Below are 57,671 nucleotides of genomic sequence, written 5' to 3' on the forward strand. Positions count from 1 at the left end.
ATTCGTAATTTCCTTAGACATTCAAATCCACCTTTCAAGCATGTCAAAGTATTTATATTTTTTATAGTCACCTACATAGAATATCAGATGAAAAGAGAATTTCAAATCGTAACACATTGAAGCTCGCTATTTCATAAAGATAAATATAGACAACTTGTGAACATCCTGAAGCGCTTTCATTATTATGGAATTTCTTGATAATATATAGGAAAGAATAATGACTTGAGGTGAGTATATGAACGTATATATGACAACAGGAACGTATGATTTTTTAAAGATGAAAAAGAACAAACATCCAAATGAAAAAATCTTTTTAATGCAAAATCCTCAAAACACTTTGCTATTGCATGAAACATCCGGCAAAACGGTCTTTGCATCACCGCGCCGCTATGAGGTCGTGGAAGGAAAAGGGGAATTACAGGACCGAGGTTTTGTTGTCATGAATAATATTCCTGTTACCGAAGAAGGGCGGCCGAACTTAGAGTATCAGTTTAAAAACCGAGCAGGCTTAATTGAGAAAGAACCAGGCTTTATGGCTATGCGAGTTTTACGTCCTATTAAATCAGATACGTATGTCATTTTAACGGTATGGGAAAAGGAAAGCGATTTCGATAAGTGGACACGTTCTCAGTCCTTTAAAGAAGCACATAATACCGAAAAACCAAAACCAACTTCTACTGGGCACCTCTTTTCTGGCGCACCTTACATTACAAAGTATTCTATGGTTTCGAAAGACAAGGAATAAAGTAAAACTTCCATCTAAATAAAGGTATTTACAGGTTGGACACAACTAACCTGTAAATACCTTATTTTTTAAATAGAGCAAAAAATAATATTGTATTCTACACTTGAACTTGTTCATCAAGTTCGATGAAATAGTGATCCTTACGATAGGACACTGCCTCCATGGTTGCTATCAGATTTTCCTCATGTAAGATGTCGATTCGGTAGAACCCTGTACGATAGTTTCGTTTTACTTCTGTTGCACGGGCAACTATCTGATCTCCAGGTTTAGCTGATTCAATAAATTGAATAGTTGTCGAGAGTCCTAAGGATGTCTTTCCATATGCATTACAGGCTACCGAAAAAGCGTGGTCTGCTAAAGCATAAATAACTGCTCCATGAACAGTCCCATATGCATTTACCATATGACTTTGCACTTCTAACATTGCTTCTGCAAAACCAGCCTCAAATTTTGTTAACTCAATTCCTAATGACTGCGCATACGGATCATTTTTTACTTGCTTCAAAATTTGTTCATGATGTTTTTCATAAATTTGTTCCTCATCAATTTTCTTCTTCACTCTAGAAACCTCCCTTTATTTCACTGAACCTATTTCACTTATATTTACAAATTATACAAAAATATGTCAAACGTTTAGCTCATAAGACACTTTCTTTCATAGTTAAAGAGGATAGACGCCCTCATTCGACATCGTATCCTCTTCTAATTATCGGTTTACCTTTCTTGAGCAATCAATCGAATACGATAGCAATTCATCGCCGTTTCCCCTAACTGGTCAATGAGTTGACGATTCGCATATGCTCCTACTACCGCTCCGATTCCTGGAATGAGCTGAAACATCTTCACTAAATCAATATGATCCCGATATTCCTGCTGCAGCACTTGCCAATCAATATCGGTTACTTCGCCCCATCGCTCAATAACTTGGAGGGTTTCAGCTCTTTTTTCATCGCTGCAAAAAGCAAGCTGAAATACATATAAAATAAATAATCGCTCTTCATATTGTTTCGCATCAAAACCATATAAACGAGCGATTTCAAATAATAATTTCATTTTAATACTGAGCAGCAAAGGAAAATCAGCTAACCCTAGGAACAAACCGCCAGCTCCCGTTCCAGCCCCCTCTACGACCGCCGTTTTCCGATACGTCGAAATCGTCTCCTTCACCCATTCTTCCTTTTGTTGAAGAGGTAACAGGTCTACCTGTTTCTCTTTTGAAATATAAGAAGAGCCTGATAGCACCCCTTCAACAAGTCCTTTGATACTTTCCGTTATAACTCGATGTACTTTTTCAGGGATATATTGATTAATTTTTCCTTGTGTTTTTTTCGAAATGCGTTCAAATGTACTCGGCTTATGAAACATTTTCTTTTTCCAAGCGATTACTTCTTGCCATACTTCTTGTTCATAGCGTTCCATTGTTACTCCCTCCATTCATTCCTGCTTGAACTTACAGAGTTAAAAAAAGCCCTCGCCCGGCAGCGAAGGCATAAAGAACCTTATTTCCTAAATCTATATCTCTTATGAATAAATTATGTTTTTCCCTTATTAACATCCTAACATATCAGCCTATGTAACTCTTCTCCAAAAGGCTTGATACTTTACTCTTTGAAGCTAATTCGCAAGCAAACTCAACGAGATTATGCTCCTTCTCTTTGTGAGTCAACTATTCTTTCATTCTTACGTTTACGACTAGCCAGTTGTTTGTACACAGGAATGGTTATGACGACTATGATGCCACAAATGATATAAAGCATCGAATAGCCAAGATAGGATGAAATAATCCCTAACACGAATGCACCTGCAGCCATCCCAGAATCAAACAATGTGAAGAAAGTCGATGTAGCATGACTGCTTCGATGTTTCTCAGCAGATTGGATCGCCAGCGTTTGAAAACAAGGTACGATTGATCCATAGCCCATCCCTATCAGCGCTCCAGCTATAAGCAACATTGTTACTGAATGCATACTACTTAATACGAATAAGCCGATTGCAAAGAAAATGAAGGAAGGGTAGATCACATAGTTCGGTCCTCGTCGATCATAGAGTCGACCGGTAAACGGACGAACAAGAATCATTGCTGAAGCAAAGATAACAAAGAATAAACTTACATATTCAAATACACCCTCGCCTTCTGCATAAACAGAAATAAAAGACATAATACTTGAATAAGCAATGCCCATAAATACGGTAATAACGGCAATCGGAATGGCTTTCTTCTCAAAAAAATCCGAAACATTAAAGCCAAGTTTAATATTTTTACGTTCTTCCGGTGTTAAATCTGCTTCCTTCACCTTCGCAAGTAAGGCAAAACCCATCGCCGCCGCAGCACAAAACGTACAGCAGTATAAAATCGAAGTAAAATCCGCATGATTCATTAAATAAATACCGACAAATGGACCGATTGCGGTTGAGGCTGTTGTGCTCAGCGAATAATAGCCTGTTCCTTCTCCACGACGACTAGTTGGAATGGCATCCATCACCGTCGTTGTCATTGCGGTATTAGCAAAGCCGAAGCCGACACCATGGATAAAACGAACTACAAATAATAATGCGAGATTATCAACGAAGAAATATAAAAGCATCGCAAGAAAGAATAGCAATAAGCTGCTATACATCATCTTTTTACGACCCACTTTTTCAACCAATTTACCGGCAACTAAGCGTGCGAGCAGGGCCCCGATAATAAAAATACTTGAAGCAAGACCACCTTGACTTTGAGAAGCACTAAATTGTTGAATCGTATAAAGTGTCACCGTAGTCATCAGCGTATAAAACGCTAGGCCAACAAAGAAGTTGGAACCAATAAATAATACAAAATCTTTCGTCCATAATTTTGAAGATTGCAATCCATTCAGCTCTTTTCCATACATAATTACTCAGATAACTATACACGAAAATTAAAGGAAATGGCGACTTTTCAGGATAAATTTTATCGTTTTAGGCGAGAAGACTCCCACTTCAAATTTTTTTTAGAAATTTAAGTGGCGAGTAGTTCAAGATCTCCACACTCATCCTCATAACCTGTACATCTTCAAAATTTACACAAAACCTACACACACGAAGTATCCTCATAATTATTATGGACTATTGATTAAATGCCCAATTTCACTAGGACACCCTCCCAATTATCCCTACCTTGAATACATTGTAGAAGTGATTGCGAGGTGATTCTTATCAACGGTTTATACATGGATACCCCCTCCCTTAGAAGCCAACTTAATCACTGGGAAAGAACAGCCTTAGAACTGTTTGAAATAAAAATGACCGATAAACAGAAACCGTTCCCTTGTATACCAGCTACAATAGGTTTTTCTTTAAACCAACTACGTTATGGTTTTATAGGAGATCCGAGGGAAGACACAACATTATATGAGCTCACTAAACTACTAAATGATTTCACCCAAGTTTCAAGACAATTGGGCAGTTATACTTCCCTCATTGTATTTTATGAGACACCACAGGATATGAAGGAAACGTACCAAGTTGAACAATATGAACAGATATTTTGGCAACAACTAAGCGGGTTAAGCGAAATTGACCTTATAGATTGGCCAAAGGCTATACCAACCGATCCACATAATCCTATTTGGGAGTTTTGTTATCACGGAGAACCCTATTTTGTGTATTGTGCAACCCCTGCTCATGAGAATCGAAAAAGCAGGCAGTTTGATTTCATGATGCTCGCTATTACACCTAGGTGGGTATTGCAGGAATTTAATAAATCTCATTCCTATGCTGAACGGATAAAAAAGAAGATACGAAATAGATTAAAAAATTATGACTCCATCACCATTCATCCTCATCTAAACAGCTATGGTCAAGAAGATAACTATGAGTGGAAACAATACTTTTTAAGAGATGATGATACATCGTTGTCAAAGTGCCCTTATCACAGTTTTCTAAAATTCTTAAAGCTACGTGACTAAGCCATAAAAAATCGAGTAAGAAGTTTTTTAATCTTCTCTTTGAACCCTAATATCAATAACAAACAGTCCCCCTGTACTTTCGGACAGGGGGACTGTTTGTTATTGCTCATTCATTTATAGTTTTTCGTATATTAAATCACTCGAACTGTAACGATACCTTCAATTTGGCCAATTTTTTCTTGTAGGCTAGGAATGATATCACCATTAACTTCATTGTCAATGTCAATCATTGTATACGCGTACTCTCCACGGCTTCTGTTAACCATGTCAGCAATGTTCAAATTATCACTTGATAGAGCTAATGTGATTTGCCCAACCATGTTTGGAACGTTTTTGTGGAAAGCTGCCACACGTCGTTTTCCAGTGTAAGGAAGAGAAGCATTTGGGAAATTCACTGAGTTTTTAATGTTTCCTGTTTCTAAAAATTCCTTCACTTGGCGAGCTGCCATAATCGCACAGTTTTCTTCTGATTCTGCTGTAGAAGCACCAAGATGTGGAATTGGAATTGTATTTTTCATTTTCAATACAGTCTCATTTGGGAAGTCTGTAATATACTTGCCAACTTTTTCGCTTTCAAGTGCCACTTCCATATCCGCTTCATTCACAAGCTCACCGCGTGAGAAGTTCAAAATATGAACACCTGGCTTCATGATACTGAATGTTGCTTCGTTAAACATTCCTCTTGTGTCATCAGTTAAAGGAACATGTACAGTGATATAATCAGAATTAGCAAACAGTTGTTCAATCGTCATAGCACGTTGCACATTGCGAGATAAGTTCCAAGCAGTATCAACAGAGATGAATGGATCAAACCCGATTACATCCATACCTAAATTAAGAGCATCATTTGCTACAAGCGCACCGATTGCACCTAGACCAATTACCCCTAAAGTTTTCCCTTTAATTTCTTTACCTACGAATTGTTTCTTTCCTGCTTCTACAAGCTTTGGAACTTGCTCGCCTTCACCTGCTAATGTTTTTGTCCAAGTTACACCATCAAAAAGGTTACGAGATGAAGCCATTAATAAAGTTAATACGATTTCTTTTACAGCGTTAGCATTTGCACCTGGAGTATTAAACACAACGATTCCTTGCTCTGTGCATTTTTCAACCGGAATATTATTAACACCAGCTCCAGCTCGTGCGATAGCCTTTAAATTATCCCCGAATTCCATTGTGTGCATGTTAAAACTACGAACAACAACAGCATCAGGATTTTCATTATTATCATCAAGCTTATAGTTGTCTGTATTGAATACGTTTAACCCAGCTTCTGCAATATTATTTAACGTTTTGATTGTGTTCACTTTATCTAAAATTACTGTGCTCATTCTGTCGTCTCCTCTTTCATGTTTGATAGTTTTCAAATTCCTACTCTAATATTAACAAAATTTTAAGCAAGTGACTTACTATCGATTAAATTTTTTGAAAATTTTTTGTTTACTACAATAAGAAATTTACAATCAATATTGACTATCCCTCCTAGTAAACAGAAAGAGGTAAGGAACTCTGCTACACTTTCCTTACCTCTGCCCAGGCGAACGGCTACGACACTATGTGCTCCCTCGCGGTTATCCGCGTTTCGCCAGTCACACATAGCCTTTTCATTTGCCTTTATTCTATCGAATTCTTTATTAATTTTCAACCTTAAAAATGTTTCCATATGAATTTTTTTCAGATTAGCCCATAAATAAATTGTTCTCAATATTTAACTTCAATTATTTTCCTAGAAAATTATTCTAACAAAAACCTTCTTCAGAATTAGCTACACAGCACAGAGACATTAATTCATTGTTTGCTGCAATGATTGATTGATTTTCCCCCTTTTATTTTTCTTCATCCGACCTGTTAGTTTTTTTCAAGTAATAAGTCAAAATGACAAACACAGCCATTATCAAGCCATCAACAAGGTAACTTCGTGCCAATCACATCCGTCGTAAAACGATAGGATAATAATTAGAGTTTAGTAGAGGTTGGTGAAAGTGAAAATTTATTATAAAAGATTTTATAAGGAATGACCGAATCCAAATCAACTAGTTCTTTCTCATTAGCACGCCAGGTTAATTAGATGAATAGCATTTTAACTAAAAAGAGAATATAAACATAACTGTTCCCATGTATTTTGAGGCACAAATTTATTAGTACGAAATAAAAAAGGAGCAATTAGTATGAGCGAAACCTCTAAATCTGTCTCTACTAAATCCCCCTCCCTCATAAGACAAGCTTTAACCGTTAATAGGAAACCGTTTCCATGGGTAAAGGCCTTTTGTGCAGGATTAGCGGCATCCCTTCCCGTTATTATTGGGTTATTATTTGGAAATTTAGAATATGGGTTGTTAGCTGGAATGGGGGGCTTTACTTATCTATACGTATTTAATATCCCCTATGCACAAAGAGCTAAAAAGCTATTTTTTGTTGTACTTGGCATAACTTTGGCCTCTGCACTAGGGACCCTGGCTGCTCCTTATCCATCTGCAATAGCCATTTTAATGGGGATTATTGGAGCAACAGCTATTTTTATTTTTGGAGCTTTAAGAATTATCGGCCCCTCTGCCATCTTTTTCGTTTTAGTTTTTGCTATGACAACCGGTATGCCCGTTAATCCAGAGCTTGCTCCGTTACGTGCTGGTCTTGTTTTTCTCGGTGGAACCCTATCATGGGTGATCGCCATGATAGGGTGGTTCTTTGACCCCCAGGGGCCGGAAACAAGTGTAGTAAAAAGAGTATATGCAGAACTGGCAGCACTTCTCGATTCAGTTGGTACAGATACATTTAATGAGGCAAGACATCGGGTTATGTCCGTTTTAAAGGAGGCAGAAGAAACACTTGTAGCAGGGTATATTCCTTGGAAAAATACTGACCTATTTAATCGATTGTATATATTAAATGGTCATGCAAATACGATGTTTTTGTACATACTTGAAAATTTTTCAGAAAATAATTCCAAAATACCATCAGAATTAGGGGAAACCGTTCGCGAAATTGCCAATTCGCTAGATCAGAAGAAAAATAAGAGGAAAGGTGTTTTCAAGAAAATTCTTCAGCCTGAAGAATTAGATGAAAAGGTCGCCCGATTATTCACAAAAATATTTGATGCGGATGCTACCTTGAATGAGCCGACATCCAAGATTAATCAAGCCATTCGCATGTACAAACCGTCACTCAAGACCATTTTTTTAGGTGCCTTTGATAAAAACTCTATTGTTTTTATTACCGCTGTACGGTTCGGCGTTGTTACCATTATCGCCGCTCTTATAGCTTATCATTTTGGATTTACACGATCCTATTGGATACCGTTATCCTGTGTAGCCGTTATGTCAGGTTCTACGATTGTCGCTACCTATCATCGTGCAATTCAAAGAGGAATCGGAACAATTCTAGGTATTCTAATTGCAAGTTTGATTCTTGCAACTCATCCTGCTGGATTCGTTATCGCTTTATTGATTCTGCTGTTAACATTTATTACAGAGCTATTTATTGTAAAAAATTATGGCCTTGCCGCATTATTCTTTACACCAAATGCTTTGCTGATGGCTGAAAGTACGAGTCAAAGCAGCTTTAGCTTTTCCTATTTTGCCTCAGCCAGATTAATTGATATTCTAATCGGAAGCGTGATTGGGCTTATTGGAGTATTATTGATAGGCAGACGTTCTGCTTCTAGTCGCCTCCCCCATTTAATAACGAAAACAATCCGGAGCCAGGCGCAATTTTTATTCATCCTTTTCTCAGACCAAGGAAATGGTTTTAATGCTAGAAAAAGTAGGGAACAAATGAAAATGCGAACAAACTTAATTACCTTAAAAACGTTATACAGTACAGCTGCAGGAGAAATTCCAGTCAATAAAAAAGCATTGGAATATTATTGGCCAGTCATATTCTCCATCGAGCAATTAGGATATTTACTAGAAAATGGTTCAAGAATGGACAAGCGTCCTATTCTTGCGGATGAAACACTTGCTCAATTTCTTTATGTTTTTGAAACGATGGCTAATGCTACTGATCGAAAACAGGCACCATTTATAAAAAGGGTTCCTGAGATAGAAGGGTTTCCAAGCATACAACATGAGATCATAACCTTGCAAAAATCGCTTCAAATAAATGAAAAAGTTCCCGTATAAAAAGAGCAGAACCAAGTGTGAGCTGCTCTTTTTACAACATTTATTATTCCTTCTATTAACATTCATAGTAATGAGCGCAAAGCCAGCATCATAAAAGATTTGTTAGGGTATTACTCCCGAAAACTCTCTTCTTAATACTTCTTTTTCATTCTGATTCTGACATATAAAAGAGGCAGCAATAAGGATTCTTTCCCCTTGCTCTTCAAATTAATCAATTTTCACTTCACAAAGAATAGTATCCATGATTAATATGAAGAATACCTTTCACTCTAGTTATAGCAACGTTTTTTATTTACTACTACCAACAGCAAAAATAGCGACTTGGTCATTCAAGTATTGTTCGAGCACGATTATTACAGCTTTCTTATATATAGCAAATCAGCAACTGGCAATGCCAATGCACGCTCACATAAATCCGCTTTTAATTGCTCATTTGCCTCACTCTCAGCTTCAGTTAATGTCCCTTCGCGGCCTTTTTTCAAATACTCGTAAAATACTTGAGGAAGAAAATCTTCCTTCAATGTGATTTCAACAGCCGAGCCATTACTTGCAGTAATCACATAGGCATATGATTGTGGTCGATATGGATCATACTGCCCCTGTGGATAAGAAGTATCTACCTGATAGGCTTGACGTGTCACCACACGAGTGACAAACTCAAATACGTCACGAAAGCCAGGACCTGCATGTCCGGACAGAATGGATATATCCTTTCTCTCAGGCACTTCCTCACCAAATAATTCAGCAAAAGCTGCTTGTAACGTACGGAACCCAACCCCAAGCGCCATTAGAGCTAAACTGCCATGATATTTTCTGATGTCTGAAAAGCTAATCTCCAGAATCTCCTTACGATCACGAATACGAATAACTGACATGATATCCCCCCTAGTTGATGACTGTTAGCATATCATAATTAATAATGATTATCAATATCGTTCGATTTTTACTTTTTTTAAATTCCATTACCCAAAACCGCTTCTCCTAGTAAACGATAGGAATTAATTTTGTCTTCAAAACGATGTGTTGTCGTAGTAATCATTATTTCATCTGTTTCATATTCTTTTTGCAGAGCTTGAAACCTTTCTTGTATTTGTTCTGGAGTGCCGATTAACATTTTTTGTTCCATTTGCTTTTTAACTTGTTTTTCTTCGGAAGATAATATCTCTTTCTTTGCTTCTCCAACAGATGGAATGTATGCTCCTTTTCCTTTAACGCTCCGAATTTTCCAAATAGATGAACTTAAAGCTAGCTCCCTTGCTCTCTCTTCTGTTTCCGCACAAATAGCTGTCACTGTGAGCAATGTTTTCGGAGAGGCCAACATACGTGACTTTTTAAAATTCTCTCTGTAGCTTTTCATACTCTCCTTACCATCCGCTTCACTCATAAATTCTCCAAACGCATACGCCACCCCATTTTCAGCTGCAAGCATGGCACTTTTTTTACTCGTTCCAAGCATCCATATTTCAGGCGGGACATCTGGAACTGGTGCTGGTTTTATATTGGAAAATGCATGTGAGTCAGGAAAATCATCATGAAGAAATTGAATTAATTCAGCAACTAGCTCTGGCATTTTCCACACATTTTCAAGAAAGTTATTCGCTAGCGCCATTGATGCTTGTGCTGCTCCTCCAGGTGCTCGTCCAATTCCAAGGTCAATTCGATTTGGAAAAAGTGTAGCCAATGTATTGAACGTTTCTGCCACTTTATACGGCCTATAGTAAGGTAATAAAAGCGCTCCGCTTCCAAGCTTTATTTTTTCAGTATGAGCACCAATCACTCCTAACAAAATTTCTGGTGCAGAACTCGCGAGTCCGCTTAAATCATGATGCTCTGTCAACCAATAACGAGTGTAGCCAAACTTCTCACCTGCTTGTGCTAATTGAATCGATTGCTGCAAAGCTTCTTTCGCAGAAAGTCCTTCAGAAATTGGGGATTGATCAAGAATACTGAGCTTCAAACTACATCCCTTCCTTCATCATTATGTAATAACTATGCTATAGTATTCGGATCCATCTGTCGCTTGATTCGCTTGAACATGCATGAAAAATGCTTTTCGAGAAAAACTAGAGAGGAATTATAGAAAGGAGCGAAGAAATATGAGTCGAGGTCAGCATTATAATCATAAGAAAAAAGGGCACCCTGGAAACCTCCCTAAAAATAGCGTAGTCGAAGGAAAAAATCATATCGAACCTGGTAAACCGATTGAAAATATTATTCCGGAAGAAGCATTTAAAAATCGAGTGAATGAAGAGTAGCCCGTTCTGTTTTCACAGAAAACATCAGAAATCGCAAAAAGCTTGAGGAAATTTCACTCAAGCTTTTTAAACATTTTTCAAATAAAAAATTCACGAATTTATGCTTCTAATTTCAGTAACAGCTGCTACTACCATCGGAATCCAGCTCATCCTTATTCTTATGTCCCTTTAAAAAAAGTCTCTATATTCTTCTACATGCATTTGTTGTAAAGCATGCTTTTGAACTTCTCCAATTGAAGTACGAGGAAATTCATCAATAATTTCAATAATATCTGGAACTTTAAATTTAGCTAATCGTAAACGGCAGTAGTGCATAAGCTCTTCTTTTAATACCTCATGATTCTGCCGCAAAACAACATAGGCTTTCATCCCTTCATCACGAATCTTATCAGGAATACCAACTACTGCAGCTTCATATACACTTGGATGTTCTTCAATAACACTTTCTACCTCGCTTGCAGAAACATTTTGTCCAGAGCGTTTAATCATGTCTTTTTCCTCCTTCATATAGTTTCACCTTCACTAAATAAAGTGCTTATATTTTTAAACTAAGCCTCTTTAATAAACTGAAAATTCCAAAAATATGTCCTTTAAACTATTTTAATTCACATATAAATAACAGTCAATTTTTGGATTCCATGTATGTATCTATACTATTTCAAGAAGAAGATTAGAATAACTCGTTCTGTATATTAAAAGGACAAATAGCTTAAAAGGACTGTCGAGTTTCTCGACAGTCCAACATTCATATAACATTCTCTTCAATCACTCACCAAACTGCCATACACTATGACTCAAATTTCCATAACGATAGCTTCGATGAAGTAATGTAGCTTTTTGTTGATTATGAGCTGCCCCCATCGCATAAAAAAGAGGAATAAAGTGTTCTTTGCCATATAACGGCACAGCCAGCTTTGCTGATGGAGCTAACGAATGGTACTGAAAAAGAGACTCAACATCCCAATTATTCAAATGCTCTTCCAGCCACTTGTCGAAATCGAGAGCCCATTGATCAGTTTGATTTTCTCCCGCCATATTCACCATTCCTAAATTATGTACGGTACCTCCACTCCCAATAATTAAAATATCTTTTTCTCTCAATGCAGACAGAGAGTGACCAATTTTATATTGCTCCTCTGGTGAAAGATGTGGATTAACAGACATAGAAATAACCGGTATATCAGCATCTGGATAAAGCATTCTAAGAACAACCCAAGCCCCATGATCTAATCCACGGCTTGTTTCTACTTCATAAGGTATACCCTGGTCCGCAAACAGTTCTTTAATTTCCTCTGAAAGCTGCTCGTTTCCTTTTGCAGGATATTGAATACGATATAATGCTTCAGGAAAGCCACCGAAATCATAGATTGTTTCATATTCGTTCACTTGGCTTACCCTTTGCACCGAAGCCTCCCAATGAGCTGAAAATAAAACAACGGCTTTCGGTCTCGGTAATGTACGACCTAGTTGATGTAAAAATTGTGTATACTCATTATTCTCAATCGCTAACAACGGTGCCCCGTGAGCGATAAAAAAAGATGGGAACATATTTATTCCTCCTTATTTCCTAATTCATGATGTAACCATTGCATAAAGTCTTGATAATTTTGCTGAGATACAGTATGACCTTCTGGATAAGCATGAAAAGCTACATTTGCACCTAACTGTTTAAAATACTCATCATTCGCTTTTCCCCATTCAAATGGTAATACTTGATCAAATTCACCATGCGAAATAAAAATAGATAACTGCTTAACAGACTGAATTGAATACTCATTCTTTACGAACTCAGGAATGTATCCACTAAGTGCCACAATCCCTTTAATGTGATCTCCAAGTGTCAAACCTAATGTCATGGAAAGAATGGCTCCTTGACTAAAGCCTAATAAGTACAATTGACTTCGATCTATCGGGTACTTGTCACATGCATAATCAATAAAATTGGTAATGCGCTTAACTGCGTCATCAAAAACAGATCGATGCGGTCTGCCAAATCCCTCAATTGTAAAAAATGCATAACCTGGCGGCTGTGTTAGATGACCTCGAATACTAAAGATATAACATGAGCTTTCCAAGCCACCCGTAAGTGACAGTAAATCTTGTTCATTACTTCCCATTCCATGCATTAAAAATAAGGCAGGATATGTTTTACCTGGCTCAACCTGTTTTGGTTTACGAAGTTCATACATCATTGGTGTTTGCATGACTTTATCATTCCTTTATTATATTTTTTCTATTATAGTATTGCCTCATTATAACACTATTTATTTTCAACTTAGTATATAAAAGTTAGTAAAATAACAGAAAAAGTAACTGAATACACTTTCGAAAACATAACCAATTAAAAAATCCATCCAATCGACTAGTAATTGGGATGGATTCAATAGGGGTAAATTGTACAAAATTATTAAATTTATAGAGTAGCTTGAAGTAAATGAGACTGATTCGGAATATGACTAGCCACTTCTTTTCCAATTTCAATCGAAGCTGTCGCAGCAGGTGATGGTGCATTACATACGTGAATCGTACGTTTCCCCACAATAATATGAAAATCATCTACCATATTCCCGTCATCTCTTAAAGCTTGGGCACGAACGCCTGCGGGTGCTGGAATTAAATCCTCTTCTTGAATTTCGGGAATCAATTCTTGCAAGCTCTTTGTAAATTGCTTTTTGCTAAAGGAGCGGACATATTCATCTAGTCCTTCTTTCATGAACTTACCAGCTAACTTCCAAAAGCCTCCGTAGCGAAGTACCTCAGCTAAATCTCTTGCATCAAAATCTGTTTTTTTATAGCCTTCACGTTTAAAACTAAGCACTGCATTGGGTCCAGCGTCTACTTCCCCACTAATCATCCTTGTAAAATGCACACCCAGAAACGGAAATTTAGGGTTGGGTACAGGATAAATTAAATTTTTGACAAGATATCGTTTTTCTGGCTTTAATTTATAATATTCTCCACGAAACGGTACAATTTTCATATCTGTTTTGTAGCCAGCTGCCGCTGCCACGCGATCACTATGGAGACCAGCGCAGTTAATCACCATCCGCGCTTTAAATGTGCCGCGACTCGTTTCAATCGTTACATTATCCGATTCCTCATGGATTTTTTCTACTTTTGTATTAAGTTGAATCTCTCCCCCTTGTTCACGAATAATATCAGCAAATTTTTCGCTGACCTGTCGATAATTCACAATACCTGCCTGGGGAACGCGAATCGCACTCAGTCCATTTACATGTGGTTCAATTTCTTTTAATTCATCCATAGAAATTTTTTGGATGTTTAATTTATTTTCCAGACCACGTTTATATAACTTATCAAGAAGGGGTAATTCCTCCTCTTTTGTCGCAACAATCACTTTTCCACAAATATCATGTTGAATTCCATGAGTCTGGCAAAACTTCGTCATGGATTGACTTCCCTGTCTCGCAAATCTTGCTTTAAAACTTCCTGGTTGATAATAGATGCCAGAGTGAATGACACCACTATTATGACCTGTTTGATGTTCTGCTACAGCTGATTCCTTCTCAATAACCATCACCTTCGAATTTGGAAACCTCTCATAAATAGCCATTCCTGTTGATAAACCAACAATACCGCCACCTACAATTGCAAAATCATACATAGTCAATACCCCCATTTATTCTGACTTTGTACTATTCAACCTCTCCATATATTCAATTAAATTATTTTTTGTTCGTAAAATATGATACTCAACTGCAGCCCGTAGCTCTTTTGGGTCTCCGCGTCGTACAGCTTCGTAAATCAATCGATGTTCACGTTGCGTTTCCTTGTGATAATCGATTAACAGATTGGGTGCAATCGGTGAAATACCAAGCGTTTCAACCATTTTATGAACCCGTAACCATGGACATCCCTTCCTAAGGGTCTCATGAAACAATGCATTCAATTGAATGTACTGATCATTTGTTTCATCGCATAATTCAATTCCTTCCATTTGCAATAGAATCTCTTCCAACTCATTTTTATCCTGTTCAGTTAAAAATGGCAATGACTTCTCAATGGCTAATCCCTCTAGCATAGCACGAGTATCATAGATTTCTTCAATATGATCCCGCGTAATAGGCGTGACCACTGCTCCTTTATGCGGGACCATTTCAACAAGTCCTTCCATTTGTAACCGTGTTAACGCTTCTCGAATCGGCATCCGGCTGACATTTAGCCGCTCTGCCCATTCTTCCTGAATAAGCCGTTCTCCTTCTTTCAGTGTTCCTACTAAAATAGCTTGCCTCAGCTTTTTGGTTACTTCATTAACAACTGTGGACTTATCTTTCTTTTTACTTTCTAGCAAAGAAATCCACCTCACATTAAATTGGATACAATTTACATATTACCATGTTTATTACATTGAGTAAACCTTGAAAAATACAAAAATTGGATACAAATCAATTTAAATTGGATACAATCCGTTAGAAAATACGACATTGACACTCCCCTCTTACCTATCTATTGGTAAGTTCATTAACAAGTTAAACAGCAATGTGTTAATATATTCATACAAAACTTCCTATCTTCCTTATAAAGGAGAGTGTAAAAAACAATGCATCATCATAATCCATCTATATCTGTTTGTACAGCGATATTAACGGTCAGCGATACAAGAACAAAAGAAAATGATACAAGTGGAAAAGAAATTTATAACCTTTTAACAGAGCAACACCATATCTTACATGACTATCAAATTGTAAAAGATGAATTGTCATTGATTACTTCTACCATTCAAGACTGGTGTAAAAATCCACTGATTCAGATGATTATTATTACTGGGGGAACAGGCTTTACGCCTCGCGATGTTACATATGAAGCTGTTTCCAGTCTTCTTGATAAAGAAATGCAAGGGTTTGGAGAACTGTTTCGCTCTTTAAGTTACATAGAAATCGGTCCTAAATCGATGTTCAGCAGAGCTGTGGCTGGAAGTCTAGACGGGAAAGCCATTTATGCTCTTCCTGGCTCTACAAATGCGGTTAAGCTTGCCATGAACAAGTTAATTTTACCGACATGTCAACATTTCGTGGAGGAATTAAACCGACAATGAAAATAGCAGGTGTCATTTTAGCTGGCGGTAAGTCCTCACGTTACGGTAAACCGAAAATGTTTGAAACCTATAAAGGCAAATGCTTTTATGAACATAGTATTGATGCGCTCAAAGCCCATTCTCTTTCTCCCATTGTTATTGTCACTAATGACGATCTATTTCCTTCTTTCAAACGAGATGATGTGGAGTTTATTATTGAACATGATACAAACGCTTATCAAGGCCCGTTATTCGCTATGTATCAGGCCCTATCTAGCATAGCTGATGCTGACTGGTTTTTTGTCCTATCATGTGATATTCCTTTTGTAAATGCTGCTTTTGTTGAATATATGATTCATTTAACTAAGGATAGCAAGTATGACGCCATTGTCCCTGCTCAAGCTGATCGAATCCATCCGCTTTTGGCTTTATACCATCGCCGAAGCCTCGTTACGATGAAACAATTAGTAGATCAAAATGAAAGAAAAATCCGCTTATTTCTAGACCAAATTCGTGTACACACCATCCCCTTCTCTCATGAAGATCCAGTGTTTATTAATATTAATCGTCGCGAAGATTGGCTTACATATAAGCAAGTTTCTCAACGTAGCAAGGAGGAAAAGGACAGATGAAAAAATTATCTTTCTTATTTTTCTCAATTTTGTTGTTATCGCTCGTTATGTCTGGCTGTTCGAACAACGAGCCAAGTAAACAAACACAAGAAGCCGCTAATGAAGAAGTCACATTAACAATTTCAGCAGCCGCAAGTTTACAAGACGCTTTAACTGACATAACAGCGACTTTTGAGAAAGAACACCCCGATGTAAACATTAACTATAATTTTGGAGCTTCAGGGGCCCTACAACAACAAATCTCTCAAGGAGCACCTGTGGATCTTTTTTTCTCAGCAGCTGAGGATAAATTTGATAAGCTAGTAGAAGGAGATCTAATAGAAAAAGGAATCGACCTTCTCGGAAATGAACTTGTTTTAATCATTCCAAAATATTCCAGTAGAGGCATCGAGTCATTCGAAGATCTTACTAAAGCTAAGAAAATTTCCATCGGTACGCCTGAAACTGTACCTGCAGGAAAGTACGCTAAAGAAACGTTGGAGCATTTAAAGATATGGACAGAGGTTGAACGGAACACCGTATATGCTAAAGATGTTCGCCAAGTACTTACATATATTGAAACGAGTAATATTGATGCCGGAATTGTTTATAAAACAGATGCATTGATTTCGCCAAAGGTTGAGATTATCGCAACAGCTAATGAAAATACTCACGCACCTATTATTTATCCAGTCGGTGTAATTAAGAACAGTTCCCATCCAAAAGAAGCCCAACTTTTCTACGAATATCTTCAAAGTGAACAATCTATAAATGTTTTTAAAAAATATGGATTTAAAGGTTTAGAGTAATTAAATGGCATCAGAATTTTGGTCACCAATCAGCCTCTCCCTTGAGGTAGCGTCTGTATCCAGTATAATAGTTGTGGTTTTAGGATTAATATGTGGGAAAGTCATGGCAAATGCTACGTTCAAAGGGAAATCTGTTGTTGAAACAGTTTTCCTTTTGCCTTTAGTATTACCTCCTACTGTTGTGGGCTTTTTGTTGATTGTGCTATTTGGAAGGAACAGTCCAGTCGGACAATTGATTGAGTGGATTTTTAAACAACCGGTTATGTTTACATGGTGGGCTGCTGTTATTGCCGCTGTTGTTGTATCCTTTCCGCTTATGTATCAATCTGCTAAGGCAGGATTTGAAGCAATTGATCAAGATATTGAGAATGCAGCTCGTGTCGATGGAGCAAATGAATATAAAATATTTCTTTTTATTTCTATTCCCCTTGCACTTAAATCGATTATTTCCGGTGCAATCTTAAGTTTTGCACGCGCACTAGGTGAATTTGGAGCCACTCTAATGTTCGCTGGAAACATCCCTGGACAAACGCAAACAACTTCTACAGCCATCTATATCGCTATTGATTCAGGAAATATGGAAATGGCTTGGTTATGGGTCACAAGCATGGTTGTGATTTCATTTTTTATGTTAATCTGCGTGCGCTTAGTGAAACCTTAATCAGAAAATATAGGAGATGTCGCCTCTGATGGCTGAATTAAAATTAGTCAATGTTTATAAAATGTACGACCAGACCGTAACAGCTGTAGAAAATTTTAATCTGCATGTGAAAGATAAAGAATTTATTGTTCTGGTCGGCCCTTCAGGTTGCGGAAAATCAACAACTCTTCGCATGATAGCCGGCCTAGAGAAAATATCACAAGGCGATTTTTATATAGACGAAAGAAAAGTGAATGATGTGCCACCTAAAGATCGAGATATTGCAATGGTTTTCCAAAACTATGCATTGTATCCACATATGTCTGTGTATGACAATATCGCATTTAGCCTAAAGCTTCATAAACTTCCAAAAAACGAAATCGACCGGCGTGTACACGAAGTAGCTAATACACTTGGGATTGAGGCCTATTTGAAACGTAAACCAAAAGCTTTATCTGGAGGTCAGCGTCAGCGCGTAGCTTTAGGGCGTGCAATTGCTCGTGACGCAAAAGTGTTCTTAATGGATGAACCTTTATCAAACCTTGACGCACAGCTCCGTGTCCAAATGCGTACAGAACTGATTAAACTTCATCAACGTATACAAACAACGATGATTTATGTCACACATGACCAAACAGAAGCAATGACAATGGCTACCCGCCTTGTTGTGATGAAAGATGGTCGAATTCAGCAGGTTGGAGTTCCAAAAGACGTCTATGAAAAGCCTGAAAATGTGTTTGTAGGCGGTTTTATTGGTTCACCAGCCATGAATTTCTTAAATGGAAAGCTAGAAGAAAACAAATTTGTAATCGGCAGTATACAGATAACGGTCCCAGAACACAAAATGAACATGCTGCGTGACCAAGGGTATGTTGGAAAAGAGATTATTCTTGGTATTAGACCGGAAGATATTCATCATGAATCTACGTTTACCAACGCTGCAAAAGGGACTGCAATCCGTACCAAAGTGGAAGTCTCCGAATTCACAGGTGCTGAAACGATTATCTATTTCCAGATTGAAGGGCAAAATTTTGCAGCTCGCGTCCATTCACATATAAGCATTTCCTCTGGACAAATGTGTGATCTCGTATTCGATATGGATAAAGCCCATTTCTTTGATTGTCATACAGAATTAAGAATTCGTTTCAATCATGAGTTCACTATATAATGCATAACCCCTTCTCTCCTTAATCCTGTATATGACTACAGCTGCTCTGTTATTTCACCTTCCATAATTAGATACTTTTCATGATATTTATTTCTAATCATATCCTTATAATTACAGCTTTTAACGCGCCTGCTGTATAATATAATGACATAATCAGTTAAGTAGATGAAATTGAAGCATTTTGGCATATAATTTTATTAATATAAGAACCCGAAATATCGCGGCAGGAAGAGGTTATCAGTAAAATGGAAGCGGAAACGGAACAAATGAGGTATAAAAAAGTATTTTTAAAATATATGGTAGAGCAACAATCTTTGTTTTTAAATGAATGGTATGAGACCAAAGTAATGGATGAAAATGATCCCTACAAAGAAAAGATAAAAGAAAACGGAATTATGTTGTATTCATTCATCCTGAATGCCATTAAAGGCTCTTTGTCCGACGACGAGCTGAAGCAATTGGCTTATGAGGTTGCAAATGAACGTATTGAAGCGAATATTAATATTGGTGATTTTATATACAATATTAACTTAGGAAGAAATATCATTGTCAGGAATGTTTTTGGAGCAAATATCCCCTTAAATGATATACAACTGATAATCAATGACATCATCAATCTATTCGATACATTTAGCTTCCATGCCGTGACGAGATATACACATCTAAAAAATAAAGTGATAGAAGAAAAGAACACTTTCATAAGTGAAAATCACAGAGATAAATTGGCAGTACTAGGACAAATATCATCCAGTTTTGTTCACGAATTCAGAAATCCCCTAACCGCAGTTATGGGCTTTAATAAACTCTTGAGAAAGGAAAATCCCCATCTGAAATATCTAGATATCATGGATTATGAACTAAATCAGCTGAATTTCAGGATAACGCAATTCCTTCACACTTCCAAAGCTGATTTTAACGAGGGAAAAAGGGAAAAATTCCCCATCCGGGACCTATTTGATGAAATTCAACAACTAACTTATGCAAGTATAGTCGATGAAAGCATAAATGTAGATATAGAAATCCCCCTTGACTTTTCTATAATAGCGAGCAGAGATGCGCTAAAACAAGTATTACTAAACCTTTTTATAAATTCCATTGATGCATTAAAGCATAAAGATCAGCCTAGGACTTTGAAAGTACTTTCTTTCACTGAGTCAGATGAACAGATAATCAGCATATCAAACAACGGACCTGCCATTGCAAGTGAATACATCGAATCAATTTTCGAGCCTTTTTTCACAACGAAAGAATTAGGAACAGGTATCGGCTTGTACGTTTGTAAGAAGATTGTAGAATGTTATGGTGGTTATATGAGTTGTGTATCTAACGATAATTTAACAACATTCAATATACATTTCCCAAATAGTTGAGGGTTTATCGACTAACTGTCCAAAGGAGTGAAAATCATGTCTTATCTGAAAAGTGTAGATTGGTTAAAAAATCTAATGGATCAAAAGGTCATTCATTTTGTAATCGTGGATGTCCGATTTAGCTTAGGTGATCCAAATGCAGGCAGAAAATCTTATCTGAACGGGCATATCCCAGGCGCAGTTTATTTGGATTTGGATCAAGATTTATCTAGCACAGTAGGCAAACATGGAGGGAGACACCCATTACCCAATATAGATGAACTATGTATTAAATTAGGAGAGACAGGGATTGATCAATCCACTTATGTGATTATTTATGATGATCAAGATGGGATGTTTGCCGCTCGTTTATGGTGGCAATTGCGTTATCTAGGCCATACAAATACATACATCTTAAATGGAGGTTACTCTAAATGGGTGCAAGCTGGATTGGATCAAACAACAGACATTCCGCAATATGAGAAAAGAGCATTTCATCCCGCTTTGCTTTCAGATGAGATCATGTATATGGAAGATGTGAAAAACAGACTTCACCATGAAAATGTTCTTTTAATCGACTCACGAGAAAGAACGAGATATCTCGGGGAAGAAGAACCGATAGATAAAAAAGCGGGGCATATTCCTGGTGCCATCAACTATTTCTGGAAAAAGGTCATTACTGAATCCGGAGAATGGAAGACAAAGAATGATTTGCAGAAGCACTTTTCGTCTGTACCCAAAGAAAAAGAAATTATCGTGTATTGCGGTTCTGGCGTTTCTGCCTGTCCTAATATTTTGGCATTACATGAAGCTGGCTATCAAAATGTAAAACTGTATGCTGGTAGCTGGAGTGACTGGATTAGCTATCCTGAAAATGCAATCGCTTTGGGAGAAGAATAAACCTTATAATGAAGGACGGTAGAGTTAAAGAAGAACCTACCGTTTTTATGTGCGAAAATAGCTTTATTCAATAGGAAGTCGGTACGTCTTTACAATAATCCCATTATCGGCGGATTGAAAATTGAACTCTAGTTAACCGTTCAAAACCAATCTGTTCATACAAGCGGAGGTTCCCTCTTCATAAAGTCAACGGGATGTAAATCAATACGCTGTACGTCTCTTGATTTGGCTCGACGAATGATGCTGAAATATTAAATAGGATCTATATAAAAGCAACAGACAGTTCATGAACTGTCTGTTGCTTTTATATCATAGAACTACTTGTTAGCTAGTCAGCTAGGAGGCAACCGATAGAGTCAATAAACAACCACTCAAGCCTCAACTAGTTTCGTATATGTATTTTTCAATTTCGCTAATAACGTTTTCTCATACTCAATCGATGTTTTCCGTTCAATAACCTCTGCCACCGTCATCGTTACGCCAGCAACTTCAACAGTCGTTGTTGCATTTGATACAACAATCGCTGATTTAATCTTATTTCGTCTTTTTATTAAATCTTAAACAGACTGATAATCCGCTTTTGCCCGTTTTTCAACTTCCTCGACACTGTTGAATCCAGTCATCACTTTCTTCCCAACCATGTAGCCGCCAAACGTCGAATCATGAATAGTACGTTGAATTCTTTTATCTAACAGTTTTAATTCTGATAAAGCACGAGTAATAGTAATTTCCAAAATAAACTCCTCCTCGTTATGTACATCACATCGGCAATGTAAAGCCATTGATACTAGTCTATCATAATTAAAGAATAAGATGAGAATTTTAGAAACACACAACTTTAGAGCTATATCAATCAAAATCCCATAAGGGTACTTCTTCTTATACCTATACTGTAAAAAACGAAAGGTTCGTATCTGAAGTACCGTTACCGTGTATACGAAAAAGGCAAATGGTATACAGCAAAAAATTATTCTAGTAAGAAAAGCTACTCTACTTTCCCATACTATACAGGAACGTATAAAGTAGCCGTTGATGTCCGTCAAAAAGGAACGAATAAAGTAAAAACCAAAATTATAACACTAACTATTAAAGAAGCTCCAGCTTATAGAATGAATTTAAATTATGATTACTCAAAGAATTCAGCATCATTCTTCATAGACAATAACGGAAGTAAGACATTAACAGTGAACAAAATTCAGCTTTACAATGGGAATAAAGTGATTTACTCTTATAGTCCTAAAAATTGGACTGTAAAGGGACAGGGTTCTAAAACGTTTACATTTAAACCTAAAAACAGATTAGCAACATTTAATAGTTCAACATATTCCAAAATCACCTACACATATGACGGAATCAAGCATACAGGGAAATTATATTAGATGACATTTAAATGTTTTATACAGCACATAACTACGAGACAGTCCATTCATGAGGACTGTCTTCTACTTTTTCCATCATAAAATGACTTGTCAATTCAGAGACAATAATCAAAAAAAAAGGGAATCGAGCAGTTCATAATCACTCTCGATTCCCCTAAACAAGATCCTTCCCTATTCCTTAACCACCACTGACTGGTGGAATGAATGCAACCGTATCTTGATCCTTTAGCGTTTCATCCTCTGTCACGAAGCTTTCATTAACAGCCACCATCACTTGCTGAAGCGAAGAAAGCTGATATTCCGTTTGAAGATACTCTTTTAATTGTGAAACGGTAATATCTTGTTTCTCTACTTGCAGCTGGTCCATTCCAACTTCTTCACGTATTCCTGCAAAAAATAAAACCGTGATCACATCGATTCCCCCTTGCTTGGTTTTCCTTCAGGATATTCAACCGTCTCTAGTTGATCTCCTATCCACTTCGTTCCATCTTCCCAAAACTCTTTTTTCCAAATAGGGACAATTTGTTTAATCCGTTCAATGGCATATTCATTTGCTTCATATGCCGTTTTTCGATGCGGGGAGGAGACCACAATAACTACAGCAACTTCTGTTATATCTAATTTACCTACACGATGAGTAATAGCTGTTAAGGCATCTGGCCATTTTTGCTGAATTTCATCTCCAATTTGACTAAGCATTTTAACAGCCATTGGTTCATACGCTTGATATTCAAGAGATAATGTCTTTTTCCCTTTTGTAAATTCTCTAACCGTCCCAATAAAAGTCGTAATCGCACCTGCCTCTCTTCGGGAAACCTTGCTGATTAATGCTTCTATCGAAATGGGACTATGCGTAATTTCAAATAACTCCATCCTTATTCACCACTTCCATTAAGAAATCTATATATAAGTGATCTTCATTTAATTGAAACACTTTATAGTTCTGAACTAGTTTTTGATCTACCTGCACATGGCTAATGATGCACTGTACATTAGTTAAAGAATCCAGAATGGAAAGGTCCTGTTCATCTCGAAGCAAGGCTACCTTCGGATAACTTTCCCTTTTATATCCCTCAACGAAGATAACATCTATTAAGAAAAATTGGTAAAATCGCAGCATTTCCTCCAGACTCAAATCATCCATCTTAGCCCGCAGCTGTAAGATGCCAGCTCCTTCTACACTAGACACAACAGCTCCTGCCTCATAATGACGGATACTATCTTTAGACGGCGATTCACAAGAGGGTGCTCCGCCATGCCCATGATGCTTAATGGATGCTGCTCTTAGTCCCAATTGTGCCGCTCTGCTAATTAATTTTTCCATCAATGTCGTCTTACCGCTATTTTGATACCCTACGACCTGTAAGATGGAACAATATTTTCCCAAGGCCACTCACTTCCTTGAACATCTTCTAATAAGAGAACATCAACCATCATTCCTTGTTTATATCCTCGTGTTCCTCCAGGAAGAACAATGAAAACATCCGCTGCCGCTAAAGAGGAAACAGCACTAGATTTATTGAAGCCAGAAGGAGAAGCGATCATCTTACCTTCCTCAAAAGAAATTTGTCCTCTAATAAAACGAGTAAACGGATTTGGTTTAGAAAAGTCCTCTCCTAACCACGCACTTTCTCTTTTCAAATGGGGCTTGTCGTTAAATAAATACGTACGAATAATAGGTCGTACCAATAATTCAAAACCCACATAGCAAGCAGAAGGATTCCCAGACAATCCAAATAGAAGCTTGCTATTTAACTCCGCAACTGTTGTGACACTCCCTGGTCTCATGGCTATTTTATTAAACAGAACTGACGCGCCTAATTTCTCATAAATCGCTGGTAAATAATCATAATCACCTACGGAAACACCGCCCGTTGTAATTAATATGTCTACTTCTGATAAGGCTTGTTTAACAGCTAGGAAACATTGATCCAAATCATCACTTAGCTTGCCAAAATACTTAACCTTTCCACCCGCTCTTTCAATTTGAGCCAAAATCATATATGCATTGCTATTGCGGATTTTTCCAGGTTCAAGCGGTTCCTCTACTTCAAGAAGCTCACTTCCAGTTGCAATTACTCCAACAATCGGCTTTTTAGCAACAGGCACCTCTTTGTATCCAAAAGTTGCAAGCAATGCTGAAACTCCAGGATTGATATACGTACCTTTTTGTACTAAAACCGTGCCCTTTTGTGTATCCTCACCTTGAAAGGAAATATTATCACCCTTTTTATAAGAGCGTTTAATTTCAATGAACTTTTGATCATTGTCTGTATATTCTCGCGTTAATTCCAGCATGACAACAGCATTGCATCCTTCAGGAATTTGCGCTCCCGTCATAATTCGAACAGCTTCAAACGCTTGAACAGTTCCATCAAAGACAGAACCCGCACCAATTTCCCCTACTACTTTTAATGATAAAGGATGATTGGAAGAAGCAGATTTTGTATCTTCTGCTCTAATAGCAAATCCATCATACGGTGATCGGTCAAAGGAAGGTACATCATGATCGGCTTTTAAATCCTGTGCCAAAAAACGGCCGTGAGCCTGTTCAATGGCTACTGTTTCTATTACTCCCCTTCGGGCAAATTCCATTACTTTGCGAACACAATTTTCTACTGAAATAGGGGTTCGTTTCTCTACCATAACGCTCGCTCCTTCTACTATCCTAATAAACGATAATAAAGATTTTTGGCCGCTTGGATATCATTCGTTCCATGAATAAAAACACGACCATCACGAAAAACAACAATACGATAATCCCGAAGTTGACAAGACAACAAATAAGGGTTTTGCTCAACTGTTCCATGATTTTGCAATTGTTTTTGCAACTGATCGAAATTAGGCTGACTACGTCTATTCGGCCTAATTTGAACTGTATTTCTTCCACATAATACTTCCGTCTTTGTTTGGTTTTCATAAGACAAATAAGGATACGTTCTAATCGTTCCACAAGATGGACAGTCCGCCGTTTCTATTTTGTCTAATTTAATAGAATAATGCTGATTGCTCCATACATCGAAAGTCAAAAAAGTATTTCGAAGTGATGAAAAATCCTCTACAAGAATTTTAAATGCTTCAGCCACTTGATAAGCCGCTACAATTTGTACTGCTGGGCTAATAATTCCGACAGTATCGCACGTAGCCCCACCGACTGGAACGTATTTTAATAGACAATGTAGACATGGTGTTTTTCCTGGAAGAATCGTATGAGTCGCTCCATAGCTTCCAACGCAAGACCCATAAACCCAAGGTATATTATGTTTATGAGATAAGTCATTTAAAATAAAGCGAATATCAAAATTGTCTGTAGCATCGATGATTACGTCCACATTATGCAGCAAACCCTCTAAATTTGTTGCACTCGCATCCATCACAATCGCTTCAATTTCAACCTCTGAATTAATCTTGTGTAAATGTTCTTTAGCAGCAATTGCTTTTGGCGTCTTCAATCTAGCATCTTGTTCATTGTATAATTGTTGACGCTGCAAATTACTCCATTCAACATAATCGCGGTCAATCAGAGTAAGCTTGCCAATGCCTGCTCGGACAAATGCTTCAGAACTGGCACTTCCTAATGCCCCTGCTCCAACAATTAATACATGCTTTTGGCTAATTTTCTCTTGCCCTTTCATACCAATATGGTTGAATAGCTGCTGCCGTGAATAGCGATTTGACATTGACATTCCCTCCTTTCGTACTCTATTGTAAGTTCATAAATCAAGCTGCTAAAGGTTGATTAGAATAAGGTAACAAGCCCTCTAATCCGCTTGAGCTACCTACAGAAACATGTTAAAAAACAGCAAGGAGGCAAATAATGAGTAATTTCTCACACTGGAATGAAGAAGGAAGACCTAAAATGGTAGATATCTCTCAAAAAGATGTCACAACACGTACAGCAATCGCTCAAAGTACAATCTCTTTTTCTAATGAATTATATGAAGCCATTCAAAATGGATTAATTAAAAAAGGAGATCCCCTTCAAGTAGCCCAAATTGCTGGAATTATGGGTGCCAAAAAAACGGCTGACATCATTCCGATGTGTCATCCCATTATGTTACAAGGCGTAGATTTCACCTTTGATTATCAACAACAAGCGGCTGGATATGATTTAATCATCCAAGCTACTGTTAAATGCAGTGGAAAAACAGGAGTCGAAATGGAAGCATTAACTGCCGCATCCATCGCTGCTCTCACGTTTTACGACATGTGTAAAGCCGTTGATAAAACAATGGTTATTAAAGAAACCTTGCTCGTTCAAAAAACAGGAGGAAAAAGCGGCGACTTCTTTCATGAAAAGTAATGGTCTATTCTAAGAAAAGTGCTTAACTAGACTATAGAGCCGATGACGCCTGAAGCTAGACACCGAAACGTGTTGAAAATTTTATACTTTCTTATTTTCCAAAAACAATCCATGAAACAAGGGACTAGCTACTAAGAGCAGATGCTTTGAAGTTCAGTCCCTTTTTCATAGACAACTTGTTTCATACTCTTTGGGGTATTAACCACCAATATGAGACATTTCTACTTTTGAACGTTTCTTCGTTCCATTTCCTCTTTCATCTGAATACCGATCGCCACGATGATTCCAAATATCTGTAATAACCTTAGCAACCTCTTCGTCCGCTTTATCTGAACGTAATACATCACGCAAATCAAAGCCCTTCGATGCAAATAAGCACGTATATAGCTTTCCTTCAGCTGAAACACGCACTCTTGAACAGCTTGAGCAAAAAGAATCGGTAACTGATGAAATAATTCCAATTTCTTGATCACTGTCTACATATCGATATCTAGTTGCTACTTCACCTGGATAATTCGGCTGAATCTGTTCTAGAGGCATTACTTCGCCAATTTTATTTAGAATCTGCTGTTTCGTAACGACATCATTCATTCTCCAGCCATTTGAATTTCCTACATCCATATATTCAATAAAACGAAGCGTATGCTTTTTTTCCTTAAAATATTCAGCCATTGAAACAATATCTTGATCATTCTGTCCTTTCTGAACAACCATGTTTACTTTCACTTCTAATCCTGCATTAGATGCGGCTTCAATACCTTCTAAAACACTTGCTACCGTACCTCTATGACCATTTAATTGATGAAATCGTTCCTCATCCAATGAATCAAGACTGACGGTTACTCGTGATAATCCTGCATTAAATAGCTTGGAGGCAAATTTTTCCAACAGGGATCCATTCGTTGTCACTGCAATATCTTTTATTCCCTTTATTGATTTCAACCGATAAATCAGCTCAGGAAGATTCTTTCTTAATAATGGCTCTCCTCCTGTAATACGCACTTTCTGGACGCCTAAAGAAGCAAATATAGAGGTTAATCGTTCCATTTCATCAAAGGATAAAATTTTTTCCGAAGATAAAAATGGATAATCACTTCCGAATATTTCTTCCGGCATGCAATATCGACAGCGAAAGTTGCAACGATCTGTCACAGATAAACGCAAATCTCTTAGGGGGCGCTGCAATGTATCAGCTATACTAGCTTGCATGTTTTCTCACCTCTCATCTCTGATAGAGAACCTTACTTATCATGTTATATATAATAACATGTTTTATTTATAATTTCTTACTATTTGAGCAAATCCTTTTCGGACAAGTATATATATTTAAAGATTGATTTCTAATAAACCCTACGGTTGTAATTCCTAATTCTTCTGCTAGATTTAATGCCAATTCGGTTGGTGCAGATTTAGAGAGGACAATTTCACATCCTATTTTCGCTACTTTTAATAAAATTTCTGAAGATATTCGCCCGCTGAACACAATGATTTTATCTTCAATCGGAATATTATTTTTCAAACAATACCCATATATTTTATCTAATGCATTATGTCTCCCAATATCCAGACGACTTAATAAAAATCCATTTTTATTACATAATGCTGCGTTATGGACTCCCCCTGTCTCATGAAAAGTAGTCGCCCAATTTTGCATATTATTCATGAGACGGAAACAATCATCAGGAGAGATTGTCACTCGAATGTCATTCATTTTCTTAGCGGTAAGAGCATCATTAGCGAAAACAAAGCCTTGTCTGCTCATTCCACAACACGAAGTGATATACCGTTTATTTTGAAGGTTTTGATAATACGGATTCAACTTATCGATCTTCACATGCGCATATCCTTCTTTTTCTTGAATCCAAATATCTTTAATGTCTTCATACTTTCGAATAATACCTTCAGATGCTAAATAACCAATTACCATATCTTCAATGTACTCGGGAGTACAAACCATCGTAACAAATTCTTGTTCATTGATTTTAACCGTAACAGGAAATTCGGTCACAATTGTATCTTCAGTATCCATTAGTTGTCCATTGCTGAACTTGAGAATTTCCCTTTTCTTCACGATCGTCTTCATTTCAACTTCCCCTTCAAGTGATATTTTTATCAAAAACAAAGACGGAAACTGCAATATTCTCTTCAATTTTGATATCTGAAAACAGATGGATAAATTTGGCTCCCACTAGTTCCTCCAGTCCTTCAGGAGGGCCCTCACTATACACATCTTGAATCATTTTTGTTCTAGCTAAATGAACCATTTCACGTCCTTCTGAAGTTTTTGCTATAAAAGTTTCTGTAGGAGTGAGGTTTCCATATAACGTTGAAATAGCCATATTTTCAACAAAAACGGTATGAATTCTTTCTGGTCCTTTTCCAAAAAGATCTTTACGAAGCTTTCGGATGATATCATTAAATTCATGAACTTTTTTTGACATAAATAAACATCCTCCTATAGTTTTCTAATCATAAAGCAACAAATAAAAAAATAAAAGTGGAAAAGCATTTACGGCATTTTTTAAATCTTGTATATTTCTAAAGTCAACGATATAATCATAATAAGATTTGATGGAACGATAATAATGAGTTTGTTACCGCTCTATCAATTATTAAACTACATTTTAAATGGATCGGATTGGTCTATTAGTAAGTTCTGCTAATACTCTATTCCACCATGATTACACATCATTTTTTCTGAAAGTCAAGATGTGTATTCGTGGTGGTTTTTTTTGTTTAACAGGCAAGAGGGGGAAGAAAATGACACATTCTAAAATTAATATAAAAATCAATGATGTCGAATACGAAGCAAGCTCCGGCTCAACCATATTGGAAATTATTAATCAAGAAAAAATCGCTCATCCGCAAATTTGCTATGTACCTGAAGTTGATCCTATCCAAACATGTGATACTTGTATTGTAGAGGTTGACGGGAAACTTGTACGCTCCTGTTCAACGGTCGCTTTAGACGGAATGAACATAGAATTAGATTCAACTAGCGCAAAAGCTGCACAAACAGAAGCAATGGATCGCCTACTAGAAAACCATCTGCTGTATTGTACTGTTTGCGATAATAATAACGGCAACTGTAAATTACATAATACTGCCGAATTGATGGAAATCGAACATCAAAAATATCCTTACACACCTAAAGTGGACGTAAATGCTGTCGACATGTCCCATCCGTTCTACCGTTATGATCCAAACCAGTGTATTGCCTGCGGACAATGTGTGGAAGTTTGTCAAAACCTTCAAGTAAACGAGACAATATCTATCGACTGGGAAGCTAAGCGCCCTCGTGTTATTTGGGATGATGGGGTCTCTATTAACGACTCATCTTGTGTAGGCTGTGGTCAATGTGTAACGATTTGTCCTTGTAACGCTTTGATGGAAAAGTCTATGCTTGGCGAAGCTGGATTTATGACAGGCCTCCAAAACGAGATGCTTAGTCCGATGATTGATTTAGTAAAAGAAGTAGAACCAGGGTATAGCGGTATTTTTGCTATTTCGGAAGTAGAAGCAGCTATGCGTGACACACGTACGAAAAAGACGAAAACCGTTTGTACCTTCTGCGGCGTAGGCTGTTCATTTGAAGTATGGACAAAAGGAAGAAAGATTCTTAAAGTTCAACCTGTCTCCGATGCTCCAGTTAACGCAATATCTACTTGTGTAAAAGGAAAGTTCGGCTGGGATTTTGTTAACTCGGAGGAACGAATTACAAAACCATTAATCCGCAAAGATGGTGCATTCGTAGAATCAACTTGGGAAGAAGCACTTGATTTAGTTGCTAGTAAACTAGGCTCCATTAAGCAGCAATACGGAAAAGGTTCTGTAGGATTTATTTCTTCTTCAAAAATTACAAATGAAGAAAACTATGTGATACAAAAACTAGCACGACAAGTATTTGAAACAAACAATGTCGATAACTGTTCTCGTTACTGTCAATCTCCTGCGACTGACGGCTTGTTCCGTACAGTTGGAATGGGCGGAGATGCCGGTACAATTAAAGATATTGCTCAAGCAGGACTTGTTATTATCGTTGGAGCAAATCCAGCAGAAGGACATCCAGTATTAGCCACTCGTGTTAAACGAGCACATAAACTTCATGGTCAAAAACTTATCGTAGCAGACCTTCGTAAAAACGAAATGGCTGAGCGTTCCGACATCTTTATTAGCCCCAAACAAGGAACGGACCAAGTGTGGTTGATGGCTGTGACAAAATATATCATCGACCAAGGGTGGCATGATCAAACATTTATCGAAGAAAACGTAAACTTCTTTGAAGATTTCAAAACAGTACTTGAGAAATACACACTTAACTACGCAGAACAAGTGACAGGTATTTCAAAAGAAACGCTTATTCAAATTGCTGAAATGATCCGTGATGCTGATGGAACTTGTATTCTTTGGGGAATGGGTGTTACACAAAATACCGGTGGTTCAGATACTTCCGCAGCCATTTCTAATTTACTTCTTGCTACAGGAAACTACCGTCGTTCAGGTGCAGGTGCTTATCCTCTTCGTGGTCATAACAATGTACAAGGTGCTTGTGATATGGGAACTCTTCCTGGCTGGCTTCCTGGCTATCAACATATTACCGATGATGCCGCACGTGCAAAATTTGAAAAGGCTTATGGTGTAGAAATTGACGGAAAACCAGGTCTTGATAACATTCAAATGCTTCATGCTATTGAAGAAGGAAAGATGAAGGCGATGTACCTTGTTGGTGAAGATATGGCGCTAGTAGACTCCGACGCAAATCATGTTCATGAAGTTTTATCACAACTCGATTTCTTTGTTGTCCAAGATATCTTCTTATCAAGAACGGCTCAATATGCGGACGTCGTATTACCGGGAGCTCCATCTCTTGAGAAAGATGGTACATTTACAAATACAGAGCGTCGTGTTCAACGATTGTATCAAGCACTCCCAACACTCGGTGATGCTAAGCCGGATTGGTGGATTACTCAAGAAATTGCAAACCGTCTAGGAGCAAATTGGAATTACAATCATCCAAGTGACATCTATGATGAAATGGCCAGCCTATCTCCATTATTCAGCGGAGCCAATTATGAAGTACTAGAAGGTTGGAACAGCTTCCTATGGGGCAGCTTCGAAGGAGTGAGCACACCACTTCTCTATGTGGATGGATTTAACTTTCCAGATAAGAAAGCACGCTTTGCCTTATCGGACTGGGTAGAGCCTGCAGAATTCCCTGAAGAATATGATTTGCATATTAACAATGGACGTATGCTAGAACATTTCCATGAAGGGAATATGACAAATAAATCCAAAGGTATCCAATCGAAAGTTCCAGAGATTTTTGTTGAAGTTTCACCAGAACTTGCTGAAGAGCGCGGAATTAATGATGGTGCAATTGTACGATTAGTCTCTCCTTTTGGAGCCGTTAAATTAAATGCACTTGTTACAGATCGTGTCAAAGCAAACGAGCTTTTCCTTCCGATGAACTCGGTAGATAAAGAGTCCGCTATTAACTTTTTAACAGGTCCTATATTCGATCAACGAACAAATACACCTGCTTATAAACAAACAAAGGTTCGTATGGAAGTACTTAGTGAAGGCGGAACAGTTCCACTGCCATCTACGAATCCACGGAATAAAAAACGTTATCCTCAAAATGGAGTTGAGGTTAATCGAAAATGGGCTCGTCCGGGCTATGTCCATCTAACAGATCAATAGGAAGGAGAAATAAATATGGCTCAACCTATTACAGAAATCAAAAAAAACCTTCTCACTGAGGAGGAACAGAAACAAAAAAAGCTAGAAGCCTTAACAACACTTCTTGCCAATAACGATGAAGCCTTAAACAAAGTACTAACCATTGTGGGTGAACTAAACGATATCGGTGTTCTAGAGGCCGCCGATTCTATGCTTCAAGCTAAAGAAAAGATTGCCCAAATTGCGCTTCACCAAGTCTCTCGAGAACCGGTGACCAATTTAATTAACACACTTATGGGGACAACAGGTGCCCTCATGAAGACTGATCCTGAATTAATAACGAAGCTTGTAAATAGTGCTATGAAAGGTATGGATGAAGCTAATGACTATTTGCAAACTGATAAAAAAGTTAAAGTAATGGACCTAGTTAAACTATTAAATGATCCTGATATTAATCGAGCACTTGGCTTTGGTATCCATTTCCTAAAAGGAATGGGTAAAGAATTAAAGCATTAAGATAACCTCTTTTATAATAGGAAAAAACTCGTACTAGAATAATCTTATCCCCATAAGAAACCAGAAGTTCTATTTAAAATTGAACATATTCTTGATTGACCTCCAGAATCTTGATTTCACCATTCTGGAGGTGTTTTTCTTTCCTCCGATAATAGCCCCGTTATACGGTGTGGTCCTATGCTAAACAAATGGACTCGAAACTTTCAAGCTACATCCTTTTTAAAATTTTAGATATAAAAAATGCCTTAAAGAGAAATTATTTTCTCTTTAAGGCGTTCATGATTGACAATCCCTATCAATATTAGGTGCAACTGGCACACACTTTCTATGAATCTATCTGTTTAACGTAGATTGCCTGTGAAGAACTTTTAATTACACAGCCTTCTAAATCATTCTCTTTTAATAGCCCTAAATTTAGTGCTGACTTTATCTTCTCCTCATCAGGCTTTTTTTGAATTAAATCCTTTAAATTCAATTCTTCTAATCGATTGACCGTTATCTCTCGATCAAATTTCTCCGTTTTTCTTATTTGTCTTTGTAATTTATAATCACTAATAGTTACTTCACCCTTGCTATGCTTTCCAACTGAATGATCGAAATATTTATTAAAGTCCTTCTTTAAAGCCTCCAATTGCATTTCTACTTCTTTTTTCTTTCGACTTAGCTCAACATATTGCACCAACTTGTCCCTTGTAATCAAGGAATCATCCATTTGCAATCCAATCGCCCCATTTCTCATATAGATATTCCATCATATTACGAGATTAAATGAGATATTCCCTTTACTTAGCCAAGCTTAGAATTTTGAAGGATTGCACATAATATTTCGAGATAATGAGAAGCTAAAAGAATCTGAAGCAAATAAAGATTAGTCCTTTTCCCACATCAAAAATATGGTACATTTAAAGAGAAACTAGATATGAAGGGAGATTTTTCAATGTCAAATCATGAAGATCTGAATACACTGCCTCCAAAAACATGTACAATTGAAAGACTTGTCACTATGCCCGAAGATGTTAATAAAGTAATCGAAGGCCGCAAAACAGCAACGCGCCGGAATGGAAGATATGCTGATGTAGGTGAAATAATGGTGCTAAACGATAAAAAGTTCATCGTAAATCGTGTATATTCTCAATCATTAGGTGAATTAACGGATGAACATGCGCGTCAGGAAGGATATGAGACGGTAGAAGAATACAAACAATCTATCCTCTCTATTCATCCAGGAATGCCATGGCTTCCACAAATGAGAGTTTGGGTGCATGAGTTTAGCCCAGTTACCGATTAATAGGCAAAAGAAATGGATTTATTGTACAAACTCTTACTATATATTCATGTTCTAAGCGTAATCGTATCCATCGGTCCCTTCTTTATTCTCCTGCCCATTTCTAAAAAAATGCACTTAGTAGGAAAAGAAGAATTGGATGCCTATCTGGGCACATTCCGATTTGTCGTTCGACTTGCGATGCATTCAGGTCATGTTCTAGTAATATCAGGTATATTACTCGTTATGTCCGGTCCATGGACATGGAATACATCATGGATTATCATGACGCTATTGATTTTATTCTGTTCATTATTCTTTCTTGCGCGTGCCTTCTCTCCAACACTTAGGAAGTTTCAAGAAAAAGACGCGAATAAAGAGGAACTAGCTGCTAAACTTCAGCGAACTATTTGGATATATATTATCCTTCTCATTACGATGCTTTGGTTTATGGTTGTAAAGCCGGCTTTGTGGGCATAACAAGTAAAAATCTTCATAGCCTTGGTCTTTCGATCTAAATTATTATTTTCTCTAACAAAGAAGTGAGGTTCCTAAGCTTATCAAAAGCTAAGTTTTAAAAATAAAAGGCATTACATATTTTATCTGACCTAATATGTAATGCCCTTTCTTATTGAATTAACGCCTTCGTTAGTTGAAGAAAATATAAGCAATTTAAAGGATTACACCTGCAAAGTCCCCTTTTAGTATTTCTTTTTCATTCTGGTTTGTACATAAAAAAGATGCCATAATAGCTGTTCTATTATTTTTATTTTCTTGCCTTTCGTATTTTTCAATTTTTACTTTACAAATGATTGTATCCCCTGTAAATACAGGTCTTAAAAACTCAAAATTCATAGTACGAGCCAGTACGTTATGATCTCCACCTACTTTTGTTGGTAGAGTTGCGGTTAATAACCCTTGAACGACAAGTCTTCCCTGTTCATCCGGGGTCATATGATGAATTCCTTCATCACCTGAAATCTCTGTAAATAATTCAACATCCCTTACTGTAAAAGTTCGTTCAAATGTAATGATATCTCCTACTTTTAATGACATATAGATCTCCCTTCCGAAGGTTTTATGCTGTATAGTTAATAATCAAAATATTCAAATAATAGCGAGCGGTATTCGACACTTTCCACTTCTTTTTTATGTAAGAATATCTTGAGGCTTCCAATCTTTTGGCTTGATGTTCTTATTCATCCATTTCTCTTGTGGTACTTGGTATGGGGTCGTAGCGATTAAATAATTATTGTGCCAGCTCGCTGCTTTAGAACGAATCATTTCATCAAGCAGGATTGGAATAAATTCCTCGGGTTGCAGCTGGAAAGAATAGCGTGCAAAATCCTGAAACCAACCACACTTTAGTAGGTAGCTATCGATTTCTTCTCTTGCCAATCCATTTTTAATGATTAATGTGAATGCAAAAATCCTTTTGATGGCATGCCATGAAACTTTTTCTGGCGTCATAAGCCACTTTTCAAACCGCTCCCTTGCTGCATCAATGGCAGCACTAGGATTCTCTATTTGAGGTCCATGTCCTGAATATGCCCGCCCAATCCGGAGCCTGGACAACCGATCTAAACTTTCTATCGATCGCTGGATAGATGAAACACCCTCTCGAAAGATATTTAACCATCCGATATCATTTTTGTGAAAAAGATCTCCGCAAATTAATACCTCTTCTTCAGGTTCATATAAAGAAATATGTCCTAACGTATGTCCCGGTGTGTGTATGACTTTCAAAGTTCTACTTCCTGCATGAATCTCATCGTTATCTGAGAGCTTTTTATCGACTCGATAAGGCTCTACAGGCTGATCTAACCATTCTGCACTACAGGCTTCAGGGTCACAAGAATTAATTAAATTGGCATCCCATTTATGAGCAGCAATCGCAACATCATAATTCTTTTGAAAATAAGAATTGCCGCCTACATGGTCACTATGATAGTGCGTGTTCACAATAAGGTGTAATTCCTCTGGTGAAACGCCCGCTTCTTTAATTAATTGTTCTGTATCTTTCGCTTCACTCCCAAAACCAGTATCAATAAGGATTGGGAGCTTATCCTTAATAAGGATCATGTTTGCACTCGGAAATTTTCTTTCAAAGAAAATAATACTAGATTTTTTCATAAGCTATTCCTCCCTACACTCAATGAATGAACGTTCAATCAATTATATCACTTATATTTACATAATAGTAAAAATAAGGTTATAGATTCCTCGTTTGGAGTTACAACTGTTGGTTTATGTTTTTCTACCATATCTATCGAACCTGTTGACCTCAAATTGTCCCTTCCAACAATATGCTCCTTGTGTAGTAAGAATTTCACCCCCCTTTAGTGTAGGTGGCTTTATACAAAACCGTTCAAAAACAAAAATCCTTATAACAATGAATCCCATAATAATTAATAAAAAAGCTTTTCCTCAATTTAAATGTGAAATATATTCAAATGCTGTTGTTCCATATACGCTTTTAAAGTGTCTATATTCCATGAGTTTACATAAAATTCACACGATTAATATACAATCTTTACATTTTTCTTTATCATATATCTTACAATATGACTAGATAGTAACATATAAGGAGTTGTACACAGCTTGAAAGTACTAGATAGAACCATTAATATTGCAGATCCTTCTTTTTATAATAATCGTGAATTAAGTTGGTTGGCCTTTAACCTGCGGGTATTGGAAGAAGCAATGGATAGCCAAAATGCCTTACTAGAAAGATACAAATTTTTAGCTATTACAAGTTCCAATTTAGACGAATTTTTCATGGTTCGTGTAGCTGGGTTGCTCGATCAAGTAAAAGCAGGATTTAATCGTCCTGAAAATAAGGCAGGATTAACACCGGTACAACAGCTGGAATCAATCTCTCAAATTACACATGAGCTGATTGAAAAACAGGACCATATCTACAAGAAACATCTTGCTCCTCTTCTAGAAAAAGAACAAATAAACATCATTCCAATTACGGAAATATCCAAGACAGATTTAGTTTTTTTAGAAAATCATTTTGATGAGCACATCTTTCCCGTATTAACACCGATGGCAATCGATGCCTACCGACCATTTCCGATGTTAGCAAACAAATCGCTAAACTTAGCGATTATCATTGGAGACAAGGAAGAAAATATCGATATTGAATCTGTTTCAGGAAAGCTTGCCATTGTCCAAGTTCCTTCTGTCATTAAACGTTATATTGAATTGCCTTCGGAAAACGATACAAGAACATTTGTATTATTAGAACAAGTCATCGCTCGTTTTATTCATAAATTATTCAGCGGCTATGAAATAAAATCTGTAACAGCCTTTCGCATCACGCGTAACGCTGATTTAACAATTCACGAAGACGAAGCAGAGGACTTGCTGCAAGAAATTGAAGAAGAACTTAAAAAACGCAAATGGGGAGCACCTGTCCGATTAGAGGTACAAAATCCTGAGCACGACAAACAGGTCGTAAATTATTTAATCGACGAACTAGAGATTCATTTAAAAGATGTGTACTTTGTCCAAGCTCCTCTCGACTTAACATTTTTATTTTCTTTTTGTAATGAGATTCAATCCACTCATGGATATTTAAGCGAGCCAATATACATTCCACACATTCCAAAAGATTTAGTGGGAAAACAAGATATTTTTGACGCTGCTCTTCAGGAAGATATTTTGCTGCACCATCCATATGAATCATTTGAACCGGTCATTGAGTTTATTTCACAGGCAGCCTGTGACCCGGATGTTTTGGCGATTAAGCAGACCCTTTATCGAGTAAGTGGGAACTCTCCGATTATTAAAAGCCTTAAACGAGCCGCCGAAAATGGCAAGCAGGTCACTGTTTTAGTAGAGTTAAAGGCTCGATTTGATGAGGAAAACAATGTCCATTGGGCAAAGGAACTAGAAAAAGCAGGCTGTCATGTTATTTACGGAATGACCCATTTAAAAACCCACAGCAAAATTACCCTTGTGGTGCGTCGTAGAAAAAATAAAATCGAGCGATTTGTTCATTTAGGTACAGGCAATTATAATGATGCAACAGCTAGATTTTATACAGATATGGGATTGATTACTTCTAATAAGAAAATTGGAATTGATGCTACGAACTTTTTTAATTATTTAAGCGGACATATGGAGAAACCACACTACCATCACTTAATTGTTGCTCCATTTGATATTAGAGATCAATTTATTGAATTAATCGATAAGGAAATCCAATTTCATAAACAATTTGGAAACGGTTATATTGTCGCTAAAATGAATTCTCTATCTGATAAAAACCTTATCATGAAGCTATATGAAGCATCTAATGCTGGTGTAAAAATCGATTTAATTGTGCGTGGAATCTGTTGTTTGCGCCCAGGAATTAAAGGAGTCAGTGAAAATATCAAAGTGCGAAGCATAGTGGGTGTTTTTTTAGAACATACCCGTATCTACTATTTCCATCATAACGGAGAAGAAAAAGTCTATTTATCTTCAGCCGATTTGATGACACGAAATATGGAAAACCGTGTAGAAATCCTATTTCCTATCTTAAAAGGTCATTTAAAACAACGAATTAGAACATGGGTAAAGCTCATGTTAGCCGATAATGTAAAAGCGCGGGAACAAAATAATTCAGGCCATTATCATTATGTTGAAAAAGCAGCGAATGAAAGAGAAGTAAATAGTCAACTCATCTTATATGAAATGGCCCAACATGCAAGAGAACTAGAGGAAATCAACAGATACTAAGTTAGAGTGACTTCATTTTAATATAGGCTATGTGAATGAATATTGTTGATTTATACGTTATGTAACAGAACCTTAATAAAAAAACGGGAAGATGTTTTCTTCCCGTTTTTCAATGTATTCATTCTCCTTCCACGATTTTGGCAAAATCATCAAGTGTCGTTGAATACTTGATATAGATTCGCGGTAAGAGGTAGAGTTCATCTTTTATACCCTTTTTAGAAAATAGTTCGGGCGTTGTTGTCAGTCCAAATAAGTAGTACTTCTTCGTTTCTGCAACAACCTTGTCATTGAAAATTCCATACGGATATGCAAGAGCAATAACTGGTTTTCCTGTTATTCGCTGAATTTTATCTTTGGACTCTTTCAGTTCATACCTATAATTTTTTATTTGTGTCAAATAAGGATGTGTAGCCGTATGAGACTGGATGGAGATTAAGCCTGAATCGGCCATCATTTTTAAATCTGACTGTGACAACCGGTTCGAACGACCGATAAAATCAGAAATAACGAAGATTGTACCGGTTGGTTTAAAGCGCTCAGTTTTTACCTTTTGAAAAGCAGCAAATGCATTCAGATTATTTTTATATCCGTCATCAAAGGTAATGAAAATCGGCTTATTTACTTTATCGATATCTTGCCATCGCTCAAAAGTTAATAATGTGTAACCATGATCTCGTAAATACATCATCTGTTGCTCGAAATTCTTTGGCGTTACATACAACTCTTTAGAGCCATGCCCCTTAAACTCATCAATCGAATGATAAAGTAAAATCGGTACCTTTCGCTCTGCAAACACTTGTAATGGAAGAAATAAAATCAGTATACATAGAACAAATATCGCAATCTTTTTCATAAAACGCTAACAAGGGCACATCAATGCATGCCTTTCCATTCGCCTTGATTTTTGGATGCCTTTTCTTTTTTTGCTTTCTGTTTGTGCGCTCGATTAGCATTAGCACTTCCAAATTCCTGAGAGAATTCTGAATCTGTTTTGCTTGAATCAAACCCTTGTTTGTTCTTTTGAGCTGCGTCATTCTTTTTTGTACGTTTAGCCATGGATATCCCTCCTTCTTACCTTCTAGTATGAGATTAGTCAAAAGAAATATGCCCGTTTGAACAATACCTTCACGAACTATATAATGGAAGTAAAAACAGGGAGTATACATATGGAGATTTTTTCATTAAGTGGACCTAGCGGGACTGGTAAAAGTACAAGTGCCCTTGCATTTGCTGACCAGCATAAAATTCCTGCTATTATTGATGATGGGCTATTAATTGTAAATGGCCATAAAGTAGCCGGTACCTCAGCAAAATTTGAAAAAAACACGGTAACTGCAGTAAGACGGGCCATTTTTTCTGATGATCTACACGCAAAAGAAGTACAGGAAGCTTTAAAAATTTACGTAATCAATAAGATTCTTATTATTGGTACATCAGACAAAATGACCAAGTTAATTGCTAAACGGCTCGAATTGGGAGATATCAATCATTATTATTATGTAGAAGATATTCGCTCTTCCAGTGAAATCAAAATGGCGCAATTTATTAGAAAAACAGAAGGAAAACATATTATGCCGATTCCACATAGACAGGTGGGACAAAACTTTTTCAAGAGATTGGTTTATAAAGGGATGGATATCTTTTCCCCTAAAAAAGAGAAAATTGGAGAAACGACTATTGTTCGTCCAGACTTTCATAAAGGATACATCCGAATCGAGAAAAAGGCATTCATCGATATTATTGAGCATACATGTTCAAACAATCCGTATATAGACCATCTTGATTCTATTCACGTACAAGTAGAAGGACTACCGACAGCAAGCTTAAATGTCTCTGTCGTCTCTCCTATCTCATATCATTTACCAAACATGCTCGAACAGCTTCAACTAGAAATTCAGCACAATTTTCTTCACCACTTTAATATCGAATTTGCTTCTATTGACGTCCATGTTTCCTCAGTTGGCAAAACGAAAGTAAATTAAAGTATATTTCATCATTTGGCGGGATTTCCATAAAAATTCGCGGGATTCCCTTTTAATTCAAAATCAACAATGAACTAAAAAAGACGACTTCACAAATTCAAGATGAATGTGAGTCGTCTTTTTAGCTCATTACTGTGTACGGCGAGTAAATCGAGGTAAGCGTTTCTCTACAAATGCTCCTACACCTTCAGGGAAATCATTCTGATCAACAAACGGTGTAGACCCTTTCCAAAGAACTGGTGCACTGTCGATACATTCTTGTACAGACGTCTTAACCGCTAGCAATGATGCAGGAGACATAGAAGCAACTAATTTTCCCATTTTGATAGCATAACGGTTCAAATCTTTTTCCGTTACCAAATAATTCAACATCCCTACTCGATATGCTTCTTCCGCTTTTAACATCCGACCTGTATATACTAAATCCTTCGTTAAACTCGGACCGACTAAATTCACAAGTCTTTGCGCAAATTTATTATTTAATGTAATCCCTAACTTCCCTACAGGAATCCCTAGTTTAGACTTCTCTGATCCAATTCGAATATCACAAGCTAAGGCTAATTCAAGTCCGGCTCCCATCGCAGGACCGTTAATTACTCCAATCGTTGGAATCGGTAAGCGTTCAATTGTCGAAATCGTTTTTTCCATATGCACAAACGCTTCTTCTGCTTTTTCTAAAGATAGTTGATTAAATTCTTTAATATCTGATCCAGCCGTAAACTGCTCACCCGATCCTCTTAACAACAGCACTTTATTTTTCGGATTTTCAAGTACTTTCAAAGCAACATCCGCTAATTGATCCCACATATTCGCTGTTAAGGCATTTTTTAAATGCGGGCGATGGATTGTAATAATCGCTAACCCTGCTGTTTCTTGAAGAATAATTTTGGCTTGTTCCTCTTCCATTCGAGTCGTTTGTACTTGCATGCTGCATTTCCTCCCTAATTTCTTTTCTTGTTGATGACTTACCCTTTTCCTTTATACCAATTATAGTGCAAAATAGTATAAAAAGGATGAAATCTGTAGCTATTTTTATCCCTATATACGTTATTGTACTACAACAGCAATTCTAATTTATCGAATTTTATAAAAAATTAGCGAATTATTATAGATTTATTTTACTCTACAAAGTGATTCTCTAAAGCAAAAGCCCTTCCGTTTCAGAAAGGACTTTTGCAATCATTCAATTCAACTGAAGGTTTCTTATATAATTGACATGTTCTGTACTTTTGACAACCTTTTCTGCTTGTTCAGGATCGACCACAGTTCCGTGAATCGTGTTTAATTTATACGTCAAAACTCGCTCTACAGCTTCATCAATGCGCTCCATTGGAATCTCACCTTTTTGAACGGCTTCAATAATGCCGTTATACACTTCAAGCTGATTCTCATATTGGTGACATACAAGCAAAATATCCGCTCCAGCTAATAGTGCCTCTTTTCCCATATCTTTATAGGAAAAATATTTATTCACAGCTCCCATCTCTAGATCATCGGTAATGACGATTCCTTCATATCCAAGCTTTTCACGAAGCAAGTCTTCAATAATGGCATGTGAAAGGCTTGCTGGCTTTTCCTGATCATAGGCTGGGTATTTAATATGCGTGACCATCACGAAAAACTTCTGATTATCCATTTCTTTAATAATCTGTTTAAATGGATAAATATCTGAATTTTCAAGGTCAAACTGGCTTGATTCTACAGAAGATGTCTCCACATGCGGATCAATATTACTGCGACCATTCCCTGGAAAATGCTTTAATGCGCCTGTAATAGAGGAATCATTTAAGCCTTGGATGGCTTTTTTTCCATATTGATATACCTTTTCTGGATCTTTCCCAAACGAACGACTATCTGTTGTCGATAAATCAAGTACTGGCGCAAAATTGATATGGATCCCCATTGATTCAAGCTCTGCTCCGTTTAATTTAGCTACCTCATAAACTTGTTTGGCATCGGCATGATTGCCCAGCTTTTGCTGCGAAGGAATCGGTGAGACTTGCTCTCGCATCCGCACAATATCCCCGCCTTCTTGATCGACCGCAAGCATAAGCGGCAGCTGAGTAGAGCTATTGCCCGTTGACTGCTGCAAGGAGTTGGACAGCTCAGCTACTTGCTTCGGTGACGACATATTACGGTCAAAGTAAATAACTCCGCCGATGTTTTTCTCTTCAATCAGTTCACTGATATGACCATTCTTTTCTGTTCCATCAAACCCAACAATCATTAACTGCCCGACCTTCTCTTCCAATGTCATCGTTTCGAGCAGCTTTTTTACTTTATCCTTTGGATTCCCTATAGCATCGACATTACTTGTGTCAGCTGCTTGCTCTTCCTGCTTTTCTTCTACGACCTTGTCGTCTGCGGTCATTGCGTTTTCCCGATGCTCTGTTGAAGCCTTTTTCTCATCAGGAGCTTCTGTTTGATCCGAATCATTATTAAATTGAAACCAGACAACAACTAAAGCAAGTACGAGTGCAAGTAAAGAAAATCTTTTATACTCTTTATTAATCCTCATTTTAAAATGAAAACCACCCTTTTTGTTAAGTATTGTAATTTTACAATATAAATATAGAAAATTAGTTTTCAATTTTATTAAATTTGCACCTATCCTTCAGGGATTTTTCTGTAACATATATGTCAAAAATAATTTCTAATCTATCCACATTTAATTATCTGTATTTTGTAAAATAGGTAGATAGTAGCTATTAATAGTTAATTTGGCATAGAAAGGAGTTATTAGCGTATGGGAATTTCTATAAAGTGGAAGATTTTACTTCCTATTATTCTATCACTTATTGTAGTATTTGGAGGTTTTTCATTCTTTTTAACAAAGCAAGTGGAACAGTCCTTGACACAAAAAGGTGAGGCCATTGTGTCAACTATTCAATTGAATATAGAGAATTCCATTATTTCGCGTGAGAAAGCAGAATCCATTTTAGAACAGGAAATGATTGGACAAGCTGTAATGACTGCTTCTTTATTTGAAAAAGGAACAAGTTATGAAGAGTTAATTAAGTTATCTGAAAAGTCTGGAATCGATGAATTTTGGGTTACAGACCAACATGGTAACACGATTTTAACAAATATGGCGAAGAGGGTTGACTTTAATTTCAGCAGTGATCCCGACGGGCAAGCCTATGAATTTATGAAATTGATTTCTGGTAAAGAATCTGTCGTCACTCAAAAAGCAACTGAACGTTCGGTTGACGGTAAATTATATAAATTTGTTGGTGTAACAGGTTGGAATGATAAACGTATTGTACAAGTCGGACGCGACGGAGCCATGCTGCAAGAATTAGATCAACAAATCGGCATAACCCCAATGATTGCAAGCTTAAAAGATGAACTAAGCGATACGGTAAAATATGCAGCTATTTTAAGTAAATCTGGTGAGGTCATCGTTTCAACAAATGAAAAATTATCACTTGATAGCAATATTGAAACCAATAAACAGTGGAATGGTGAAGTCAATAATGAACGTGTTATGTATTTTTCCAAATCATTATCCAATGGGCAACTGCTAGTTGTCGGTCTGTCTAATGAAGTGATGGACACTGTGCAATTGTATACAATGCTTGCAGCCATAATAAGTATTATTCTTGTCATACTAGCCATTTATTTCGTTGTTAGAAAATTATTAAAACCGCTTGAGATGATGACAAAGTCACTTGAAGAGATTAGTCATGGAGAAGGAGATTTAACGATGCGTCTGAATGTTCATAGAAAAGATGAAATTGGCCAGCTTGCATCTGCTTTCAATCAGACATTATCGCAAATTCAAGAAATTATTATCGGGGTCAAGCAAACAGCAGCCAATGTTTTAGATTCTTCTTCTTCATTGTCAACGCTTACAGAAGAAACCGCTAAGCAAACACATTTAGTATCAGAATCAGTAGAACAAATTGAACAAGGAGCTGCTACACAGTCAGCAATGACAGATGAATGCGTACATACGACAACTGGGCTTGCCCTTAATATTCAACAGGTTACTGAAGTGTCTAGTGAATTATTTAAACAATCAGAACGAACAAAAGAAGCTGCTGAAACAGGATACCGTGTTATTAATGACGCAGTGAACCAAATGAAAACAATTGATGAATCCGTCCACATCCTATCGGAAACAATCGGGATGATTCAATCTAATACAGTAGAAATTAATTCATTCTTATCAACTATTTCAGCTATTTCGGAACAAACTAATTTATTAGCATTAAACGCAGCCATTGAAGCGGCTCGCGCTGGTGAGCATGGAAGAGGATTCTCCATTGTAGCTGAAGAAGTTCGTAAACTCGCAGAACAAACTAATACAGCTACAGAGCAAATTCAAGCATTGATTGGAAGAATGCAGCATGAGGTAGAACGTTCAGCCAATCGCATGCACATTAGCAGTAATTATGTAGATACTGGAAAGGAAATTACCGAGGAAGCAGGTCAATCATTTTTACATGTGCTGAAGGAAATAAGCGGTATAACTGAGAAACTTCAATCTATTACACAAGCAACTGAAGAAGTATCAGCCGGTACAGAAGAAATGAATGCTGCTATTGAAACGATTGCGGGTGCGTCTCATGAAGCACAACATCATATCCAGAGCATCTCTGATAACTGTGAAATCCAAAATAAACGTATGAACAATATGACCGACAGTATTTATCAGCTTCGTGAAAATTCTAAACAATTACATAGTAAGGTAAATCACTTTAAGACAGACTAATATAAAAGCAATCATCTTGTCATAAGAAATAGAACTCCTTTTCTTATGACAAGATTCCCCATTAATTAGCTTTTTGCTAGATTCAATTGCCATGAAACACCATATTTATCTTGAACCCATCCAAACTTTTCACTCACAGGGGAAGGGGCTAACGGCATTAAAACAATTCCATCTTGGGATAAAGCTTCAAAAGTTCGATAAATTTCGTCCTCCGTATCACATGTGACAAATAATGATATAGAAGGTGTAAAGGTGAATTCATGCTTCACACTGCTATCTATACACATAAAATTTTGTCCCTTTAATGAGAATGTAGCATGCAGCACACTTCCCTCCTCACCAGCCTCATTTGCACCATATCGAAGAATATGAATGATCTCTGAGTCGTCAAAGATAGAAGTATAATAGTTCATTGCCTCTTCGGCTGTTCCAGAGAACATTAAAAACGGCGTAACTTTTTGATTTGCATTTCCCATGTAAGATCCCCCTTCTATTAAACCAAAAAACAAACGTGCGTTCTCTTTCTTATTTTCTCTAATCCACTTCATACTGTCAACTAGTATAGTTCAATCATTTAGCTCGGAATATTCTTTTCTCTCAATTCCTCATTAACTGTAAGTACACTATTTTTTTGAACCATAATTCGAATCACTGCTACAAAAAGAGTCACCACTGATATAAGTAGCAGAGGCAGCATATCAGTTGTTAAATGTTCTCCCCCAAAAATGACGGTATAATAGCCGTCTGCTGCATATGTGGCAGGTAAATAAGAACCTACTGTTTGATAAAAGCCAGATAACATCACTTTTGGAACGATTACACCCGAAGTGACGAGTTGTGACGAAAGAGCAAGGATGTTAAATAGCATACCGCCTGGTCCAAATAAAATAACAAACATTTGAGTTAAGCTTAAGAAAGAGAAGTAAACTAATATTTGAAAGATCCCCATCTCCCATAAAGTGGTATTCAATTCAATATGGAAAATAGCGAAAAATAGTAAAGTAATCATTGCTAACAATATAGAAGCACTTACATTAATGATTTGTCTGGCTAAAAAGATAGACCATTTACTATAGCTGTTTTTTAATTTTGATGAAACAATAGTTAAATTGAGGCTCATCAACATAGACCCGACAAATGAGGCGAGCACAACCATCAGCGGTACCATCGTAACAGTAAATCCATCTGTATTATTCGTTTTTTCAACAACTGATTGAACCGATTGAACATGTAAAGACTGCACAACTTTTGAAATACTTGCTGTTAAGTTTTGAGCGAGCTCTTTTGATGGAACCGCTGCATTCATTTGTTCCGGTAAATTAGAAACAATTAATTTCTGCTTATAAGCATAAGCATGTTCATTAATCAATTGCGTAATATTATTAGCAGCTCCATCCATGATTTGTTTGGCCAAAGAGGCATTTGCCTGGTTAATAAAGTAATGAATTTCCGTTTGTGTATTCTCCTGAAGTTGATTAGAAAAACTTTCAGGAATTTGCATTACCATATCTAACTCTCGTTGATTCATATCTTGTTTAGCTGATTCAATAGATTGGTAACTCTTAATCTCAAATGGAACTTTTTTCATGATTTCTTCTTCAATCATTGAACCCATTTGCTGATCTTCATTAACTAAGCCAATTTTCAGTTTGTCTGCCCGGTCTGCCACACCATTATATGCTGTCATCCACACACAGAAAAAAATCAGTAAAAAGGCGAAAGCTGCAGCAATCCCAACAAATGTTTCAGAATGTTTAAAAAAATGCTTGAATGTTTTCATTTAAAGCCCTCCATTAAAGCAAGTACATACTTGCATTCAGATTAAAAATTTACTAGGGAGTTAACCCCCTAGCAAAAAGTTGAACACTATTTTTCAAAAATTCATTTCTTGAATTAGAAATGACACTATTACCGAATCGCGATTTTGAAATAAAGTGGCCAAAGTTCAACCAAATAAAATTCATCGCTTGAAACTCAATATCGGTATCAATTAGCTTGCCCCTTCTACTCATTTCCCCCAAATAGGCAACCATATTGTCTTTCAATTGTTTAGGAACTTGCATAAGCGCTTCATTGAGTTCCGGAAACAATCCAGCTTCTCGAAGACCAATTAATACAAGGTCCCCTATTTGCTCCATATAAGTTTGGTATCCATCAGCAATTACCCACAAATCCTTTTCAAGATCCCAAACCATTTCTTCCTTGATTATTTTTTCTAAAAAAGGGTTATAGGATAAGGATTGCAGCGCTGCATCCATCATCCCTTTCTTATTTCCAAAATGACGAAAAATTGTTACTTCATTCACACCGGCTCGTTCCGCAACAGCACGAGTAGTGGCTCCTTTATATCCATAATCGCGAAATAATTCTATAAAGGCTGCAATAATACGCTCTGATGTACTTTTTATTTCATTCATATACAACCAACCTTCACTTTATGCAAGTAATCACTTACACCATTAGGATAATTTAGGTAACTGAAAAAGTCAATAACATTATTGCTTCTCTAACACCATCCGTATCCCAAATCCTAAAAGAACAGTTCCTGTAATTACTTCCATCGCTTTGCTTACTTTTTCGGTTTGCATAAAGGCATGCAAGCGTTTAATAAGCGAAATATAAAAGAAATACCATATGACAGAAAGAGCAATAAATATCACTCCAAGTGCTAAAAATTGCAAAAAGTGATGTTCACCTTTTGAGATAAATTGAGGTAAAAAACTTAAGAAAAAAACCGCTACTTTTGGATTAAAGATGTTTGTTAGGAATCCTTCTTTGAAATTTTTTGGTTTTGTCTTACATTGGTGAGTCCACTCTTCTTTTACTAATTGAGAGGGCTGGCGCTTCAAAGCACTACGAAAAGAATGAATTGCAAGATAAATAAGATAGACTGCGCCAATTAACTTAAGTATGGAAAAGAGCAGCGCCGATTTCATAATAAGAGCGGAAAGACCACATGTTGCAAGTAGCGTGTGAATGAAGAGCGCTGTAACAATACCTGCAACCGTTTTAAATCCCCCTTCCTTTCCATAAGTAATTGTATTTTTTGTCACTAAAGCAAAGTCAGGACCTGGAACGATAATAATGAGCAATGCTGTGATGATAAATAGCAAATAATTTTCCAAACAAATCTTCCTTTCTTGTCAAAAACCATGCAAAAAAGAAGAAGGGAATCCGTCAGGCCCCTCCTTCCTCTTTATTAATTCGAAAACTGTGCTTTATATTGTTGAATAACCTGTTCTGGTTCTTTGTTTTCGCCTTCTAATTGTCTTTGACGTGCTGCTTGGTTTACTTGCTCGTCAGCATGGTAGCTAGAACGAACAAGCGGGCCTGCTTCACAATGTTTAAAACCTTTTTGAAGAGCGATTTCTTTTAGCTCGGCAAACTCATCTGGATGCACATAGCGTTCAACCGGCAAATGCTTTTTCGTTGGTTGTAAATATTGACCAATTGTCATAATATCTACATCATGCGCACGTAAATCATCCATCGCTTGTAAAATTTCTTCTTTTGTTTCGCCAAGACCAACCATTAAGCTAGATTTCGTTGGTGTATCAGGGCTGATCTCCTTTACCCTTTTTAACAATTGTAAAGAGCGCTGATAAGTAGCTTTCGAACGAACACGCGGAGTTAAACGTTCTACCGTTTCAATATTATGATTAAAAATATCCGGCTTCGCATCCATCAGCATATGCAAACTTTCATAGTCACCTTTCATATCTGATGGCAGAACTTCAACCGTACATGAAGGCACTCTACGATGAATCGCACGAACCGTTTCTGCAAAAATTTCAGCACCGCCGTCCGCTAAATCATCGCGAGCAACAGCTGTAACAACACAATGACGTAAGCCCATAACCTCCACAGAGCGTGCTACACGTTCTGGTTCTTCACGATCTAATTCAGTTGGCATTCCTGTTGTAACAGCACAAAAGCGGCAACCACGTGTACAGATGCTTCCTAGAATCATAAATGTCGCTGTCTTTCGAACAGCCCAGCATTCATGAATATTCGGACATTTCGCTTCCTCACATACCGTATGCAGCTTTTCTTCACGCATCATTTTTTTCAAGTCTGTATAGGTTTCATTTGTATTTAATTTAATTTTTAACCATTCAGGTTTTCGCAAGTATTCCTTGTTCGCCACGCTCTCTACCCCTTACCTTTGAAAAGTATAATCATCATTTGTATATTTGGATTTCATCAACTCTTTGACTTCTTCTAACATTTCTTCACTTGGTTCAAATGCCGCTAACTCAATATCAAGTCCTTTTTGGAACCCGTCTTTAAAAGCTGCTTTTAACTCTTCCATTGTTACTTCTCGTTCTAAAATATCATGAATGAAAACAGCCTTTTGTGCAAACGCTTCTCTTGCTCTCTCTTTCACTTTTTCATTTGCAAATATAAACAAATCATATAAGGTTTCTGTATTCATTTCAATAGGAATCGAACCATGCTGTAAAATAACGCCCTTCTGACGATTTTGGGCACTTCCAGCTGCTTTCTTCCCATCAATCTCCAATTCATACCAGGAAGCTTCTTCAAAACAAACCGCTGTCCCTGTTCTCCCAACCGGCGCATCTGGAATTGCTAGTTCTGCTTGAATCCCTAGATTTCTATATCCTTCTAAAATCCCTTGCGATAACACTCGATACGCCTCAACAACAGAAGCTGGCATCTTCTCATGAGCTTCACTCACAATCACACTGTACGTAAGCTCATTATCATGAAGCACCGCAAGCCCTCCTGTTGGACGTCTTACAATTTCAATCCCCTTTGCTTTAGTAGCCTCGATATCAATTCGACCGACTGTTTTTTGAAAATGACCGAGCGTCAATGCAGCTGGTTTCCAACCATAGAATCGAAGAACAGGCGGAATAAGACCGCGACTGTGCCAGTTAAGAAGCGTTTCATCCAATGCCATATTATAAGCAGGACTTTGTAACCCAGAATCAATAAAATACCATGTTTCCACCATGTTGTTTTCACCGCCTGTATTTTAGTTTATTCTACTCTACTCTTCTTCCTCATTGATATATAGAAGAAACGAGCCTAAATAATATTATTCAAAAATAGTATAAATCCGTAATTATCGTAACGAATTTACATAGCTGACAGTTAATTCAATGATAATCAATTTTATGATAGCATTATCACTATTTTTGTCAATTAATTGAGATTCGATTTGCTTCAGCAATTGCCTCTAGCATTTCGCCTGCTTTAGGAATAGAATCGATATCAGACAGATGCATATACTGATATACATTCAGGATGATAATATAATAAGAAAAACTACATGAAGAGAAGGGTAAAATCGATGATTAGATATGCTCAAGAGAAAGATTTACACACCATTTTAGACATTTATAATGATGCAATTGTAAACAGCACAGCGGTTTACGACTATACACCACACACCATTGAAGATAGAAGAACATGGTATAAACAAAAGCTCGAAGCGGGATACCCTATAATTGTTTTTGAAGAAGATGATCAAATAATGGGCTTTGCCACTTTTGGTCCTTTTAGAGCTTGGCCTGCCTATAAATATACGATTGAGCATTCTGTTTATGTACATAAAGACCATCGAAGAAAAGGAATTGGATTACACTTATTAAAGGAACTAATAGTGATGGCCAATGAACAGAAATATGCGACACTTGTGGCTGGCATTGATGCTGCTAATGAGGCCAGTATCAAAATCCACGAAGGATTAGGCTTTATCCATTCTGGCACAATAAAAAAAGCAGGCTATAAATTCGGCAGATGGCTGGACCTTGCCTTTTATCAATTAGATTTACAAGGACCAGATCACCCTACTGAACCTTGATACGTATAGTTTCAAGCCCCTCATAAGTATGGGGGCTTGAATTTATCATTAGAAAATATCGGTAAGATCGAAGTTCTATGTAAATCATATGATTAATCTGCAAAATAATTCAAGAAATGCTCTGCAGCTTTAGTCAAACGATTTCTTTTTAAGGATACGATGGCTGGTTCAATAAATAATGGAAAATCCTCAATTTCAAGTGTACTAATATTCTGATGAGAGATATCATGAATTTCCGATTTCGGAATGATTGAAATACCTATTTCTAGCGCAACAAAATTCAATACCGTAAATATATCGTTGCATTCTAGAACAATATTAGGAGAAAAATCACGTTTATTGAATTCGTTCAAAATGTCCCTATAAATGGATGAACCCTCCATAGGGCCTAACATAAGAAATGGATAGTTAATGATTTCCTCTAAACTAATTGGACTTTTATTAAGCCCGTTTGCCCATGCAGCAGGAAGGGTCACTACAAAAGGTTCTCTCTTAAGTCTTTGCACTTGATACTGTTCTAAATTAGCTGGAGGAAGCATAAATGAAAGTTCAATTTTTCGTTCAATTAATAGTTTTTGCAGGTAAGATGAATCCTCTTTCCAAATATTAACGAATACATTGGGATATTCCCTTCTAAACTCTTTGACCTTTTTAGGAAGTAAGTTAACACAACTCGATGATATACCAATCGATAATGTTCCCCGAGTTCCTTCTTCTATTTCTTGTATTTCTTGCTTCACCTCTTTTATATCTTGCAGCATATGCACAGCATGGTTATATAAGACCCTCCCAGTTTCCGTTAACTCCCACTGTTGTCTATAGCGTTTAATTAAAACCGTTCCCAATTCCTTTTCCAATTGTTTAAGCTGTTGACTCAATGGCGGCTGTGCCATATGCAAGCTTTCCGCTGCCTTCGTTATATTCCCTTCGTCAACGATTGTTTTAAAATACTTTAATTGCCTAAGATCCATTCATACACCCCCTGATCATACTTTTTTCGTATAACATCATTATTATAAATATATTTTTCATATTACGAAAAGTTTGTTACAGTATTTATATCGCTAGCGTACAGTATTTGAAAAAACCATCTCTTTAAATAAAAGAATCTATATAGCAACATCATTAAAGGGGACATTACTATGGAACAAACAGCAAAAAATATTAAAGACCAAATGACATTTGAATTAATTCTCCAAATCTTAAAAGAACACGGTATTACAACTGATAAAGAGGTACAAGATCGTTTAACAAACCAGGTTAAACTTTCTTCAATGGACGAAGAGCTAAAACAACGTGTAATCGAACAAATTAAACATTAATTCTTTTGATAAACAGAAAAGAACGCTTAGAATGCCCTTATAAGGGTGATTTTAAGCGTTCTTTTTTTCCACACATCCATTTTAACAAAACTCCGCATCATCAATGCATTCATGTTTCACTACATTCTATACAAACCTTAGGCATGACCGTTTAAGTCACCTTCTTTGGCTCCACTAATGTATACAGCATTCCGCTAAAAATAAGGATCATTCCAATAACTTGCAAAGTCGAAGGTCGAAATCCTATTATAATGGTATCCAATAAGATAGCAACAGCTGGATCAACAAAAACTAGAGCAGATATAACAGGTGTAGATAGTTGTCTAAGACTGTCAAAAAATAAATAATAGACAATCCCCGTATGAATCAATCCTGTCCCTAAAATAAATAGCCAATTCGTTGAACTCAAATGATGAAACACGTTAAAGTCCATAAATGGCAATAAAATAACGATTCCAACCGAAGTTTGAACAAATGTCATCGCATAAGCACTTAACCCTTGAATACCTTTACCTATAATCATCGTCATTGCATAACATATGGCTGCAAGTAAAGCCCATATAAAGCCTGAGCTTACGAAGTCTGAAAATGATGTTTGACCAGTAATGCCTATTATGAGGACACTTCCAAGGAAACACACAAAAACAGCCAACAAAGACCATACATTCATTTTTTCCTTTAGAAAGATACTTCCGAAAATCAATACTAATATAGGAGCTAAATGATAGATAGAGATGGCAATGGTTATAGACATTTCCTCAAATGCTTTAAATAGAAATACCCAATTTAATACTAAAAACACACCGCATAGCATTGTAACTAGTACATCTTTCTTTCTCCAAACCTCTACTTTATGCTGTCCTGTAACAAACCAGCACAAACCTAAAAATAGCGTGGCACAAATACAACGAACGAACACTAGCTCAGATGCCGGAACACCCGTTTTCACAGTAAAAAATCCAATTGATCCAAAAATAGACATGGCTAATATCATTTTCATCATAGCTGCTGATTTCATATACAATAGAACCTTTCCTTTATACTAATCTAGCATTTATCATAGCATATTTTTCCTAACCTCTTGTTGATTAAATGGTATCGTCTACCGCCGGACTTCCAATCAAAGAACTTAAAAAATCCTCCTGCGCCCCCTACCTTGCTCAAAGATGAAGCACGCAGAAGAAAGAATTATTGTGAAATGATAAATAAAATGAGCTCTTTGATTATCTGATAATCAAAGAGCTCATTGTTTATTTTGAGGACGTAACACCTTCAAAAGCCATCGATACTTTTGCAAATTCTTCATCACTTACAATTTCAGACAACTCTTCTCCCTCTTCCACTCGCAGAAAGAAAATATCAACATCTTCTTCTGTTTGCTGCTCTAGTTCTTCTACAAAACCAACCGCAACATATTCATTTCCTTCTACACTTAGCGTACCTAAGACTTCGATGTCTTGTTCTTCATCATTTTCGTCAAATAGGGTGAAAATATCGCCAACTTCAATTTTATCCATATGACCGTGCTCCTTTATTAAAAAAATAAGTTCAGATTATCTATATTACCTTATCTTTTCCTAAAAAATAATAAAATATTCTAAAAACCTTAAATTCATAGTTGACTAATAAGAAAAATAAGTTTAAATTAGAAACAAGAATTTATTTCCTTTGTTAAAAAGAATATCCAAATGCATATGCTGATCAGACAAACTGAAGGCTGCATCTTATTACGTGTGTGACATGTAATGAAGATTGCAGTCTTTTTGTATTTTTAGAGAAAAAAAGGGGGAGCTCACAGTGGCAAAAGTTAAAAAAGGCGCATTTCATTTTTTATTAATTCTTTCAGCATTAATGATGATTCTAGCAGGCTGCAGTAACAGTCAATCAAGCAGCAATGAGGAGAAGGATGGTTCTTCAGACTCTAAAAAACCTGTGGAATTATTAAACGTCTCTTATGACCCAACTCGTGAATTGTATCAAGAATTTAATGAAGATTTTATCGCTTACTGGAAAGAAGAAACAGGTCAGGATGTCACAATTCAACAATCGCATGGTGGATCTGGAAAACAAGGGCGTGCCGTTATTGATGGACTTGAAGCGGATGTTGTCACACTTGCTTTAGCCTATGATATCGATGAAATTGCTCAAGCAAGACAATTATTAGATGAAGATTGGGAAACAGAATTTGAAGACAACTCAACACCATACACATCGACAATTGTTTTCTTAGTTCGTAAAGGCAATCCTAAAGGTATTAAAGATTGGAACGATTTAACGAAAAAAGGCGTTTCCGTTATTACACCAAATCCAAAAACGTCAGGTGGTGCTAGATGGAATTACTTAGCAGCATGGGCCTATGCGAAGCAGCAATATAACGGGGATGAAGCTAAGATTAAAGCATTTATGAAAGACTTGTATGGAAACGTTGAAGTGTTAGATTCAGGTGCTCGCGGTTCAACAACAACATTTGTAGAGCGCGGTATTGGTGATGTATTAATCGCTTGGGAAAATGAAGCGTACCTTTCTTTAAATGAATTAGGTAAAGATGAATTTGAAATTGTCACACCGTCTCTAAGTATTTTAGCTGAACCGCCAGTAGCCGTTGTTGATAAAATCGTCGATAAAAAAGGAACACGCGAAGTAGCTGAAGCTTACTTAAAACATTTATACACAGAAAAAGGGCAAGAAATCGCAGCGAAAAACTACTATCGTCCACGAAGCGAAGCCGTATTAGAAAAATACAAAGATCAATTTCCATCCCTTGATTTAGTGACCGTTAAAGATTTTGGCGGCTGGAAAAAAGCACAAGAAACTCATTTTAATGATGGAGGAACATTTGACGAAATTTATCAGCCTAAATAATAACTCCAAAAAATGATTAGTGAAAGATACATATCTTTGTATGTATCTTTTCACGTTATCTAGCGAAATAGAGGTGTAACTCCGTGAACATATTACCGGTACGAAAAAAGAAAAGGCGTAATATAATACCTGGCTTTGGCCTATCTCTTGGCTATACGATGCTCTATGTTAGCATTCTCGTTTTACTGCCCTTATCAATGGTTTTTATTAACACGACCACAATGAATTGGAGTCAATTTATTGAAACCATTACCGCCGAAAGAGTCGTTGCTTCCTATAAATTAAGCTTTGGCACTGCTTTAGCAGCAGGCATCCTAAATGTTATTTTCGGAACCATTATTGCTTGGGTGCTCGTTCGTTATCATTTTCCTGGAAAAAGGATTGTCGATGGGTTAGTCGATCTGCCCTTTGCCCTGCCGACCGCTGTTGCTGGAATTGCTCTAACAACACTCTACGCCCCTCAAGGATGGGTTGGTCAGTTTTTCGATTTTAAAATTGCCTTTACTCCACTTGGCATTATTATCGCGTTAACGTTTATTGGTTTACCTTTTGTCGTTCGTACCGTACAGCCTGTTCTCCAAAACTTTAATGGGGAAGTAGAAGAAGCATCTGCAAGCCTTGGTGCCAATCGACTTCAAACCTTTATAAAAGTTATTTTACCAGAATTAATTCCGGCCATTTTAACAGGCTTCTCACTTGCATTTGCTCGTGCCCTCGGGGAATATGGATCGGTCGTTTTTATCGCTGGAAATATGCCGATGAAAACAGAAATTACCCCGCTCATCATTATGACAAAGCTAGAGCAATATGATTATGCAGGGGCTACCGCGATTGCAACAGTCATGCTCGTTGTATCCTTTTTGTTATTATTCATCATTAATATGATTCAATGGGTGACTAATCGAAAGTTTTTACATAGTTAAGGAGGAGAACCTATGGCTGGACATATACCACTGCAACAAACACCGACTACAATCAAAGTAGCTTCCGTCTCGCAAGAACCGAAGGCAATCAGATGGACTTTAACCTTCATTGCCCTTGCTTTTTTAGCTTTATTTCTTGTTTTACCGCTCGTTACTATTTTTATTACAGCTTTTCAAAAAGGTTGGGAAACTTATGTGGCGGCGATTACACATCCCGATGCACTCTCAGCTATTAAATTAACCTTGCTCGTCGTTCTTATTACCGTACCGTTAAACGCTATTTTTGGCATCATGGCGGCCTGGGCGATTACGAAATTCCAATTCAAAGGCAAGAACATTTTAATTACAATCATTGATTTGCCTTTTGCCATTTCACCTGTTATCGCCGGTCTTGTTTTTATTCTTCTTTTCGGTGCACAAGGTTTATTTGGAGAATGGCTGTTCGAGCATGATCTAAAAATTGTCTTTGCGTTACCAGGAATTGTGTTAGCAACGATTTTCGTAACCCTGCCCTTTGTAGCGCGCGAACTGATTCCACTTATGCAAGCCCAAGGGACAGCCGAAGAAGAAGCGTCTCTCACATTAGGAGCAAGCGGCTTTAAAA

The 57,671-nt window shown here is 37.0% G+C and carries 60 protein-coding genes and 1 riboswitch (1 of these 61 only partly in view); of the genes, 24 read left to right on the top strand and 36 right to left on the bottom strand.

The genetic code is table 11. The features are described from left to right. The first annotated feature begins 235 nt into the window (after positions 1–235). The gene (locus V7068_RS15120) at positions 236–745 is read left to right on the top strand and encodes an antibiotic biosynthesis monooxygenase family protein (RefSeq protein ID WP_499713477.1); all 510 of its coding nucleotides are present in this window, start codon (positions 236–238) and stop codon (positions 743–745) included. A 97-nt stretch (positions 746–842) separates the two neighbouring features. Here the strand turns inward: V7068_RS15120 and V7068_RS15125 are convergent, their stop codons facing one another. The 3 genes from V7068_RS15125 to V7068_RS15135 form a co-directional block, all read right to left on the bottom strand. Beyond that, positions 843–1,304 (bottom strand): PaaI family thioesterase, encoded by a 462-nt coding sequence (locus V7068_RS15125; protein WP_499713478.1) that lies wholly within the window; start codon positions 1,302–1,304, stop codon positions 843–845. 155 nt (positions 1,305–1,459) lie between these two features. Beyond that, complete coding sequence (locus tag V7068_RS15130) at positions 1,460–2,164, bottom strand: EcsC family protein (RefSeq protein ID WP_499713480.1); 705 nt, start codon at positions 2,162–2,164, stop codon at positions 1,460–1,462. Between the two features lie 221 nt (positions 2,165–2,385). Then, positions 2,386–3,594, bottom strand: coding sequence for an MFS transporter (locus V7068_RS15135; RefSeq protein ID WP_499713481.1), 1,209 nt, complete (start codon positions 3,592–3,594; stop codon positions 2,386–2,388). Between the two features lie 342 nt (positions 3,595–3,936). On the opposite strand from V7068_RS15135, the gene V7068_RS15140 reads away from it, so the two are divergent. After that, positions 3,937–4,674, top strand: coding sequence for a YqcI/YcgG family protein (locus V7068_RS15140; protein ID WP_499713531.1), 738 nt, complete (start codon positions 3,937–3,939; stop codon positions 4,672–4,674). Positions 4,675–4,805: 131 nt separating this feature from the next. Here V7068_RS15140 and V7068_RS15145 read toward each other — a convergent pair whose 3' ends face one another. Continuing rightward, positions 4,806–6,005 (bottom strand): phosphoglycerate dehydrogenase, encoded by a 1,200-nt coding sequence (locus V7068_RS15145; RefSeq protein WP_499713482.1) that lies wholly within the window; start codon positions 6,003–6,005, stop codon positions 4,806–4,808. A gap of 193 nt (positions 6,006–6,198) precedes the next feature. Beyond that, a riboswitch (ZMP/ZTP riboswitch) is annotated at positions 6,199–6,277 on the bottom strand. A 565-nt stretch (positions 6,278–6,842) separates the two neighbouring features. On the opposite strand from V7068_RS15145, the gene V7068_RS15150 reads away from it, so the two are divergent. Then, the gene (locus V7068_RS15150; RefSeq protein ID WP_499713483.1) at positions 6,843–8,792 is read left to right on the top strand and encodes an FUSC family protein; all 1,950 of its coding nucleotides are present in this window, start codon (positions 6,843–6,845) and stop codon (positions 8,790–8,792) included. 353 nt (positions 8,793–9,145) lie between these two features. On the opposite strand, the gene V7068_RS15155 is transcribed toward V7068_RS15150, so the two are convergent. Next, a complete protein-coding gene (locus tag V7068_RS15155) occupies positions 9,146–9,667 on the bottom strand; it encodes a hypothetical protein (RefSeq protein ID WP_499713485.1) in 522 nt (173 codons plus the stop codon). 77 nt (positions 9,668–9,744) lie between these two features. Further along, positions 9,745–10,749, bottom strand: a complete 1,005-nt coding sequence (locus V7068_RS15160; RefSeq protein WP_499713486.1) for an LLM class flavin-dependent oxidoreductase — start codon at positions 10,747–10,749, stop codon at positions 9,745–9,747. 139 nt (positions 10,750–10,888) lie between these two features. Between V7068_RS15160 and V7068_RS15165 the strand changes: the two genes are divergently transcribed. Continuing rightward, complete coding sequence (locus tag V7068_RS15165) at positions 10,889–11,047, top strand: hypothetical protein (RefSeq protein ID WP_499713488.1); 159 nt, start codon at positions 10,889–10,891, stop codon at positions 11,045–11,047. Between the two features lie 168 nt (positions 11,048–11,215). On the opposite strand, the gene V7068_RS15170 is transcribed toward V7068_RS15165, so the two are convergent. From V7068_RS15170 to V7068_RS15190, 5 genes are all read right to left on the bottom strand, one after another. Continuing rightward, entirely contained in the window at positions 11,216–11,536 is a 321-nt protein-coding gene (locus V7068_RS15170) for an AMP-binding enzyme (RefSeq protein ID WP_499713489.1), read from the bottom strand. Positions 11,537–11,812: 276 nt separating this feature from the next. Then, a complete protein-coding gene (locus V7068_RS15175; RefSeq protein ID WP_499713490.1) occupies positions 11,813–12,595 on the bottom strand; it encodes a dioxygenase family protein in 783 nt (260 codons plus the stop codon). Positions 12,596–12,597: 2 nt separating this feature from the next. After that, on the bottom strand, positions 12,598–13,251 hold the full coding sequence (locus tag V7068_RS15180) for an alpha/beta hydrolase (protein WP_499713491.1): 654 nt from the start codon (positions 13,249–13,251) through the stop codon (positions 12,598–12,600). A gap of 209 nt (positions 13,252–13,460) precedes the next feature. After that, positions 13,461–14,672: an L-2-hydroxyglutarate dehydrogenase gene (gene lhgD / locus V7068_RS15185; protein ID WP_499713492.1), complete on the bottom strand. Its 1,212-nt coding sequence runs from the start codon at positions 14,670–14,672 to the stop codon at positions 13,461–13,463. 15 nt (positions 14,673–14,687) lie between these two features. Beyond that, entirely contained in the window at positions 14,688–15,359 is a 672-nt protein-coding gene (locus V7068_RS15190; protein ID WP_499713494.1) for a GntR family transcriptional regulator, read from the bottom strand. Positions 15,360–15,608: 249 nt separating this feature from the next. Between V7068_RS15190 and V7068_RS15195 the strand changes: the two genes are divergently transcribed. The 7 genes from V7068_RS15195 (at position 15,609) to V7068_RS15225 (ending at position 21,559) form a co-directional block, all read left to right on the top strand. Next, positions 15,609–16,103: a MogA/MoaB family molybdenum cofactor biosynthesis protein gene (locus tag V7068_RS15195; protein ID WP_499713495.1), complete on the top strand. Its 495-nt coding sequence runs from the start codon at positions 15,609–15,611 to the stop codon at positions 16,101–16,103. Beyond that, a complete protein-coding gene (gene mobA / locus V7068_RS15200; protein WP_499713496.1) occupies positions 16,100–16,714 on the top strand; it encodes a molybdenum cofactor guanylyltransferase in 615 nt (204 codons plus the stop codon). The genes V7068_RS15195 and mobA overlap by 4 nt, the downstream gene beginning before the upstream one ends. Beyond that, positions 16,711–17,502 carry a molybdate ABC transporter substrate-binding protein gene (modA, locus tag V7068_RS15205; RefSeq protein ID WP_499713497.1) on the top strand — a complete coding sequence of 264 codons (792 nt, stop codon included), beginning with the start codon at positions 16,711–16,713 and terminating at the stop codon, positions 17,500–17,502. The genes mobA and modA overlap by 4 nt, the downstream gene beginning before the upstream one ends. Before the next feature lie 4 nt (positions 17,503–17,506). After that, positions 17,507–18,163: a molybdate ABC transporter permease subunit gene (modB, locus tag V7068_RS15210; RefSeq protein WP_127761789.1), complete on the top strand. Its 657-nt coding sequence runs from the start codon at positions 17,507–17,509 to the stop codon at positions 18,161–18,163. A 28-nt stretch (positions 18,164–18,191) separates the two neighbouring features. Then, on the top strand, positions 18,192–19,310 hold the full coding sequence (locus V7068_RS15215; protein ID WP_499713498.1) for an ABC transporter ATP-binding protein: 1,119 nt from the start codon (positions 18,192–18,194) through the stop codon (positions 19,308–19,310). Between the two features lie 245 nt (positions 19,311–19,555). Then, on the top strand, positions 19,556–20,680 hold the full coding sequence (locus V7068_RS15220; protein WP_499713499.1) for a histidine kinase N-terminal domain-containing protein: 1,125 nt from the start codon (positions 19,556–19,558) through the stop codon (positions 20,678–20,680). Between the two features lie 36 nt (positions 20,681–20,716). Next, positions 20,717–21,559 carry a sulfurtransferase gene (locus tag V7068_RS15225; RefSeq protein ID WP_499713500.1) on the top strand — a complete coding sequence of 281 codons (843 nt, stop codon included), beginning with the start codon at positions 20,717–20,719 and terminating at the stop codon, positions 21,557–21,559. A 557-nt stretch (positions 21,560–22,116) separates the two neighbouring features. Here V7068_RS15225 and V7068_RS15230 read toward each other — a convergent pair. From V7068_RS15230 to V7068_RS15255, 6 genes are all read right to left on the bottom strand, one after another. Continuing rightward, on the bottom strand, positions 22,117–22,293 hold the full coding sequence (locus V7068_RS15230; RefSeq protein WP_499713501.1) for a hypothetical protein: 177 nt from the start codon (positions 22,291–22,293) through the stop codon (positions 22,117–22,119). 823 nt (positions 22,294–23,116) lie between these two features. Then, on the bottom strand, positions 23,117–23,350 hold the full coding sequence (gene moaD, locus V7068_RS15235) for a molybdopterin converting factor subunit 1 (RefSeq protein ID WP_127761795.1): 234 nt from the start codon (positions 23,348–23,350) through the stop codon (positions 23,117–23,119). After that, on the bottom strand, positions 23,347–23,817 hold the full coding sequence (locus V7068_RS15240; RefSeq protein WP_499713532.1) for a molybdenum cofactor biosynthesis protein MoaE: 471 nt from the start codon (positions 23,815–23,817) through the stop codon (positions 23,347–23,349). The genes moaD and V7068_RS15240 overlap by 4 nt, the downstream gene beginning before the upstream one ends. After that, positions 23,798–24,331: a molybdopterin-guanine dinucleotide biosynthesis protein B gene (gene mobB, locus V7068_RS15245; RefSeq protein ID WP_499713502.1), complete on the bottom strand. Its 534-nt coding sequence runs from the start codon at positions 24,329–24,331 to the stop codon at positions 23,798–23,800. Before mobB ends, V7068_RS15240 begins: the two co-directional genes overlap by 20 nt. Beyond that, a complete protein-coding gene (locus V7068_RS15250) occupies positions 24,292–25,584 on the bottom strand; it encodes a molybdopterin molybdotransferase MoeA (protein ID WP_499713504.1) in 1,293 nt (430 codons plus the stop codon). The genes mobB and V7068_RS15250 overlap by 40 nt, the downstream gene beginning before the upstream one ends. A gap of 17 nt (positions 25,585–25,601) precedes the next feature. Continuing rightward, entirely contained in the window at positions 25,602–26,618 is a 1,017-nt protein-coding gene (locus V7068_RS15255; protein ID WP_499713505.1) for a molybdopterin-synthase adenylyltransferase MoeB, read from the bottom strand. Between the two features lie 137 nt (positions 26,619–26,755). Between V7068_RS15255 and moaC the strand changes: the two genes are divergently transcribed. After that, complete coding sequence (gene moaC, locus V7068_RS15260; RefSeq protein ID WP_375351263.1) at positions 26,756–27,241, top strand: cyclic pyranopterin monophosphate synthase MoaC; 486 nt, start codon at positions 26,756–26,758, stop codon at positions 27,239–27,241. Between the two features lie 198 nt (positions 27,242–27,439). Here moaC and moaA read toward each other — a convergent pair whose 3' ends face one another. The 3 genes from moaA to V7068_RS15275 all read right to left on the bottom strand — a co-directional run bounded on the left by moaA (position 27,440) and on the right by V7068_RS15275 (position 29,682). Further along, positions 27,440–28,450: a GTP 3',8-cyclase MoaA gene (moaA, locus tag V7068_RS15265; RefSeq protein ID WP_499713506.1), complete on the bottom strand. Its 1,011-nt coding sequence runs from the start codon at positions 28,448–28,450 to the stop codon at positions 27,440–27,442. 67 nt (positions 28,451–28,517) lie between these two features. Beyond that, positions 28,518–29,324 (bottom strand): formate dehydrogenase accessory sulfurtransferase FdhD, encoded by an 807-nt coding sequence (fdhD, locus tag V7068_RS15270; protein WP_499713507.1) that lies wholly within the window; start codon positions 29,322–29,324, stop codon positions 28,518–28,520. Positions 29,325–29,337: 13 nt separating this feature from the next. Further along, positions 29,338–29,682 carry a Na-translocating system protein MpsC family protein gene (locus tag V7068_RS15275; protein ID WP_499713509.1) on the bottom strand — a complete coding sequence of 115 codons (345 nt, stop codon included), beginning with the start codon at positions 29,680–29,682 and terminating at the stop codon, positions 29,338–29,340. Between the two features lie 319 nt (positions 29,683–30,001). On the opposite strand from V7068_RS15275, the gene fdhF reads away from it, so the two are divergent. Together fdhF and V7068_RS15285 are read left to right on the top strand one after the other, a co-directional pair. After that, positions 30,002–32,941 carry a formate dehydrogenase subunit alpha gene (fdhF, locus tag V7068_RS15280; RefSeq protein WP_499713510.1) on the top strand — a complete coding sequence of 980 codons (2,940 nt, stop codon included), beginning with the start codon at positions 30,002–30,004 and terminating at the stop codon, positions 32,939–32,941. A gap of 15 nt (positions 32,942–32,956) precedes the next feature. Further along, positions 32,957–33,436 carry a helical membrane plugin domain-containing protein gene (locus V7068_RS15285; protein ID WP_499713511.1) on the top strand — a complete coding sequence of 160 codons (480 nt, stop codon included), beginning with the start codon at positions 32,957–32,959 and terminating at the stop codon, positions 33,434–33,436. Positions 33,437–33,761: 325 nt separating this feature from the next. Here the strand turns inward: V7068_RS15285 and V7068_RS15290 are convergent, their stop codons facing one another. Further along, complete coding sequence (locus tag V7068_RS15290) at positions 33,762–34,175, bottom strand: hypothetical protein (protein ID WP_499713512.1); 414 nt, start codon at positions 34,173–34,175, stop codon at positions 33,762–33,764. A gap of 198 nt (positions 34,176–34,373) precedes the next feature. On the opposite strand from V7068_RS15290, the gene V7068_RS15295 reads away from it, so the two are divergent. Beyond that, entirely contained in the window at positions 34,374–34,724 is a 351-nt protein-coding gene (locus V7068_RS15295; protein WP_252291407.1) for an ASCH domain-containing protein, read from the top strand. A 12-nt stretch (positions 34,725–34,736) separates the two neighbouring features. Then, positions 34,737–35,180, top strand: a complete 444-nt coding sequence (locus V7068_RS15300) for a hypothetical protein (RefSeq protein ID WP_499713513.1) — start codon at positions 34,737–34,739, stop codon at positions 35,178–35,180. A gap of 192 nt (positions 35,181–35,372) precedes the next feature. On the opposite strand, the gene V7068_RS15305 is transcribed toward V7068_RS15300, so the two are convergent. Continuing rightward, on the bottom strand, positions 35,373–35,756 hold the full coding sequence (locus V7068_RS15305) for an FAS1-like dehydratase domain-containing protein (RefSeq protein WP_252291410.1): 384 nt from the start codon (positions 35,754–35,756) through the stop codon (positions 35,373–35,375). A gap of 93 nt (positions 35,757–35,849) precedes the next feature. Next, a complete protein-coding gene (locus V7068_RS15310) occupies positions 35,850–36,833 on the bottom strand; it encodes an MBL fold metallo-hydrolase (RefSeq protein WP_499713514.1) in 984 nt (327 codons plus the stop codon). Between the two features lie 468 nt (positions 36,834–37,301). Here V7068_RS15310 and V7068_RS15315 point away from each other — a divergent pair, with 468 nt between their 5' ends. Continuing rightward, positions 37,302–39,431, top strand: a complete 2,130-nt coding sequence (locus V7068_RS15315; protein WP_499713515.1) for an RNA degradosome polyphosphate kinase — start codon at positions 37,302–37,304, stop codon at positions 39,429–39,431. Between the two features lie 118 nt (positions 39,432–39,549). Here the strand turns inward: V7068_RS15315 and V7068_RS15320 are convergent, their stop codons facing one another. After that, positions 39,550–40,284: a polysaccharide deacetylase family protein gene (locus V7068_RS15320; RefSeq protein ID WP_499713516.1), complete on the bottom strand. Its 735-nt coding sequence runs from the start codon at positions 40,282–40,284 to the stop codon at positions 39,550–39,552. 20 nt (positions 40,285–40,304) lie between these two features. After that, positions 40,305–40,487, bottom strand: a complete 183-nt coding sequence (locus tag V7068_RS15325) for a hypothetical protein (RefSeq protein WP_403034818.1) — start codon at positions 40,485–40,487, stop codon at positions 40,305–40,307. Between the two features lie 110 nt (positions 40,488–40,597). Between V7068_RS15325 and V7068_RS15330 the strand changes: the two genes are divergently transcribed. Next, positions 40,598–41,413, top strand: a complete 816-nt coding sequence (locus V7068_RS15330) for a hypothetical protein (RefSeq protein ID WP_127761812.1) — start codon at positions 40,598–40,600, stop codon at positions 41,411–41,413. 129 nt (positions 41,414–41,542) lie between these two features. On the opposite strand, the gene V7068_RS15335 is transcribed toward V7068_RS15330, so the two are convergent. Further along, positions 41,543–42,340: an enoyl-CoA hydratase/isomerase family protein gene (locus tag V7068_RS15335; RefSeq protein ID WP_252291420.1), complete on the bottom strand. Its 798-nt coding sequence runs from the start codon at positions 42,338–42,340 to the stop codon at positions 41,543–41,545. A 256-nt stretch (positions 42,341–42,596) separates the two neighbouring features. Further along, positions 42,597–43,931 carry a beta-N-acetylhexosaminidase gene (nagZ, locus tag V7068_RS15340; RefSeq protein ID WP_499713518.1) on the bottom strand — a complete coding sequence of 445 codons (1,335 nt, stop codon included), beginning with the start codon at positions 43,929–43,931 and terminating at the stop codon, positions 42,597–42,599. Between the two features lie 1,056 nt (positions 43,932–44,987). On the opposite strand from nagZ, the gene V7068_RS15345 reads away from it, so the two are divergent. Next, positions 44,988–46,130 (top strand): methyl-accepting chemotaxis protein, encoded by a 1,143-nt coding sequence (locus V7068_RS15345; protein WP_499713533.1) that lies wholly within the window; start codon positions 44,988–44,990, stop codon positions 46,128–46,130. 65 nt (positions 46,131–46,195) lie between these two features. Here V7068_RS15345 and V7068_RS15350 read toward each other — a convergent pair whose 3' ends face one another. The 6 genes from V7068_RS15350 to V7068_RS15375 all read right to left on the bottom strand — a co-directional run bounded on the left by V7068_RS15350 (position 46,196) and on the right by V7068_RS15375 (position 51,108). Beyond that, a complete protein-coding gene (locus tag V7068_RS15350) occupies positions 46,196–46,606 on the bottom strand; it encodes a VOC family protein (protein ID WP_499713519.1) in 411 nt (136 codons plus the stop codon). Between the two features lie 98 nt (positions 46,607–46,704). Next, positions 46,705–47,910, bottom strand: coding sequence for a YhgE/Pip domain-containing protein (locus tag V7068_RS15355; protein WP_499713520.1), 1,206 nt, complete (start codon positions 47,908–47,910; stop codon positions 46,705–46,707). 52 nt (positions 47,911–47,962) lie between these two features. Then, complete coding sequence (locus tag V7068_RS15360) at positions 47,963–48,547, bottom strand: TetR/AcrR family transcriptional regulator (protein ID WP_499713522.1); 585 nt, start codon at positions 48,545–48,547, stop codon at positions 47,963–47,965. A 78-nt stretch (positions 48,548–48,625) separates the two neighbouring features. Further along, a complete protein-coding gene (locus tag V7068_RS15365) occupies positions 48,626–49,255 on the bottom strand; it encodes a LysE family translocator (protein WP_499713523.1) in 630 nt (209 codons plus the stop codon). A 74-nt stretch (positions 49,256–49,329) separates the two neighbouring features. Continuing rightward, complete coding sequence (gene lipA, locus V7068_RS15370; RefSeq protein ID WP_119117320.1) at positions 49,330–50,277, bottom strand: lipoyl synthase; 948 nt, start codon at positions 50,275–50,277, stop codon at positions 49,330–49,332. 12 nt (positions 50,278–50,289) lie between these two features. Continuing rightward, a complete protein-coding gene (locus V7068_RS15375; RefSeq protein ID WP_499713524.1) occupies positions 50,290–51,108 on the bottom strand; it encodes a lipoate--protein ligase family protein in 819 nt (272 codons plus the stop codon). A 339-nt stretch (positions 51,109–51,447) separates the two neighbouring features. Between V7068_RS15375 and V7068_RS15380 the strand changes: the two genes are divergently transcribed. Then, positions 51,448–51,960: a GNAT family N-acetyltransferase gene (locus tag V7068_RS15380; RefSeq protein WP_499713525.1), complete on the top strand. Its 513-nt coding sequence runs from the start codon at positions 51,448–51,450 to the stop codon at positions 51,958–51,960. A 92-nt stretch (positions 51,961–52,052) separates the two neighbouring features. Here the strand turns inward: V7068_RS15380 and V7068_RS15385 are convergent, their stop codons facing one another. Then, positions 52,053–52,931 carry a LysR family transcriptional regulator gene (locus tag V7068_RS15385; RefSeq protein ID WP_499713526.1) on the bottom strand — a complete coding sequence of 293 codons (879 nt, stop codon included), beginning with the start codon at positions 52,929–52,931 and terminating at the stop codon, positions 52,053–52,055. Positions 52,932–53,102: 171 nt separating this feature from the next. Here V7068_RS15385 and V7068_RS15390 point away from each other — a divergent pair, with 171 nt between their 5' ends. After that, positions 53,103–53,282, top strand: a complete 180-nt coding sequence (locus V7068_RS15390; RefSeq protein WP_403034789.1) for a hypothetical protein — start codon at positions 53,103–53,105, stop codon at positions 53,280–53,282. 151 nt (positions 53,283–53,433) lie between these two features. On the opposite strand, the gene V7068_RS15395 is transcribed toward V7068_RS15390, so the two are convergent. Continuing rightward, complete coding sequence (locus V7068_RS15395) at positions 53,434–54,300, bottom strand: DMT family transporter (protein ID WP_403034787.1); 867 nt, start codon at positions 54,298–54,300, stop codon at positions 53,434–53,436. A gap of 232 nt (positions 54,301–54,532) precedes the next feature. Next, the gene (locus V7068_RS15400) at positions 54,533–54,799 is read right to left on the bottom strand and encodes a DUF1292 domain-containing protein (protein ID WP_127761824.1); all 267 of its coding nucleotides are present in this window, start codon (positions 54,797–54,799) and stop codon (positions 54,533–54,535) included. 334 nt (positions 54,800–55,133) lie between these two features. On the opposite strand from V7068_RS15400, the gene V7068_RS15405 reads away from it, so the two are divergent. From V7068_RS15405 to cysW, 3 genes are all read left to right on the top strand, one after another. Then, positions 55,134–56,144, top strand: a complete 1,011-nt coding sequence (locus tag V7068_RS15405; protein WP_499713535.1) for a sulfate ABC transporter substrate-binding protein — start codon at positions 55,134–55,136, stop codon at positions 56,142–56,144. Positions 56,145–56,233: 89 nt separating this feature from the next. Next, positions 56,234–57,067 carry a sulfate ABC transporter permease subunit CysT gene (cysT, locus tag V7068_RS15410; RefSeq protein ID WP_402922847.1) on the top strand — a complete coding sequence of 278 codons (834 nt, stop codon included), beginning with the start codon at positions 56,234–56,236 and terminating at the stop codon, positions 57,065–57,067. A 12-nt stretch (positions 57,068–57,079) separates the two neighbouring features. Beyond that, positions 57,080–57,671: the 5' portion of a sulfate ABC transporter permease subunit CysW gene (gene cysW, locus V7068_RS15415; RefSeq protein WP_403151786.1), read on the top strand. 272 nt of this gene lie beyond the right edge of the window; only the first 592 of its 864 coding nucleotides appear in the window; the start codon lies at positions 57,080–57,082; its stop codon lies beyond the right edge, outside the window.

The sequence above is a fragment of the Bacillus sp. JJ634 genome (assembly GCF_036962285.1).
Lineage (GTDB): Bacteria > Bacillota > Bacilli > Bacillales > DSM-1321 > Peribacillus > Peribacillus asahii_A.

What these genes read in the sequence shown, in the direction of transcription:
- V7068_RS15120 (WP_499713477.1), top strand. Translation starts at nt 236, where the DNA reads ATGAACGTATATATGACAACAGGAACGTATGATTTTTTAAAGATGAAA.
- V7068_RS15130 (WP_499713480.1), bottom strand. Translation starts at nt 2,164, where the DNA reads ATGGAACGCTATGAACAAGAAGTATGGCAAGAAGTAATCGCTTGGAAA.
- V7068_RS15140 (WP_499713531.1), top strand. Translation starts at nt 3,937, where the DNA reads ATGGATACCCCCTCCCTTAGAAGCCAACTTAATCACTGGGAAAGAACA.
- V7068_RS15145 (WP_499713482.1), bottom strand. Translation starts at nt 6,005, where the DNA reads ATGAGCACAGTAATTTTAGATAAAGTGAACACAATCAAAACGTTAAAT.
- V7068_RS15150 (WP_499713483.1), top strand. Translation starts at nt 6,843, where the DNA reads ATGAGCGAAACCTCTAAATCTGTCTCTACTAAATCCCCCTCCCTCATA.
- V7068_RS15155 (WP_499713485.1), bottom strand. Translation starts at nt 9,667, where the DNA reads ATGTCAGTTATTCGTATTCGTGATCGTAAGGAGATTCTGGAGATTAGC.
- V7068_RS15165 (WP_499713488.1), top strand. Translation starts at nt 10,889, where the DNA reads ATGAGTCGAGGTCAGCATTATAATCATAAGAAAAAAGGGCACCCTGGA.
- V7068_RS15170 (WP_499713489.1), bottom strand. Translation starts at nt 11,536, where the DNA reads ATGATTAAACGCTCTGGACAAAATGTTTCTGCAAGCGAGGTAGAAAGT.
- V7068_RS15175 (WP_499713490.1), bottom strand. Translation starts at nt 12,595, where the DNA reads ATGTTCCCATCTTTTTTTATCGCTCACGGGGCACCGTTGTTAGCGATT.
- V7068_RS15180 (WP_499713491.1), bottom strand. Translation starts at nt 13,251, where the DNA reads ATGCAAACACCAATGATGTATGAACTTCGTAAACCAAAACAGGTTGAG.
- lhgD (WP_499713492.1), bottom strand. Translation starts at nt 14,672, where the DNA reads ATGTATGATTTTGCAATTGTAGGTGGCGGTATTGTTGGTTTATCAACA.
- V7068_RS15195 (WP_499713495.1), top strand. Translation starts at nt 15,609, where the DNA reads ATGCATCATCATAATCCATCTATATCTGTTTGTACAGCGATATTAACG.
- mobA (WP_499713496.1), top strand. Translation starts at nt 16,100, where the DNA reads ATGAAAATAGCAGGTGTCATTTTAGCTGGCGGTAAGTCCTCACGTTAC.
- modA (WP_499713497.1), top strand. Translation starts at nt 16,711, where the DNA reads ATGAAAAAATTATCTTTCTTATTTTTCTCAATTTTGTTGTTATCGCTC.
- modB (WP_127761789.1), top strand. Translation starts at nt 17,507, where the DNA reads ATGGCATCAGAATTTTGGTCACCAATCAGCCTCTCCCTTGAGGTAGCG.
- V7068_RS15215 (WP_499713498.1), top strand. Translation starts at nt 18,192, where the DNA reads ATGGCTGAATTAAAATTAGTCAATGTTTATAAAATGTACGACCAGACC.
- V7068_RS15220 (WP_499713499.1), top strand. Translation starts at nt 19,556, where the DNA reads ATGGAAGCGGAAACGGAACAAATGAGGTATAAAAAAGTATTTTTAAAA.
- V7068_RS15225 (WP_499713500.1), top strand. Translation starts at nt 20,717, where the DNA reads ATGTCTTATCTGAAAAGTGTAGATTGGTTAAAAAATCTAATGGATCAA.
- V7068_RS15250 (WP_499713504.1), bottom strand. Translation starts at nt 25,584, where the DNA reads ATGGTAGAGAAACGAACCCCTATTTCAGTAGAAAATTGTGTTCGCAAA.
- V7068_RS15255 (WP_499713505.1), bottom strand. Translation starts at nt 26,618, where the DNA reads ATGTCAAATCGCTATTCACGGCAGCAGCTATTCAACCATATTGGTATG.
- moaC (WP_375351263.1), top strand. Translation starts at nt 26,756, where the DNA reads ATGAGTAATTTCTCACACTGGAATGAAGAAGGAAGACCTAAAATGGTA.
- moaA (WP_499713506.1), bottom strand. Translation starts at nt 28,450, where the DNA reads ATGCAAGCTAGTATAGCTGATACATTGCAGCGCCCCCTAAGAGATTTG.
- fdhD (WP_499713507.1), bottom strand. Translation starts at nt 29,324, where the DNA reads ATGAAGACGATCGTGAAGAAAAGGGAAATTCTCAAGTTCAGCAATGGA.
- V7068_RS15275 (WP_499713509.1), bottom strand. Translation starts at nt 29,682, where the DNA reads ATGTCAAAAAAAGTTCATGAATTTAATGATATCATCCGAAAGCTTCGT.
- fdhF (WP_499713510.1), top strand. Translation starts at nt 30,002, where the DNA reads ATGACACATTCTAAAATTAATATAAAAATCAATGATGTCGAATACGAA.
- V7068_RS15285 (WP_499713511.1), top strand. Translation starts at nt 32,957, where the DNA reads ATGGCTCAACCTATTACAGAAATCAAAAAAAACCTTCTCACTGAGGAG.
- V7068_RS15290 (WP_499713512.1), bottom strand. Translation starts at nt 34,175, where the DNA reads ATGAGAAATGGGGCGATTGGATTGCAAATGGATGATTCCTTGATTACA.
- V7068_RS15295 (WP_252291407.1), top strand. Translation starts at nt 34,374, where the DNA reads ATGTCAAATCATGAAGATCTGAATACACTGCCTCCAAAAACATGTACA.
- V7068_RS15300 (WP_499713513.1), top strand. Translation starts at nt 34,737, where the DNA reads ATGGATTTATTGTACAAACTCTTACTATATATTCATGTTCTAAGCGTA.
- V7068_RS15305 (WP_252291410.1), bottom strand. Translation starts at nt 35,756, where the DNA reads ATGTCATTAAAAGTAGGAGATATCATTACATTTGAACGAACTTTTACA.
- V7068_RS15310 (WP_499713514.1), bottom strand. Translation starts at nt 36,833, where the DNA reads ATGAAAAAATCTAGTATTATTTTCTTTGAAAGAAAATTTCCGAGTGCA.
- V7068_RS15320 (WP_499713516.1), bottom strand. Translation starts at nt 40,284, where the DNA reads ATGAAAAAGATTGCGATATTTGTTCTATGTATACTGATTTTATTTCTT.
- V7068_RS15325 (WP_403034818.1), bottom strand. Translation starts at nt 40,487, where the DNA reads ATGGCTAAACGTACAAAAAAGAATGACGCAGCTCAAAAGAACAAACAA.
- V7068_RS15330 (WP_127761812.1), top strand. Translation starts at nt 40,598, where the DNA reads ATGGAGATTTTTTCATTAAGTGGACCTAGCGGGACTGGTAAAAGTACA.
- V7068_RS15335 (WP_252291420.1), bottom strand. Translation starts at nt 42,340, where the DNA reads ATGCAAGTACAAACGACTCGAATGGAAGAGGAACAAGCCAAAATTATT.
- nagZ (WP_499713518.1), bottom strand. Translation starts at nt 43,931, where the DNA reads ATGAGGATTAATAAAGAGTATAAAAGATTTTCTTTACTTGCACTCGTA.
- V7068_RS15345 (WP_499713533.1), top strand. Translation starts at nt 44,988, where the DNA reads ATGCTTGCAGCCATAATAAGTATTATTCTTGTCATACTAGCCATTTAT.
- V7068_RS15350 (WP_499713519.1), bottom strand. Translation starts at nt 46,606, where the DNA reads ATGGGAAATGCAAATCAAAAAGTTACGCCGTTTTTAATGTTCTCTGGA.
- V7068_RS15355 (WP_499713520.1), bottom strand. Translation starts at nt 47,910, where the DNA reads ATGAAAACATTCAAGCATTTTTTTAAACATTCTGAAACATTTGTTGGG.
- V7068_RS15360 (WP_499713522.1), bottom strand. Translation starts at nt 48,547, where the DNA reads ATGAATGAAATAAAAAGTACATCAGAGCGTATTATTGCAGCCTTTATA.
- V7068_RS15375 (WP_499713524.1), bottom strand. Translation starts at nt 51,108, where the DNA reads ATGGTGGAAACATGGTATTTTATTGATTCTGGGTTACAAAGTCCTGCT.
- V7068_RS15380 (WP_499713525.1), top strand. Translation starts at nt 51,448, where the DNA reads ATGATTAGATATGCTCAAGAGAAAGATTTACACACCATTTTAGACATT.
- V7068_RS15385 (WP_499713526.1), bottom strand. Translation starts at nt 52,931, where the DNA reads ATGGATCTTAGGCAATTAAAGTATTTTAAAACAATCGTTGACGAAGGG.
- V7068_RS15390 (WP_403034789.1), top strand. Translation starts at nt 53,103, where the DNA reads ATGGAACAAACAGCAAAAAATATTAAAGACCAAATGACATTTGAATTA.
- V7068_RS15395 (WP_403034787.1), bottom strand. Translation starts at nt 54,300, where the DNA reads ATGAAATCAGCAGCTATGATGAAAATGATATTAGCCATGTCTATTTTT.
- V7068_RS15400 (WP_127761824.1), bottom strand. Translation starts at nt 54,799, where the DNA reads ATGGATAAAATTGAAGTTGGCGATATTTTCACCCTATTTGACGAAAAT.
- V7068_RS15405 (WP_499713535.1), top strand. Translation starts at nt 55,134, where the DNA reads ATGATGATTCTAGCAGGCTGCAGTAACAGTCAATCAAGCAGCAATGAG.